The sequence below is a fragment of the Mycobacterium sp. IDUB_37 genome (assembly GCF_055419245.1).
Window position 1 is genome coordinate 109,491 of the sequence record NZ_JBVAXG010000007.1, and the last position, 46,165, is coordinate 155,655.

Here is a 46,165-nt window from a genome sequence, read left to right on the forward strand (position 1 = left end):
CGGCGCAGCCGGGCGCAGCGGGTCGCCGCCATTGGCTAAGCGGGCGGACCCGACGTCCGTCCCCGGATCAGTTCGGTGCCAAGGAGTTCCACCACCGGCAGACCAGAACGCGGCGGCTTGAGCACCAACTCGCCGGCGCGACGGCCCTTCTCCAGGCTGGGCTGTGCCACGGTGGTCAGCCCTCGGCTGATTGCGTCCTCGACGCCGTCGAATCCGGTGACCGTCATCTGTCCGGGCACGTAAATACCGTGTGCGCGAAGGTAATCCATGGCCGACAGGGCCAGAATGTCTGCGGTGCACATCAGCGCGGTGATCCGCGGATTGGCCTCGAGAGCCACCCTGGCGGCGTCGCCACCCGATGTCGGCAGGTGCTCGTAACTCTCCACCACGGTTAACGATTCGGGGTTGACACCCGCTGCCGCCATCGCCTCCCAGACCCCGATGATGCGTTCGCGCTGCACGTCGAAGGTCGGCGACTTCAGCCGCCCGGGATCCACCAGACCATGGCGCCGGTCGCGACCGAGGCGCATTGTCAGCAGGCCGATTTCGCGGTGCCCCAGTCCCAGCACGTAATCAGCGAGTTCGCGCATTGCCGACCGGTCGTCGATGCCCACCCGGGACGCCACCGACAGACCCACCGGCTGGTCGACGACCACCACCGGCACCCGGCGCTGCAAAACCACCTGCAGGTAGGGATCGTCGTCGCGGACCGAATACACCACGAACCCGTCGACGCCGGCGCCCAGCACGGACGCGGTGCCGTCCTCGATGCTCCGACTGGGGCCTACCGCCACCAGCAGCAGGCCCTGCCCCATTTCCTCGCATGACTGCGCCACGCCGGCCACGAAATCCCGTGCTGCCGGGTCGCTGAAGGAATATGTCAGTGCTTCGGTCATCACCAGACCGACGGCGCCTGCCTTGCGGGTCCGCAGCGATCGCGCCACCGGGTCGGGTCCCGCGTAGCCCAGCCGCTTGGCCGTGGCGAGCACCCGCTCACGGAGTTCTGGGGACAACTGATCCGGCCGGTTGAAGGCATTCGAGATCGTGGTGCGCGACACCTTGAGCTCGGCCGCCAACGACGCCAGAGTCGCCCGCCTGCGCGGTGTGGGACTCACGTTCGGTGAGGCTACAGCGATCCCCACGTGGATGCCGCAGCGAGCCACCACTCAACTTTCTAATGGAAACGATTTTCATTACTATTGAGCGTTGGCCGCTCGGCCAGTTGCAGGAGTGCGAAAGGACCGAATGGTGCTACGAGTCAGGCCCACCTGGTTGCGGATCGCCGCTGCCTGCCTGCTCTGCTGCGCCGCGCTGACGGGCTGCAGCAGCAACGGCCCCGAGCACCCTGGCGCGGTCGCCGTGGTTGCCTCCACAGACGTTTGGGGAAGCGTCGCGCGCGCGGTCGCCGGCAACCACATCGCCGTCAAGTCGATCCTGACCGGCGCAGACGCCGATCCGCACTCCTATCAGGCCACTCCCGCCGATGCGGCCGCGCTGGCCGACGCCGACCTGGTGGTCTATAACGGTGGCGGCTACGACCCATGGGTACAACGCGTGCTGTCCGGCCATCCCGGCATCCAGGCGGTCGACGCGTACGCCTTTCTGGGGCCGGTCAGCGAAACGCCCGACGAGCATGTCTTCTACAACCTGGGCGTCGCCAAGGCCGTAGCCGTCGCGATCGCCGAACGGCTCGCGGTCATCGATCCGGCCAACTCGGCCGACTTCCGCGCCAACGCAGCCGAATTCGGCCGCGGCGCCGACACGATCGCCAATTCCGAACGCGCCATCGCCACCACTTATCCGGCGGCGGGCGTCATCGCTACCGAGCCCGTCGTGCACTACCTGCTGACGGCGTCGGGTCTGATCAATCGCACCCCGACTGCCTTTTCCGAGGCCAATGAAAACGACGACGACCCCGCCCCGGCCGACATGACGTCGGTCTTGGACCTGATCGACCATCGCGAGGTCTCGGCGGTGCTGATAAACCCGCAGACCGCCACCGCCGCGACCGTCGACCTGCAGCAAGCCGCTCGCCGCGCCGGAGTGCCGGTGACCGAAGTGTCCGAAACCCTGCCCAACGGCTCCGACTACCTGACCTGGCAGCGGACCACCGTCAATGCGCTGACGGCCGCGTTGCGGTCGGGCCGCTGAGTACCGCCTCGTGAACCAACCCACGGTGGCGCTGACCGGCGCGCGGCTGACATTCGGCGATCGGGTGCTCTGGGATCACCTCAACCTGTCGGTATCCCCCGGTGAGTTCATCGCGGTGCTGGGGCCCAACGGCACCGGCAAGACGTCACTGCTCAAGGTGTTACTCGGGCAGCTGCCGCTCAGCGCCGGGTCATCCCGGGTCAGCAGGCCGATAGGCTATGTGCCGCAACATCATCCGATCGACCGGGAGGTGATGCTGCGCGGGCGCGACCTGGTCGCGCTGGGCGTCGACGGACACCGCTGGGGCGCGCTGCCGTTGCGTGCGTCGCAGCGCACTCATCGACGCGAGGCAGTGCGGGTGGCGCTGCAACAGGTCAACGCCGAACACTTGGCCGACGTCCGGGTCGGTCTGATGTCCGGCGGCGAGCTACAGCGGGTGCGCATCGCCCAAGCGCTGGCCAGCGACCCGACGCTGTTGCTGTGCGATGAGCCGCTGCTGACACTGGACCCGGCCAACGCGAAACTGGTCGCCACCTTGATCAACCGTCGCCGGCGCGACGCCGGGACCACGGTCATCGTCGTGACGCACGAGGTCAATCCGATCCTGCCTTACGTCGACCGGGTGCTCTACCTGGTGGACGGGCGGTTTCGGATCGGCGACCCGGAACAGGTGATGACCACCGCGACGCTGTCGGAGCTCTATCGGGCCGACATCGAGGTGGTCAAAGTGAAAGACCGGTACTTCGTTGTTGGCGAGGCGATCGCAAGCGCGGCGGAGCCGGGCGCAGCGGGTCGCCTCCAACAGGACCGCCCAGATGGTGCGACCGGATGAACGAGCGACTCACCGAGATGCTGCAGCACCTGTTCTCGTTCGACCTCACCGCCCATCTGCTCCGGCATGACTTCGTCCAACAAGCACTGATCGCGGCGGCGTTGCTCGGGCTGGTGGCCGGGCTGATCGGGCCGTTCATCGTGATGCGACAGATGTCGTTCGCAGTGCACGGATCCAGCGAATTGTCTTTGACCGGTGCGGCATTCGCGTTGCTGGTCGGATTTCACGTGGGCCTGGGCGCACTGATCGGCAGCGCGTTGGCGGCAGCCTTGTTCGGCATCCTCGGTCAGCGGGCGCGGGAGCGAGACTCGGTGATCGGGGTGGTGCTGGCGTTCGGGCTGGGCCTGGCGGTGCTGTTCATCCACCTCTACCCCGGCCGAAGCGGAACCAGCTTCGCGCTGTTGACCGGGCAGATCGTCGGGGTGGGTTACTCGGGGCTGGCCATGCTCGCGGTTGTCTGCGTGCTCGTTGTGTCCGTGCTGGTGACTTGCTATCGGCCGTTGCTGTTCGCGACGGTCGATCCGGTGGTCGCGGCCGCTCGCGGCGTGCCGGTGCGGGCGTTGGGCATCGTGTTCGCCGCGCTGGTCGGAGTGGTCGCGGCCCAAGCCGTCCAGATCGTCGGGGCACTACTGGTGATGTCGCTGCTGATCACCCCGGCCGCCGCGGCCGCCCGGGTGGTCACCGCACCGGCCGCGGCAATCGCGACGTCCGTGGTCTTCGCCGAGGTGGCCGCGGTCGGGGGGATCGTGCTCTCGCTGGCACCCGGAGTTCCGGTTTCGGTATTTGTCGCCACTATCTCCTTCCTCATCTACCTGATTTGTTGGTTGCTCGGACGGCGCCGCTAGCCAGCATTTAAGCTGGTAGAACGCTCGCGAACGAAAGCCGCGAGATTGGGGAGGGAAAGTGCGCTTGCGTTTCGCTGCGCTGGCCGTGCTGGCCGGTGGGAGCATAATGGTCGCCGGCTGCACCGATGTCGTCGACGGCAAGGCCGTGGCCGGCGAGAAGGCCGGTCTGGCGAATCAGACGCCGATACCCGTCACTGCGCTGGACGGTCTACTGCTCGACTCGAGCCAGATCAACACCGCGCTGGACGCGACATCTATGAAGATCTGGTTCAACGCCAAGGCGATGTGGGACTGGAGCAAGAACGTGACCGACACGGGCTGCCTGGCCGTGGATGGTGCCGCGCAAGACAAGGTCTACGCCGGCACCGGATGGACGTCGATGCGCGGTCAACGTCTCGACGACAGCGTCGACGATTCCAAGAAGCGCAAGCACTACGCAATTCAGGCGGTCGTGGCGTTCCCGAACGCCAAGGACTCGAATAATTTCTTCAACTCTTCGGTCCGGAGCTGGAAATCCTGCTCCAACCGGCGATTCAACGACGTCAACTCGGGCCAGCCCGACACCATCTGGACTGTCGGCGACGTGACCGATAACGACGGCACGCTGACCAGCTCGCAGGTTCAGGAGGCTGGGGACGGGTGGACCTGTCAGCGCGCCCTCACCGTCCGCAACAACGTGGCCATCGACGTCGTGACGTGCGCGTACAACCAAACCGGCGCCTCGGCAACCGATATCGCAGGCATGATCGCGGTCAAGGTCAGCAAGCTGTAGGCCCGCGTTCGGGCGCAATCGCCCGGCCTAAGCTTGGCCGGGTGGCCCGTATCGATCTCAACGCCGACCTGGGCGAAGGATTCGGCGTCTGGCAACTCGGTGACGACGACGCCATGCTCGGGATCGTCACCAGCGCCAATGTGGCGTGCGGCTTCCACGCCGGCGACCCGGCCGGGCTGCTGCGGGTCTGCCGGTCGGCCGCCGAGCGCGGCGTGCGAATCGGAGCGCAGGTGAGCTACCGAGATCTCGCCGGATTCGGCCGGCGCTTCATCGACGTCGCCGCCGAAGACCTGCTTGCCGACGTGGTGTATCAGATCGGCGCGCTGCAGGCGCTGGCCAAGTCCGTCGGTTCGACAGTCTGTTACGTCAAACCCCATGGCGCGCTTTACAACACGATCGTCACTCATCGAGAGCAGGCCGCCGCCGTCGCCGAAGCGGTACAACGAGTGGACCCCACGCTGCCGGTGCTGGGCATGGCGGGTTCGATGTTTTTCGACGAAGCCACCCGGGTTGGTCTGCACACCGTCGCCGAGGTGTTCGCGGACCGCGCCTACCGGCCCGACGGCAGCTTGGTCTCCCGTCGCGAACCCGATGCAGTGCTGCACGACCCGGCCGACATTGCTCGGCGGGTATTGAACATGGTCACCCACGGTGAAGTCACTGCGGTCGACGGGACTTCGGTCGCGGTGACCGCGGAATCGGTTTGTGTGCATGGTGATTCACCGGGAGCGGTGGAAATCGCCGTCGCCGTGCGTGCTGAACTCGCCGCCGCCGGTGTCGAGATTGGAGCGTTCTGCTGATGCGCCTGAAGCTCGGTCGTCCCGATATCGGACGTTATTCGGAACGGTTCGATGTTCCCGAAGCACAAGATGATTCGCCGCTGACCGCGATGTGGATGGGCGTCTCGACCCTGCTCCTCGACGACGGATCCTCGGCGCTGATGACCGATGGCTATTTCTCCCGCCCCAGCCTGACCCAGGTGGTCGCCGGCAAGGTCGCACCGTCGCAGGCCCGCGTTGACGGGTGTCTTGCGCGCGCCAAGGTGTCCCGGCTTGCTGCCGTCATCCCGGTGCACACCCATATCGACCACGCCCTGGACTCCGCACTGGTCGCCGATCGGACCGGAGCCCAGCTGGTCGGTGGCGAGTCGGCGGCCAACGTGGGGCGGGGTTACGGGCTGCCCGAAGATCGTCTCGTCGTCGCGGTCTCTGGCGAGCCAATTACGCTGGGCGCCTTTGAAGTAACTCTGGTGGAGTCACATCATTGCCCACCGGACCGGTTCCCCGGAAAGATCAGCACACCGGTGGTTCCGCCGGTGAAGGCGTCGGCCTACCGCTGCGGAGAAGCGTGGTCGACGTTTGTTCATCACCGGCCATCGGGGCGACGGGTGTTGATTCAAGGCAGTGCCGGTTTCGTCGGGGGCGCACTGGCCGGCTACCGCGCCGAGGTCGTCTACCTCGGCGTCGGCCAACTCGGATTGCAGCCGAGGTCATACCTGGTCGACTACTGGACCGAGACTGTACGGACAGTGGGGGCGCGCCGCGTAGTTCTCGTGCACTGGGACGACTTCTTCAGCCCGCTGTCAGAACCGTTGCGGGCCACGCCATATGCGGGTGACGACCTAGACGTGTCCATCCGTATCCTCGACGAGTTGGCGGCACAGGACGGCGTCGAGATGCACATGCCTACCGTGTGGCGGCGCGAGGATCCCTGGGCTTAGCCGGCGCGACCGTTTCCGGCATCGCCAGCAGATAGAGGACGAATCCGGTGCCGGCGACCACGCCCAGTGCCATGAACGCCGCACTGTAGCCGACTGCGACCACCAGCCAGCCGGCGATGAAGTTCGACAACGAGGCGCCGATCCCCCACACGGTGGTTGCCGCCCCGAGGCTCACGTTGAATCGGCCCGTCCCGTGCGTCACATCCTGGACGACGAGGGGAAATAGCGCACCAAATATGCCGGCGCCGACACCGTCGAGCAACTGCACACCGACCAGCCAGTAGGAGTTGTCCCATATCGGGTAGAGGAAAGCGCGAATGGTCAAGACAGCGAACGCAATCAAGAAGATCGGCTTTCGGCCCCATTGATCTGCCTTCGCGCCGACGACATAGGCGACCGGCACCATGACGACCTGCGCGGCGACGATACAGGCCGACACGAGCGCCGTACCGACCTCTTTGTTGTGCAGCGCAAGCTTCTGGCCGACCAGTGGCAGTAAAGCTGCGTTGGCGAAGTGGAATATGAACATCGCCAAGGCGAAGATCATCAATCGCCGGTTACGCAGCAGCACAGCGAATCCCGACGGCTGCGGGTGCCCGGATTCGGTTTCCCCATCCATCCCACGCGCCAAGTCATTGTCGATAGCGTCGCGCGGGACCCTCAGCGTTGCAACGACACTGACTATCCCCATGGCAGCCAACAGCCAGAACACGACGACGGGTCCGAAGAAGTAGGCGAGTCCACCTGCTGCGGCGGCCGTCGCGGCAGTGCCGGCATGCCTGAACGACTCGTTGCGTCCGATCCGCTTGGAAAACAGCCGCGGCCCGACGATGCCGAGCGTCATTGCGGCTATCGCGGGGCTGAAGATGGAGCCGGCAATGCCGTTCACCGCCTGCAGCAACGAGATCGAATAGAAGCCAGGCAGCAGCGGCATCGCCAACGCGGTTACTGCGACCGCCACGGCAGCAACGATCACCAACGCCCTTTTTGCGGTCGTCTTGTCGACCAGCGCGCCTACCGGTGTCTGCGCGACAACCCCGGCGATGCCGCCGACGGCCATCACGAACCCGATCGAAGCCTGGTCCCAATGGTGTGTCAGCAATAGGTAGATAGACAGGTACGGACCCAGACCGTCCCTAACATCCGCTAACGAGAAGGCCAGCAAGTCAAGCGCATGCGCTGTTCGTCGCGGAGGTGCAGCAACGGTGCTTGTCTCCATGGTGGATAGCTATTCACCCGAAGTGACATTTGAAATCTGTGAATCGGCTGTCAAGTGCCGGCGTGGGGGTGGAACTCGGCTGCGACGGGGAAGTCTTCGCAAGCCTGTCGGTAGCATGCGGTGAGATTGCTTCCTGGGGGCCGGTGAAGCGGTCACGTACCACGTCACCTGATCGATGATTTCGGTTGTCCCCACGTCCCAGAAGGAGCCAAGCCGCCGATGACCCTGCCGTCGCCTTGGCCCTGATCCTCGGTCTGCTGCTGCTTGTTGTCGTCCTCGGGTTTGCGGTGGTCCGGCCCCGAGGATGGCCGGAGGCGGTGGCGGCCGTACCGGCAGCCGCCATTCTGATCGGGATCGGCGCCATATCCCCACACCAGGCCGCGGCGCAAACCTCCGGGCTGGCTCGCGTCGTCGCATTCCTGGGCGCGGTTCTGGTGTTGGCCAACCTCTGCGATGCCGAAGGTCTCTTCGAAGCCGCCGGCGCAGCTATGGCGCGCGCGACCGCAGGGTCAAGCGGCCTGCTGCGACAGGTGTTCGTCATCGCGGCCGTCATCACCGCGGTACTCAGCCTCGACGCCACCGTGGTGTTGCTGACCCCGGTGGTGCTGGCAACCGTCCGGCAGCTGCGAACTCCGTTGCCCCCGTATGCGTATGCCACCGCTCACCTGGCCAATGCGGCCTCGCTGCTGCTTCCGGTGTCCAATCTGACGAACCTGCTCGTCTATCGCGGCGCCAACATCTCCTTCACTAAGTTCACGCTGCTGATGACCCTGCCCTGGTTGGCCGCGATCGCCACCGTCTATCTGGTCTTCCGCTTGTTCTTCGCCCGGGATCTGCGCGTCCAACCGGACCCTGCCGAAGTTGGACCGCCGCCGCGGCCGCCGGTGTTCGTTCTGGTGGTGGTGGCGCTGACGCTCGCCGGGTTCGTCGTCGCAGAATCTCTTGACGTGGCCCCGGCATGGGCAGCGCTGGCCGGCGCCACAGTGTTGGGGGTGCGCAGCCTCCGGCATGGCCACACGTCGGTGGCAGAGATAGTTCGCTCGGCCAATCTGCCTTTCCTGGTGTTCGTACTGGCGCTGGGCATCGTCGTTCAGGCGGTAACACTCAACGGGATGTCGGCCCGGATGTCGGCGGTGCTGCCGGCCGGTTCCAGCCTGCCGGCGCTACTCGGTATCGCTGCCGTGGCCGCCGTACTGGCTAACGTCGTCAACAACCTGCCCGCGACTTTGGTACTGGTGCCGCTGGTTGCGGCCAGCGGTCCGGCGGCGGTGCTGGCCGTGCTTATCGGCGTCAACATCGGACCCAACCTGACCTACGCCGGTTCGCTGTCGAACCTGCTGTGGCGGCGCGTGCTGCACCACCACAAAGTGGAGACCGGCGTCGGCGAATACACCCTGCTCGGGTTGTGCACCGTGCCTACTGCTCTGGTGATGGCAGTGCTGGCGTTGTGGGCCAGTGTGCGAGTACTGGGCACCTAATCAGCCCAGCACGCCGATCAGCCTGGTCGGATAGTTCGTGATGATGCCGTCGACTCCGGCGGCGATCTGCTGGCGCATCGCTTCAACATCGTCGACGGTCCACGGAATCACCTTTAGCCCCAACGCATGTGCCCGGTCGACGAATGCCGCGTCGACGAGTCGGTAGTACGGCGAAAGAATCCCGGCGCCCACCATCATCGCGCCGATCATCGGGTCACCGACGGCACGCACGTCAATGCCTGCCACCCACGGCGAACCCGGCACCCAGGTCTGCTCGTCCCACAACGCCACCAACGGAATTGACGGCTCGGCCTGATGCACCAATGGCAGGGTGCGCCAGTCGAAGCTCTGGATCTCGACGCGGTCCACCTTGTCCGCGGCCCGCACTGCGGCCAGCACCACGTCGACGAATTCCTGCGGTTGCGCGGACGCCCCCGGATGATCCGCCTCCACCTTGGTCTCAATGTTGTACCGGACGTCACCGGCGAGCGCGAATACTTCCGGTAGCGTCGCAATCCTGTTGCCTCGCAGCACTTCCGCGGCCGGGAATTCTGGGTACGGCTTACCGCAGTCCAGGGTGTGGATCTGGGCCAGGGTGAGGTCGTGCACCAGCTTGCCCACGTACGGATAGGCCGGGTCGCCCGGGTACGCAGGCCCGGTGTCAGCGCATTGTTCAGCTTTGATCAACGGGTCGTGCCATACCAGCGGATGGCCGTCCTCGGTGATGTTGATGTCCAATTCAAGTGTGGTGACGCCGATTTCGATCGCTTTGGCGAAGGCGCGCAACGATTCCCCGGTGGTCTCACCGCGGCCCCCGGCGTGCGCCTGCACATCGAAGCCGGGCGGCACCGCCGACACCGTCGGCGACATGACGATGGATGCGACAAACAGCGCAGCGGCGAAGTGGCGCCCGCCCACTAACTTCTGCGCTGACGCGCGATTTCGGCGAGCACCACGCCCGCCGCCACCGATGCGTTCAATGATTCGGTCTTGCCGGCCATCGGGATCGACACCACCTGGTCGCAGTTCTGCCGCACCAACCGGGACAGCCCCTTGCCCTCTGAGCCGACCACCACCACCAACGGGTCAGTGCCGTCGATATCGTCCACCGTGGTGTCTCCCCCGGCGTCCAATCCGACCACCCGTAAGCCTCGATCGGCCCAATCCTTCAGTGTCCTATTGAGATTGGTGGCCCGGGCCACCCGTAGCCGGGCCGCCGCTCCGGCGCTGGTCCGCCACGCGACAGCGGTCACCGAAGCAGAACGCCGCTGCGGGATCAGCACACCGTGACCGCCGAATGCGGCCACCGACCGCACGATGGCACCCAGATTGCGCGGGTCGGAGATGTTGTCCAACGCAACCAACAGCGCGGGCGGGGACGCCAACGCGGAGGCGACCATATCGTCGGGATGGGCATAGGCGTACGGCGGAACCTGTAATGCGATGCCTTGATGCAGGTGGTTGGCCGTCATCCGGTCCAGATCGCTGCGCGGCACCTCGAGAATGGAGATGCCGGAGTCGGCCGCCCGGGCCACGGATTCGGTCACCCGCTCGTCTGCCTCGACGCCGAGTGCCACGTACAGCGCAGTCGCCGGAACGCCGGCACGAAGGCATTCCACCACCGGGTTGCGTCCGAGCACGGTTTCGGCTTCGTCGGTTGGCTTCCGCGCGGGCCGCTGCTGCGGCTTGCTGGCCCGCTTGGCCGCCGGATGGTGGGGACGCATGTGCGCGGGCGGTGTGGCACCGCGGCCTTCCAGCCCGCGGCGACGCTGCCCGCCCGAGCCGACGGTGGGCCCCTTCTTGGAGCCGGCTTTGCGGATCGCACCTTTACGTTGAGAGTTACCGGCCATCTACTTGCCGTCACCACCCAATGTCCACTGCGGGCCGTCGGCGGTATCTGTGACCTCGATACCGGCCTGCTTGAGTCTGTCTCGAATTTCGTCGGCCATTGCCCAATTACGTTGCACGCGAGCCTTTTCCCGATTCTGCAGTTCGGCCTGCACCAATACGTCGACGGCAGCCAACGCGGCCGACGTCTCGTCGCGGGTCTCCCAGCGCTCGTCCAACGGGTCGCAACCCAGGATGCCCATCATCGCCCGGATGGCGCCGGCACTCTGCAAGGCACCCTCATGGTCACCGGCGTCGAGGGCGCGGTTACCGTCGGCGCGAGTCTGGTGGATCTCAGCCAGCGCGATCGGAACTGCCAAGTCGTCATCGAGCGCCGCAGCAAAGCGCGGTGTCCACTGCCCCGGACCGATGGCACCCACCCGGCTGCGCACGCGGTGCAGGAATTCCTCAACGCCCACATAGGCTTTCACCGCGTCCTGCAGGGCAATCTCGGAGAACTCCAGCATCGACCGGTAGTGCGCGCTGCCCAGGTAATACCGCAGTTCGGCCGGACGCACCCGCTGCAGCATCGCCGGGATCGCCAGGACATTGCCCAGCGACTTGCTCATCTTCTCGCCGCCCATCGTGACCCAGCCGTTGTGCAGCCAGTAGCGCGCGAACCCGTCGCCGGCCGCGCGGCTCTGCGCGATCTCGTTCTCATGGTGCGGGAAGACCAGATCCATTCCGCCGCAATGGATATCAAATTCCGGGCCGAGGTAGGTGCGGGCCATCGCCGAGCATTCCAGATGCCAGCCCGGGCGCCCGCGGCCCCACGGCGTCGGCCACGACGGCTCACCGGGCTTTTCGCCCTTCCAAAGGGTGAAGTCGCGCTGGTCGCGCTTGCCGGTAGCAACGCCCTCGCCTTGGTGTACGTCATCGACCTTATGCCCGGACAGCTGTCCGTACTCCGGGTAGCTGAGCACGTCGAAATAGACATCGCCGTTGGCCGCGTAGGCGTGCCCGGTTTCGATCAGCCGGTCAATTAATTCGACCATCTGAGTGATGAACCCGGTTGCCCGCGGTTCGGCAGACGGCGGCAGCACATCAAGCGCGTCGTAGGCCGCGGTGAATGCGCGCTCGTGGGTGAAGGCCCATTCCCACCACGGCCGGCCTGCTGCGCCCGCCTTGGCCAGGATCTTGTCTTCGATGTCGGTGACGTTGCGGATGAACGCCACGTCGTAGCCGCGAGCGGTCAGCCAGCGGCGCAGGATGTCGAAGGCCACTCCACTGCGCACATGCCCGATGTGTGGCTGACCCTGCACGGTGGCGCCGCAGAGGTAAATGGAGGCATGCCCGGGCCGCAACGGTACGAAATCACGCACGGCGCCCGTCGCCGTGTCATGGAGCCGCAAACGGCCAGTCTCGGTCACGACGTGCCAGCTTACTGCCTAAGCCTGAAGCCGCTTGGCACGAGCGCCCCCGCGGGCTATCTCAGTGGAATTACCAGTGCCGTCGCGATAGCGGCCAGGCCCTCGCCTCGTCCGGTCAGACCTAGCCCGTCGGTGGTGGTGGCCGCAACCGATACCGGCGCGTTCAGCAGGCGGGAGAGGACCGCCTGGGCCTCATAACGGCGCCAACCGATCTTCGGCCGGTTGCCGATCACCTGAACGGCCGCGTTGCCCACGCGAAACCCGTTTTCGGTGAGCAGTTCGACCACATGGCGGAGCATCTTCGCGCCGCTGACGTTTTCCCAGCGCGGATCGTCGACTCCGAACACTTCGCCGATATCGCCCAGACCGGCCGCGGAAAGCACGGCATCGCACAACGCGTGCGCCGCGACGTCGCCATCGGAGTGCCCGGCGCAACCGTCAGCGCTCGGAAAAAGCAGCCCGACCAGCCAGCACGGCCGCCCCGGCTCGATCGGGTGCACGTCTATGCCCTGGCCGACGCGCGGCATCTCGATCACTGGCGAACTATAGCTTTGGCCAGCAGGAGATCCAGTTGAGTGGTGATCTTGAAGGCCAGCGGGTCGCCGTCGACCACCTGCACCTGACCGCCGATCTGCTCGACCAGGGATGCGTCGTCGGTGAATGCCCCGACCCCATGCCGCCCACGGTAAGCACGTACCAGCACGTCGGTCGCGAAGCCCTGCGGCGTCTGCACCGCCCGCAGGCCCGCCCGTTCCGGCGTGCCCAGCACTACCCCATTAGCATCGACGGCTTTGATGGTGTCCGAGAGCGGCAGTGCCGGTACCACCGCGCCGTGCCCGGCCCGCAACGCCTCCACCACGCGCACGATCAAGGATGGCGGCGTCAGAGCGCGGGCAGCGTCGTGCACCAGCACGAAATCCGGCGACCCTTGGGCGCCCGGAGAATCGGCGACCGACGACAACGCCAGACCCACAGATTCCGTGCGGTCCGATCCACCGGCCACGATGGTGGCGATGTGGCCGAGGATCAGCTTTGCCTCATCGGTGCGATCTGGCGGTACCGCGACAACGACAGTGTCAACAACGCCGGACGCCCGCAGCCCCTCGACCGCCCGCTCCACGAGCGAGCGTCCTTCGAGTTGGTAGAACGCTTTGGGAATGCCGGCAGCCAGACGTTGACCCAACCCAGCGGCTGGGACTATCGCTACGACGTTTCTGTTACCCGTGCCCACTTACGAGCCTCGGGTTATTCAGGAAGCGGCGGCCAGAACCTCGTCCAGAATGATGTCCGCTTTGGCCTCATCGGTGCTCTCGGCCAGAGCCAATTCACCGACCAGAATCTGGCGAGCCTTCGCCAGCATCCGCTTCTCGCCCGCCGACAGACCGCGTTCCTGGTCACGACGCCACAGGTCACGCACTACTTCGGCGACCTTGTTCACGTCACCGGAGGCGAGCTTCTCAAGGTTGGCCTTGTAACGACGCGACCAGTTGGTGGGCTCTTCAGTGTGCGGCGCGCGCAGAACCTGGAACACCTTGTCGAGGCCTTCTTGGCCAACGACATCGCGGACACCGACGTACTCGGCGTTGTCAGCGGGCACTCGAACCGTCAGGTCGCCCTGCGCAACTTTCAAGACGAGATACTCTTTTTGCTCCCCTTTTATGGTGCGGGTTTCAATCGCCTCGACTAACGCAGCACCGTGATGTGGATAGACAACGGTGTCGCCGACCTTGAAGATCATCTGATTCGAGCCCCTTTCGATACTTCAGTCTAACACGCGGGCCCTACGCGTGGGGATCAACGTTGCAGGTCAGGAGCACGCCACGCCCAGTTTGGGGGTTGACAGGCAGGCCCAGACATGCGGGGGGTCTTCACATTTAGTGCGTCCGACCCCTTGGGCACGGGCCCGAAAGCGCCTACCAGACTAGCGGGCCGGGCATCCCGATTTTCATCCGGGATTGGCCGGGAAGCATCGGTAGCCAACGCCATGTGTACCGCCGCTACCGCCGGCGGTACCTTGCTACTACTGTGCATAGTTGAATTGCGCTGTGCGCATCGAGTGACCCCCCGGGCCCCAGCAGGAGGCAGTGAGTGAACCGCTTGAACATCCGCCTGCCCTTCCGTCTTGCCAAGCTGACCGTCTGGCTGGCGGTCATCGGATTGGCCGCGGCCGCGCTCAGCGGATGCGGAACCGGTCAGATTTCGCAGACCGCGGCCCAGGAGCCGGCCGTCAACGGCAGCAGGATCACGATCAAGACCATGGCGCTGCGCGACATCCGCATCCAGGCCGCCCAGACCGGCGACTTTCTGCAGCCCGGTCACACGGTCGACCTGGTGCTGGTAGCGGCCAACAACTCTCCTGACGTCAACGACCGGCTGACCGGCATCACCAGCGACATCGGCACCGTGACGCTCTCCGGCGACGGGAAGGTTCCGGCGAGTGGGTCGCTGTTCCTCGGCACGCCCGACGGCCAGGCTGCGGCGCCCGGTCCGGGGCAGGGCAATGCGGCCGCCAAGGCGACGATCAACCTGACCAAGCCGATCTCCAACGGGCTCACCTACAACTTCACCTTCAAGTTCGAGAAGGCCGGCGAGGGCACCGTGGACGTCCCGATTTCCGCGGGCCTGGCGCAACCGCACGAGCAGGGGCCCAACCACTCCTAGCAGTGTTCGTCGGCTACCGGCGTTCCGTCCGGGGATTGTCACCTCATCCGGATACGGTCTGGTGGTGGCCAATGCTCGTTCGCAGTATCGATGCACGGAATGCCGCCACGTCAGCGCCAAGTGGGTGGGTCGCTGCCTGGACTGCGGCAATTGGGGCACCGTCGAAGAGGTAGCCGTCCTCGCCGCGGTGGGCGCCGGAAAGCGGGCCGCCCCGTCGGGGTCGTCGCGGGCAGTGCCAATCAGTTCCGTCGAGCCCAATAAGAGCCGGCATCGGTCGACCGGAGTTGGCGAACTCGACCGCGTACTAGGCGGCGGCGTGGTGCCCGGTTCGGTGATTCTGCTGGCCGGTGATCCGGGCGTGGGCAAGTCCACCCTGCTGCTCGAGGTGGCGCACTGCTGGGCACAGCAGGGGCGGCGCGCCCTATACATATCCGGCGAGGAATCCGCCGGGCAGGTCCGGTTGCGCGCCGACCGAATCGGCTGCAACGGGGACGATGTCTACCTGGCCGCCGAATCCGACCTGCACACGGTGCTCGACCACATCGAGACGACGCAACCGGCGCTGGTCATCATCGACTCGGTGCAGACCATGTCCACCAGCGAGGCTGACGGCGTCGCGGGCGGGGTCACCCAGGTGCGCGCCGTGACGGCCGCGTTGACGGCCTCCGCCAAGGCCAACGGTGTCGCGATGATTCTGGTCGGGCACGTCACCAAGGACGGTGCGATAGCCGGACCTCGCTCTCTCGAGCACCTCGTCGATGTCGTGCTGCACTTTGAGGGCGACCGCAATGGCGCGCTCCGGATGGTCCGCGGAATCAAGAACCGGTTCGGCGCAGCGGACGAAGTCGGATGTTTCTTGATGGACGACGGCGGAATCCAGGGAGTGGCCGATCCTTCGCATCTGTTCCTCGATCAACGCCCTACGCCGGTCCCCGGCACCGCGATCACGGTGACCCTGGACGGCAAGCGGCCGATGATCGGCGAAGTCCAGGCCTTGCTGGCCACCCCGAACGGGGGCTCACCGCGACGGGCGGTCAGCGGTATCGACCACGCCCGGGCGGCGATGATCACCGCCGTGCTGGAAAAGCACTCTGAACTGAAGCTGGGCATCAACGAGATCTACCTGTCCACCGTGGGCGGTATGCGGTTGACCGATCCATCGTCGGATCTGGCCGTCGCGATCGCGCTGGCCTCGGCGTACAAGGACCTGCCGCTGCCCAACACCGCGGTGATGATCGGCGAGGTCGGGTTGGCCGGCGACCTGCGCAGGGTGCACGGCATGGAGCGGCGATTGGCCGAAGCCGCCCGGCAGGGGTTCACGATCGCGCTGATCCCACCGGGTTGTACCGCGATTCCAAGCGGTATGCGGGCCCTCAGCGCGCACACCATCGGCCAGGCGCTGGAGCACATGGTCGACATCGCCGACCACCGCAGCGCCGCCCCGCTGCAATTTCATCCCCTGGACGATTCCTAATGCATTCCCGTCGCGCGGTCAGCCGTAGCAGAATGCACGCTGTGAGTCGTCAGACGCTGCGCGAGGCTGTCGCCCGCCTGGCCCCAGGAACTGGCCTGCGCGACGGTCTGGAGCGCATCCTGCGCGGCCGCACCGGCGCGCTGATAGTGCTCGGTCACGACGAGAACGTCGAGGCCATCTGTGACGGTGGTTTCTCGCTCGACGTCCGTTACGCGCCGACCCGGTTGCGTGAGTTGTCGAAGATGGACGGCGCGGTGGTGTTGTCCACCGACGGCAGCCGCATCTTGCGGGCGAACGTGCAGTTGGTACCCGATCCATCGATACCGACAGACGAGTCGGGCACCCGCCATCGCTCCGCGGAGCGGTCCGCCATCCAGACCGGCTATCCGGTTATTTCGGTCAGCCACTCGATGAACATCGTGACCGTTTACGTCGGGGGCGAGCGCCACGTGCTGACCGACTCCGCCACCATCTTGTCGCGAGCCAATCAAGCCATCGCCACGCTGGAGCGGTACAAAACCAGGCTTGACGAGGTCACCCGGCAGCTCTCCAGGGCAGAGATCGAAGACTTCGTCACGCTTCGGGACGTGTTGACGGTGGTGCAGCGGCTCGAACTGGTCCGTCGCATCGGTTCGGCAATCGACTATGACGCCGTCGAACTCGGCACCGACGGGCGCCAGCTACGGCTCCAACTCGAGGAATTGCTGGGCGGCAACGACAGTGCTCGGGATTTGATCGTGCGCGACTACCACGCCAACCCGGAGCCACCATCCGACGAACAGATCGCGACCACGCTCGCTGAGCTGGAATCCCTCTCAGACACCGAACTGCTCGATTTCACTTCGCTGGCTAAGGTATTCGGATATCCGACCACGGCCGAAGCCCAGGATTCGGCGCTGAGCCCGCACGGTTACCGCGCGATGGACGGCATCCCCCGGCTGCAGTTCGCTCACGTCGACCTGCTGGTGCGCGCATTCGGGACGCTGCAGGGCCTATTGGCGGCCAGCGCCAACGATCTGCAGTCTGTCGAGGGGATCGGCGCGATGTGGGCCCGCCACGTGCGCGAGGGGCTTTCCCAACTAGCTGAATCGACCCTCACCGACCACTGACCGGCGGCCCGAGGGTCGTAACCGGTCGCGACCGGCGACTCTAGCCGCCCTGAGCGGGCGGAGCCTCCGGCGGCGGCGCCAACGCCGGACCCGGCGCCGGTACCGGGCCGGGCGGCTGCGGCGGCTGGTTCAGCACGAACGGAACCGACTGCGAACGCAGATTCCCCAGCTGGACCACCAGGTTGTAGGTGCCGGGACCGATTGCCGGTCGCGGCAGCGGGCAGTGCGGCGCCGAACCCATTCCGGTCCAGGTCACTGCTGTGGTCACCTGCTCGCCCGGGGTGAATGTCTTGACCAGAGTCTCGTTGGATGGCGCGCAGTCCAGGTTGGACCACAGCCGCTTGTTGTCCAGCGAGTACACGTAGGCGGCCAGCACCGCTGCACCGACATCACGCTTGCAGGAGACCAGTCCGATGTTGGTCACCACCATGCTGAATTTCGGCTGGTCTCCGATGTAGTACTGGGGCGAATTGGTCAGACCCTTGACGGCCAAGGTGGAGTCCGGGCAGTCGTCGCCGTCCTTGAGCACCGGCGGAGGCTGCACCGCTGCGGTCGGCGTGGGCGACTCCGGGTTGCCCGCAATCGGAGCTCCGGGCAGTGGCGCTTCGGTTTGCCCGGCAGGTTGGGGCGTCTGGGGAGCTTGAGGTGCGTTCGAGCCCGGGTGCCCCTGGGCGGAGGTGGCCTTGTCGGCGGGCTTGGCTCCGGCGTTACTGCTGACGAAAGCGATGATGATGGCGACGACGATCCCGATCGCGACGACCGCGACACCGAGGGCTAGTCCCCTGCGCCGCCAATAAATCTCGGTTGGTAGCGGGCCACGCGGTTCCAGATCCAGCACATTCCCACCGTAGGGCCAGGTCACGCATACTCGCTTGACCCGCCCCGGCGTGTCGCCGAGTTTGCTGGGCAATCCGCGTGTAGTGGGCGAGCGCGCGTCGCCCACTACCGCCTACTGCCCTATTCGCCTGCCGGCCTATTCGCCTATGTCGCCGATGTGGTCGACCAGATTCGCCTTACCCTGGGCGAGCTGATAGGTGACGCCGGCCAGCGCCAAGGTTCCAGCATCCACCCGCTCCGCGATGGCCGACGAACGCGACACCAGCTGTGCCACCGTTTCGCTGACGTGCCGGTCCTCGAACTCGTCGACCCGGGTCAGGCCCTCGCGACGGCCCGCCAGGATGGAGGGAACGACGCGTTCGACCACGTCCCGCACGAAACCGCCCGGAATGGCGCCGTCGTCGATTGCGCTGATGGTCGCTTTGACGGCGCCGCAACTGTTGTGGCCCAGGACCACGATCAGCGGGACGTCCAGGACGGTCACCGCGTATTCGATGGAACCCAGCACCGCCGAGTCGATGGCCTGCCCGGCCGTACGCACGACGAACACGTCACCGAGTCCCTGGTCGAAAATGAGCTCGGCGGCCACGCGACTGTCCGCACACCCGAAGATGATCGCGGTCGGCTTCTGGCCGCCCGCCAAACTGGCGCGGTGCGCCACGCTCTGGCTGGGGTGCGCTGGCTGTCCGGCTACGAATCGCTCGTTACCCTCTTTGAGTGCTTTCCATGCGGATATCGGGTTGCTGTTGGGCATGGCACTCATTCTGCTTTGATACGGCCGCACATGACTAGTCGGTCACCCGTCTCTTCATATGAACTTCTAGATTGGTACGACCGATCGAAACGTGACCTGCCCTGGCGCGAACCGGGTGTCAGCGCCTGGCAGATCCTGGTCAGCGAGTTCATGCTGCAGCAAACACCGGTGGCCCGGGTGCTGCCGATCTGGACCGAGTGGGTGCGACGGTGGCCCACCCCGTCGGCAACTGCGGCCGCCAGCGCCGCCGACGTGTTGCGCGCCTGGGGCAAGCTGGGATACCCGAGGCGGGCCAAACGCCTACATGAGTGCGCCACGGTGATCGCGCGCGACCACGGCGACATCGTGCCCGACGACGTCGAAGTACTGCTCGGCCTGCCCGGAGTCGGTAGCTACACCGCGCGAGCCATCGCCTGTTTCGCCTACCGGCAGCGGGTGCCGGTGGTGGACACCAACGTTCGCCGGGTGGTCGCCCGCGCCGTCCACGGCCGCGCCGATGCGGGTTCGCCGTCGGCCACCCGCGACCATGCCGATGTGTCTGCGCTGTTGCCCAATGACGAACGTGCGCCGGTATTTTCGGTGGCATTGATGGAGTTGGGGGCGACCGTCTGCACGGCCCGGACCCCACGTTGCGGGCTGTGCCCGCTTGGCACCTGCGCCTGGCGTCACGCCGGATTTCCCCCCGCGACCGGACCGGCCCGCCGCACTCAGACCTACGCCGGAACCGACCGCCAGGTTCGCGGAAGGTTGCTAGATGTGTTGCGCGACAACGACTCTCCAGTCACCCGAGCTCAGCTCGATGTGGCGTGGCTGACCGACACCGCCCAGCGGGACCGGGCCCTCTTCTCACTGCTCGACGACGGCTTGGTGACCCAGACCGCCGACGGTCGCTTCGCGTTGGCGGGCGAAAACTAGCCCGATGGTCGCGGCCCGCTGCGCCCGGCTACGCCGCGCTTGCGATCGCGACTGGCGCTTCAAGTCTGAGTCGCCGCCACTAGCGACTCGACGGCTCTCCGGTATTCCTCGGGCGCATCGTCGTGAATCAAGTGCCCGGCCCCGGGAACATTCAAATAGGTTGTCGGAACGTTCTTTTCCGCCATCGCCCGCATCTGTCCCGGCGGCGTAACCGAATTCCCGGCCTCGATGAGCAGCGTCGGCGCACGAACCCCTTGCCACTGCGACCAGTAGTCGCGGGTGCCCCACTCCGCGGCGATCTCAATCCATCGCGAAGTGTGGCCGTGCAACCGCCAACCGGTGGCGGTGCGGTCGAACGCTTCGAGGAAGTATTGTCCTGCCACCGGACCGAACTCGGCGAATACTCGCTCGGCGGAGGGGAATTCGACTGGAAGCGCGTGCAGCCATGGCTCCCACGGTCCGGTGGTCCGTCCGACGAAATCCGGGGCCATGTCCTCGACCACCAATGCGGTGACCAACTCCGGACGGTCCGCGGCCAGACACCAGGAATGCAGGCCGCCCATCGAATGCCCGACCAGGGTGACCGGCGCTTCCAACGAACCGACCGCGTCACCGAGATCGGCGACGAACCGCTCGGTGCTGATCGGGTGCGGATCGTCGACATCCCGACCGCGGTGCCATGGCGCGTCGTAGGTGTACACCGCGCCGAGTCCGGTAAGCCAGGGCAGCTGGCGCGGCCAGGTGCTCCCACGGCCCATCAGGCCGTGCACGAGTACCAACGGCCTGCCCTGTCCGCCGCGATACGTCAACAGGTCTGCGGGCATCTATTCATCTTGCCGCGCCCAACCCGGCCTGTACCGGGCTTTATAACGGCGAGGTAACCTTGCGGCATGCCAGTGGTGAAAATCAACGCAATTGAGGTGCCCGCGGACGCTGGCCCGGAGCTGGAGAAGCGGTTCGCGCATCGCGCTCATGCGGTGGAGAATTCGCCCGGCTTTCTCGGCTTTCAGCTATTGCGGCCGGTGAAGGGCGAAGACCGCTATTTCGTGGTGACACACTGGGAGTCCGATGAAGCGTTCCAGGCTTGGGCGAGTGGGCCCGCCATCGCAGCCCACGCTGGACAGCGCGCCAATCCCGTCGCTACGGGCGCTTCGCTCCTCGAATTCGAAGTCGTGCTCGACGTTGCCGGGAACACCAAGGCTGAGTAGCCCGGGCGCGCCGCCTCGTCGAGCCTTGACCCGGACGTTGGCGCTGAGCGTCACCGCCGCAATGGTGGTGACGCTGACACCTGGGTGCACCTCTTCACCCACCCCATCGGCGAATGCGGCGAACGCCGGGCACCGCCTCGACACTTCGACACCTCCCGGGCTGCGGGCCCAGCAGACCCTGGACATGATCAACTCCGACTGGCCGATCGGTCCGGTCGGAGTACGCACCCTGGCCGCGGCAGACAAGGTCGAGACGGTCGAAACCACGATGGAGAGTTTGTGGTGGGACCGCCCGTTCACCTTGGACGGCTCGTACATCGGAGCCAATGTGGCGACCCTGCAGCTCACCTCGTCGTACGGATCGCGGCAGGACGTCCGCATCCACACCAACAACTTGGGCGAGGTCGACAGGTTCGATGTGGATACCCAGCCTCCACCGCCCATCGACACCTGGTCCGACGTCGACGCCGTATTGAGCAAGACCGGAGCTCGGTACTCCTATCAGGTTTCCAAGGTCGACGACGGCCAGTGCAACCGGGTAGCGGGCACCAACACCAGCGAACCCTTGCCGCTGGCATCGATTTTCAAGTTGTACGTACTGCACGCGGTCGCGACAGCGGTCAAGCGCGGCACGGCGTCCTGGGATGACCAGTTGACGGTGACCGCCAAGAGTAAAGCCGTCGGCTCGTCCGGCCTGGAATTGGCTCCCGGCGACCACGTTTCGGTCCGTACCGCCGCCGAGAAGATGATCGCCACCAGCGACAACATGGCCACTGACCTGCTGATCGGCCGATTGGGAACGCACGCCATCGAGGAGGCCCTGGCCACCGCCGGCCACCACGATCCGGCGAGCATGACGCCTTTCCCGACTATGTACGAGCTGTTCTCCATCGGCTGGGGCCTGCCTGATCGGCGCGAACAGTGGAAGGGAGCCAACCCGCAACTACGCGGCCAACTGTTGGCTCAGGCCAATTCCACCGAATATCACCCTGACCCATTCCGCGCTCACACCCCGGCTTCGAAATTCGGTGCGGAGTGGTACGGCAACGCCGACGACATCTGTCGGGTGCATGCGACGCTGCAAGCCGACGCCGTCGGCGCGGCAGCGCCGGTCCGGCAGATTCTGTCCGCCGTCGCGGGCATTCAGCTGGATCACGCCCAATGGCCCTACATCGGCGCAAAGGCCGGCGGTCTGCCGGGAGACCTGACCTTCAGCTGGTATGCCGTCGACAAGGCCGGACAACCGTGGGTGGTCAGCTTTCAATTGAACTGGCCGCACGATCACGGACCCACGGTGACCAGCTGGATGCTGAAGGTCGCCAGGCAGGTTTTCGCCCTGGTGACCCCGCGCTAGGTGCAGCTCAGGCCGCAGGTCGGCTCTGGTCCAGCCTGTCGTCGCCCAGCCACTGCCGCCGCAGCCGCGGCAGCGTTCCGTCGCTCTCGAGTGCGCTCTGAGCGGCGTTTAACTGTGCGAGGAGGGCTTGGCTGCCCTTCGGGACGGCGATCGCGATTCGTTCCACCGAGATGCCGGTGCGCTGTACCACTGCCAAGCTTGGAATCGGCTTCACCAGCTCGGTGAGTACCGGCGCCAGTTTCATGAAGACATCGCAGGCGCCGGTGGTCAGGTCGGTCAACGCCGAGCGAATGTCGCCGTAGTCGTACACCCGCACGGCGCCGGCCTTCCCGTCCGCCACGAGACGGTCCGCGATCGGCTGGCTGGTGTTCCCCTGCTGCACGCCGATGGTCAGCCCGGCCAGTTCGTCGACGGAATGCACGTGGGGCAATCGGACGGTGTCGACGGCCAGCGACTGGCCTGAAACCAGATACGGCTTGGCGAAGGCCGCCAGATTCTGACGGGCCGGCGTGATTGTCGTGCCCGCGGTGACACAGTCGTAGTCGCCGGCGTCGAGCGCATCGAAGATGCCGTTGAAGTCGGCGCCCGCGAAGGCGATCATTTCGGCCGTCCTACCCAGGGCGCCGGCGATCGAGTTCATCAGGTCGATATCGAGGCCGGCGTCGCCGGGCATCCCGTTGAACGGCGGATCTGGGAACGCCGCGCCGACACGCAGTGCATCGCTGCTGGTCAAAATGACCTCCGCGTTGGTCTCGGTTCGTCCCGACGCCGGCACCCGGCCCACGACCGTCGCCGCAGCGACCACGCCCGCTGCCAGGACCCGTCGTCTGGACATGCCAAAACGAACGACCCGGGAGTGCGTCAACACCCCCGGGTCGTCCGTTGCCGTTACTAGGCCTTCGTACTAGGCCGCATTAGATCGTCGTTGCAGGACCCGCGCCAGCTTGCGCCAGATCGGTATCGGCCGGCGGCTTGCGGCTTCCGGCGAATGTGAAGACCGCGTCATCGCCGGCACTTTCGCCGTCCCAGTTCTCCACGTCGACCTTGACGATCTGGCCCGGACCGATCTCGTCGAAGAGGATCTTCTCCGAGAGCTGGTCCTCGATCTCGCGCTGGATGGTGCGTCGCAGCGGACGTGCACCCAGGACGGGGTCGAACCCACGCTTGGCCAGCAGCGCCTTGGCCTTGTCGGACAGCTCCATCGCCATGTCCTTGGTCCTGAGCTGGTTGCCGACACGGTTGATCATCAGGTCGACCATCTCGATGATCTCGTCGCGAGTCAGCTGGTGGAAGACGATGATGTCGTCGATGCGGTTGAGGAACTCCGGGCGGAAGTGTTTCTTCAGCTCGTCGTTGACCTTCTGCTTCATCCGCTCGTAGTTACTGTCGCCACCGCCCTGGCTGAAGCCCAGACCCACCGGCTTGGAGATGTCAGAGGTCCCCAAATTCGACGTGAAGATCAGCACGGTGTTCTTGAAGTCCACCGTGCGGCCCTGACCGTCGGTAAGCCGACCGTCCTCGAGGACCTGCAACAGGCTGTTGTAGATCTCCTGGTGCGCCTTCTCGATCTCGTCGAACAGCACCACCGAGAACGGCTTGCGCCGCACCTTCTCGGTGAGCTGACCGCCCTCCTCGTAGCCGACGTACCCAGGCGGGGCACCGAACAGCCGCGAAGCGGTGAAGCGGTCGTGGAACTCGCCCATGTCGATCTGGATGAGCGCGTCGTCGTCGCCGAACAGGAAGTTGGCCAGCGCCTTGGACAGCTCGGTCTTACCGACACCGGACGGGCCGGCGAAGATGAACGAACCGGACGGACGCTTAGGGTCCTTCAACCCGGCGCGAGTACGTCGGATCGCCTTGGAGACAGCCTTGACGGCGTCCACCTGGCCGATGATCCGCTTGTGCAGCTCGTCCTCCATGCGCAGCAACCGCGTGGTCTCGGCCTCGGTCAGCTTGAACACCGGGATGCCGGTCCAGTTGCCCAGCACCTCCGCGATCTCGTTGTCGTCCACCTCGGCGACGACGTCCATGTCGCCCGAGCGCCACTGCTTTTCCCGCTCAGCCCGTTGGGCGACCAGTGTCTTCTCGCGGTCGCGCAGACTGGCGGCCTTCTCGAAGTCCTGGGCGTCGATCGCGGATTCCTTCTCCCGGCGCGCGTCGGCGATTTTCTCGTCGAACTCACGCAGGTCTGGCGGCGCCGTCATCCGGCGGATCCGCATCCGTGCTCCGGCCTCGTCGATCAGGTCGATCGCCTTGTCCGGTAGGAACCGGTCGTTGATGTAGCGGTCGGCCAGGGTGGCGGCGGCGACGATCGCGGAGTCGCTGATCGAGACGCGGTGGTGCGCCTCGTAGCGGTCCCGCAGACCCTTGAGGATCTCGATAGTGTGCGCCACCGTCGGCTCGCCCACCTGCACCGGCTGGAAGCGGCGCTCCAGCGCGGCGTCCTTCTCGATGTACTTGCGGTACTCATCGAGCGTGGTGGCACCGATCGTCTGCAGCTCGCCACGGGCCAGCTTCGGCTTCAGGATGCTCGCCGCGTCGATCGCACCCTCGGCGGCACCCGCACCAACGAGCGTGTGCAGCTCGTCGATGAACAGGATGATGTCGCCGCGGGTGTTGATCTCCTTGAGCACCTTCTTGAGGCGCTCTTCGAAGTCACCGCGGTAGCGCGAGCCGGCCACCAGCGAACCCAGGTCCAGCGTGTAGAGCTGCTTGTCCTTGAGCGTCTCGGGGACCTCGCCATGCACGATGGCCTGCGCCAGGCCCTCGACGACGGCAGTCTTGCCGACGCCGGGCTCGCCGATCAGCACCGGGTTGTTCTTGGTGCGACGCGAGAGGACCTGCATGACCCGCTCGATTTCCTTTTCGCGGCCGATGACAGGGTCCAGCTTGCCTTCCATCGCGGCGGCGGTCAGGTTACGGCCGAACTGGTCCAGCACCAACGACGTGGAAGGCGAGCCAGACTCTCCTCCACGACCACCGGTACCGGCTTCTGCGGCCTCTTTGCCCTGGTAGCCGGACAGCAACTGAATCACTTGCTGGCGCACCCGGGTCAATTCGGCGCCCAGCTTGACCAGCACCTGCGCGGCCACACCTTCACCCTCGCGAATCAGGCCAAGCAGAATGTGCTCAGTCCCGATGTAGTTGTGGCCGAGCTGCAGTGCCTCCCGAAGGCTCAGTTCGAGCACCTTCTTGGCGCGCGGCGTGAAGGGAATGTGCCCAGACGGCGCCTGCTGGCCTTGGCCGATTATCTCCTCGACCTGGCTGCGCACGCCTTCCAGCGAGATACCCAGGGACTCCAGCGACTTGGCTGCGACGCCTTCGCCTTCGTGGATAAGACCCAGCAGAATGTGCTCGGTCCCGATGTAATTGTGGTTGAGCATCCTGGCCTCTTCTTGAGCCAAGACGACCACCCTGCGGGCACGGTCGGTAAATCGTTCGAACATCGCCGGTTACCTGCTCTCCCTCACCATTCGGTACTCCGTCATTTGCCGGCACAGGGCCGACCCCGCGTACCTGCCGTCCACTGTAGTGGTCGGGCTGCCGGGGTTCCTAACCTCGTGGCCCCCAGCGACGGCATAACGCAACACATTAACGAGGAAAAACCCCTGCGTGTTTCCGCGTTGAGCGGCGATCAGTTCGCCTCAAGCGAAAAGCATAAAATCCGGCGCCCAGGCGTCGTGCCCGGGCACCGGATCAATTATGTAGGTAGAACCGCGGCCCTGCACGGCGCCGCGTCTGGACGCAGACGCACGCGGCGAGCCGCCCCAGAATTAAGTAGCGGCGTGGAACGCGTCGATGACATCGGCCGGGATACGGCCGCGAGTCGACACATTGTGGCCGTTGCGCCGCGCCCATTCCCGAATCGCGGCACTCTGCTCGCGGTCGATGGCGCCGCGGCCACGGCCGCCCGTGCCGGAACGTCCGCGCCGGCGACCGCCGACTCGACGCCCAGCCGCGACCCACTGCTTCAAGTCGTTACGCAGTTTCGTCGCATTCTTACTTGAAAGGTCGATCTCATAGCTCACCCCGTCAAGCCCGAATTCAACCGTTTCGTCGGCGGAGCCGGCGCCGTCGAAATCGTCGACCAAGGTGACGGTCACTTTCTTCGCCATTGGATTACCCTCGCGTTTCTTCTTGAGCAGTTACAGATCATGTTAAGACTGAGTCCCCGTTGATCTAATCTGCCACAGGAGTCTCAAATACTCAATCCGAGACGCGACTTGCGCAGTTCAGTTGGAGTGTGGCCGAACAATCGGGAACAAAACAGTCTCGCGAATTGACAGCCCAGTCAAACACATCAACAACCGATCGATACCCATTCCCGTTCCGGTACACGGTGGCATCCCGAACTCCAGGGCGGCGAGAAAATCCTCATCAAGCAACATAGCCTCGTCATCGCCGGCAGCCGCGGCACGGGCCTGATCAGCGAATCTCTCCCGTTGTACCACTGGATCGTTCAATTCCGAGTATCCGGTGGCCAACTCCACACCATGCAGGTAAAGGTCCCACTTCTCCGTTACTCCGGGGATACTGCGGTGCTGACGGGTCAATGGAGTCGTCTCTACTGGGAAATCCCTGACAAATGTGGGCGCAGTCAGCTTCTTGCCCACAGCGTGTTCCCAGAGTTCCTCGACGAGTTTTCCGTGACCAAAAACACGTTTGTCAAGAATCTCTACATCCAGTTGGCCCGCGATAGCTTGTAAGCGTTCGACGGACGTCTCCGGTGTGATCTCTTCTCCCAGGGCATCGGACAGGGAGGAATACATCTGCAACGTCGTCCATTCTCCGTCGATGTCGTAGATGCGGCCGTCGGGCATCAGGAGTTCTCTGGTGCCGATCGCCTCGTCGGCGACCTCCTGAATAAGCTCCCTAGTCACGACCGCTGAATCGTCATAGGTTCCGTAGGTCTGGTAGGTCTCCAGCATGGAAAATTCCGGTGAATGGGTGGAATCGGTGCCTTCGTTTCGGAACACCCGATTTACCTCGAAGACCTTGTCGAAACCGCCGACGATGCAACGCTTGAGGAACAGTTCCGGTGCGATACGCAGGAAAAGATCGATGTCGAGCGCATTCGAATGGGTGACGAACGGACGAGCCGCGGCGCCTCCGGCCAGCGTCTGCAACATCGGCGTCTCGACTTCCAGGAACCCGCGCCGCTCCAAAGCATTGCGCAGGGCCCGCATAACGGAAATTCGCTGCCGCGCAATTGTGCGGGCTTGCGGGCGGACGATCAGGTCGACATAGCGCTGCCGAACCCGCGCTTCCTCGCTCATCTCTTTGTGTGCGACGGGTAACGGCCGAAGCGATTTCGCTGCCATCTGCCATGAATCGGCCAGCACAGACAGTTCGCCTCGACGCGAGCTGATCACGGTGCCCTGCACAAAGACGATGTCGCCCAGGTCGACATCGGCCTTCCATGCATCGAGGGAATCCTGACCGACTCTGTCGAGGCTGATCATTGCCTGCAATTGGGTGCCGTCGCCGTCTTGCAGTGTCGCAAAACACAATTTTCCGGTATTGCGCGCGAACACTACGCGGCCCGCAACACCGGCAACATCATCGGTTGCGGTGTCGATCGGCAGGTCAGGGTAGGCAGCGCGGATCTCGGCCAGCGTGTGCGTGCGTTGAATGGCGACCGGGTAGGGGTCTTGGCCTTCCGACAACAGCCGAGCACGCTTATCCCGGCGAATCCGGAATTGCTCGGGAAGGTCCTCGACAAGGTCGCGATCGGCAGCAGTCACGACGTGCCAGCTTACTTAAATAAACTCCCAGCGCCCTTCACGGCCGGTCTCATGACCGTCGTCGGCCCTAACGAGCAGTCCTCAGCCGGCCCCGCTGGGTTTCCTGGTTGCGTTCGAAGACAAGCCGCAGACCTTGCAGGGTCAGATGCTGGTCGTAATGTTCGACGGTGTGCAGTTCGGCCAGCAGCAGTGGTGCGGTGTGCCCGGTTGCCACCACGGCGACGTCATCGCTTGCCGAGAACCCCTTCACGTCGTCGCGGACCCGGCCGACCAGGCCGTCGACCAGTCCGGCGAAGCCGAATACGGCACCCGCCTGCATGCATTCGACAGTGTTCTTGCCGACCACCGACCGGGGCCGGGCCAGTTCCACCCGGCGCAGGGCCGCCGAACGCGCTGCCGCGGCATCAGACGACACCTGTACCCCGGGCGCGATGGCGCCGCCCAGGAATTCCCCCTTCGCCGACACCACGTCCACACAGATCGACGAACCAAAATCGACGACGATGGCGGCCTTCGCGAACTTGTTGAATGCCGCCAGACAGTTCACGATTCGGTCGGCACCGACCTCTTTCGGATTGTCGACCAGTAACGGAATACCGGTGCGCACACCCGGTTCGATAAGCACATGCGGAACCGAGGGCCAGTACTGATCGAGCATGACGCGTACCTCGTGCAGCACCGACGGGACCGTGGACAGGCCCACCGCTCCGGTGAGCCGCTCAGCATCCTCACCGATCAAGCCGTCGATGGTGAGCGCGAGTTCGTCGGCAGTGACTTCCGACTCGGTGCGTATCCGCCACTGCTGCACGACTTTTGCGTGCTCTTTGACTCCGGACAATAAACCTACGACGGTGTGGGTGTTACGGACGTCGATCGCCAGCAGCACGGCTACCGCACGCCGATCCGCGGATCAAGTAACTCTTCTACCCCGTCAGGCACGAAAGCCGGGTCGTGGCCGAGATCGATCTGCTTGTTCTGGGCATCGACGAACACGATCCGCGGCCGGTACGCACGGGCCTCGGCGTTCTCCATGGTGCCGTAAGCGATCAGAATCACCAGATCGCCCGGATGCACCAGATGCGCTGCGGCGCCGTTGATTCCGATCACGCCGGTGCCGCGCTCACCCGTGATCGCGTAGGTGACGAGTCGGGCGCCGTTGTCGATGTCGACAATGGTCACCTGTTCGCCTTCGAGCAGGTCGGCGGCATCCATCAGGTCGGCGTCGATGGTCACCGAACCGACGTAGTGCAAGTCGGCCTGCGTGACGGTGGCCCGATGGATCTTCGACTTCAACATCGTCCGTAACATCAGTTCCTCCAATGTGATTGGGCGTGCCCGTCCGGCCCGTTGTTGGTGCCGGCGAGATTACCGATTTGGATAGCAACATTGTCCAAGAGTCTGGTGGTGCCGAGTCGGGCCGCAATCAGGAGCCGACCGGATCCGTTGGTGGGCAGCGGACCGAGTTCGGTACCGCGCAGCTGCAGGTAGTCGACTACCAGGCCGGGCGTGGCGTCGAGCACCGCACGCGCTGCGTTCAGCGTGGCGTCGATACCGTAGGTTGCCGCGTGCGCCCCGGCTGTCAGTGCCGCCGAAAGCGCAACGGCCACTTCACGTTGCACGGGGTCGAGGTACCGATTGCGCGACGACATCGCCAAGCCGTCGGCTTCGCGCATGGTCGGCACCCCGACTACCGCGACGTCGATATTCAGGTCGGCGACCATCTGCCGGACCAGCACCAATTGCTGATAGTCCTTCTCGCCGAAGAAGATGCGGTCGGGGTGCACGATCTGCATCAGCTTCAGCACGACCGTCAACATTCCGGCGAAATGCGTTGGACGCGAAGCGCCTTCGAGTTCGCCGGCGAGCGGTCCGGGCTGCACGGTGGTCCGAATGCCGTCCGGATACATCGCCGCCGCGGTTGGCGCGAAGACCGCCTCGACGCCCTCGGAACGCAGTAACTCGACATCAGCGTCAAGAGTGCGAGGGTAAGCGTCAAGATCCTCGCCGGCTCCGAACTGCAACGGATTGACGAAGATCGAAACTACTACCACCGCGCCGGGCACTCGTTTGGCGGCGCGCACCAACGTCAGGTGTCCGTCGTGCAGCGCTCCCATGGTGGGCACCAACATGATTCGCCGGCCGGTGTGGCGCAGCGCGCGACTGACATCGGTGATGCGCCGAGGTTCGGAGTACACATTGAGTTGGCCCGGTTTGAAGACGGGCGCCTTCTTACCGATCAACCCGCCAGCACCTCCACCACATCTTGCGGAGCGTGCGCCCGCAGAGCGGTCCGCAGCGCGTTCACCCGATACGCCTGGGCGAGTTGCGGGTCGGCTTGCTCGAGCGCACGCAAATGCCCGGCGACCGCGGCCGCGTCACCGCGGGCCACGGGCCCGGTGAGGGCGGCCTGGCCGCGCAGCAGGGTGTTCTCCAGCGCAGCCCGGGCGAGCGGTCCGACGATGCGTTCGGCAATCCCGCCCGGCTGGTTGTCGACGAGTTGCTGGCCGAGCAGTTCATCGCCGCGTACCGCGGCACGCAACGCCTCGAGCGCGTCGGCCACCACGGTGACCAGGTGGTTGGCGGCGTGAGCCAGTGCCGCGTGGTAGAGCACCCGCGCATCCTCGCGCACGCAGAACGGTTCGCCGCCCATTTCCAGCACCAACGACTGGCCGATCGCGTAGCCGATCTCGTCGGCCGCGGTGACGCCGAAGCAAGTGTCGGGCAGCCGGGCAATGTCCTCGTCGGAGCCGGTGAACGTCATAGCCGGGTGAATCGCCAGCGGTATGCAGCCTTGTTGGGTCAACGGATCCAACACCGAGATTCCATTGGCACCGGACGTGTGGACCACGATCGTGCCGGGGCGCACCGACGAAGTGGCGGCCAGACCAGATACGAGCCCGCTGAGTTCGCTGTCGGTTACCGCCAGCAACAGCAGTTCGGCGCCGGCGGCAACGTCCGTCGGCGAGAGCACCGGGGTATCAGGGAGCCGGCGCTGCGCGCGCTGTAGTGAGGCGTGAGAAATTGCACTACACGCCACCACTACGTGGTCAGCGCGTTCCAGCGCGACCCCCAGCGCGGTTCCAACCCGACCGGCGGAGATGATCCCCACCTTGAGCCTGGCCGGGCGCAAACCGTCGAACTGCACCATCGCAGACGACCTCACATATTTCTTGTTCGTTCCAGTCCCACATCCCGGGTACCGGACGGTCCAATGAGACTGTAGTCGATTTGCCGAACCGAGCGCAGCGTGTCAGCCGTCACGCCTGCGACGCTTGCCGCCTCCACTTGGCTGCTCTTCCAGCTCGTCACGCCGACGTCGCCGCCCGCCTGCGTTGGGCTCGTCGTCCGGCTCTTCGTTGCGACGCCGCCGTCCGCCGCCGCTGGGCTGCTCCTCCGGCTCGTCATTACGACGCCGCCGCCCACCGCCACTGGACTGCTCCTCCGGCTCGTCATTACGACGCCGCCGCCCACCGCCACTGGACTGCTCCTCCGGCTCGTCACTACGACGCCGCCGCCCACCGCCACTGGACTGCTCCTCCGGCTCGTCACTACGACGCCGCCGCCCACCGCCACTCGGTTGCACTTCCAACCTCGCCATCAGGTCGGCGAACGATTGGCCCCCGCTCGGCGGATCCGACTCGTCCAGCTCAGGCATCGCTTCCCCGGCGGTGCGATGCCGCGGCGCGGGCATTTCCGGTGGGGCGGGCGGTGGCACCGGTGCGCGCTCGGCCGGCGGTCGCTCAGTAAAGGAAGGCGGTGTTTCGGCCGACTGCGGGCCGGCTACCGGCCCGGAATCTGCGGGGCCTGCGAGGTGGCCAACTCCGTAGTCGCGATATTCCGCCGAGTGTCGCGACCGCGACCGACGGCCGCCGTACTGAGCTGGCGCGTCGACCGCGCCAAAACCGGCCGCAGCCTCGCCTTCCGCATCCGAATCCCGGTAGCGCCTCGGCCGCCCGGATTGCTCGGGCGGCACCGGGGCCGCTGCCGGCGCCCAATGGCTGCCCGGTGTTCCGGCCGGCAACCATTGCCCATCGGCAGGGGCGGGCTGCCATTCGGACGCGCGCGGCTCTGGCTGCGGTTCGCGTGGCATCGGTGGTGGTGGCGGCGGTTGCTGTTGAGGTTGCGGCGGCGGTTGCCAGGCTGCCGGCGGCTGCGGCCAGGACGGTTGGGAAGGCGGCGGCGGGGCCTGTGCCGGCGGGCGGTGCCGCGGCTCGAACGATTGCCGTTCGAAGGATGGTGACGGCGGGGGCGCGTACTGCTGCACGGGCGCGGGCTGCTCTCGCACCGGGGCGGGTGGCCGCGGCGGCAACAGCGGCTCCTCGGGCACATCGATGATCGCGGCTTCGTCCTCGCGAACGCGCTCCTGGTCGTCTTGGCGCACCGCGGTGACCCGGTCACTGGCCACCCAGTCGGCCGGCGGGCTCTCCCCGTTTCGGGCGCTGCGTTGCGACCGGTCCGGTAACGCCCGCGGAGTCTCTCGGCTTGGCGTCTCCAGCGCCGGGCGCTGTTCGAGGTCGGTGTCGAAGAGGATCTCCAGGTTCGTTCGCAGCGAGGCAAGCTCCGCCCGCAGCGCCGCGATCTCGTCAGCGGCCTGGCCGCGTATCTCGACGGCCAGTTCGCGCCGCAGCTGCGACTCCACGGTGAGTTCGTATTCGCGGCGCGCCGAGATCTCACGATCCAATTGGAGGTCGTAGACAAGCTTCATATCCCGCGTCCGCGCCTCGTCAGCCTCCGCCTGCCTGCGATAGACAACCGACACGAACGCGCCGGCAACGGCGGCCCACAAGGCCAGGATCACAGCGAGCTTGAGGAGTTCCACGCGATCGGTGAAAACCAATGCGGAGCTGGCCCCGATTGCGAGGACCAGCAACGTCGTCAAGAGCACCCACCCCGGCCTGCGGCCGCCGCGCCGCACACGGGCGCCGCGGGACAGAACGGTCATGGGGTGACTGTACCCGCGCGTGGTCAGTCCGCGTGTCGCGCCGGTCCGGCGATTCTCGACCTGAGCTAACTATCGTTAACTCTCCGCGCCCTCACCGTAATCGGTCGGATCTTGCGGCGACCTGCAGCAATGCTGCAGCCACAACGCAGCAACGACCAACGCCAGTGCGCTGACGGCCGCAACCACCGCTCCGGAGGTGTCCTCGGCGGCAGCATGCATCCACGACCGTCGCGGCAGGAAGTACACCAGCACTCCGAGCCACCAGCCCAGCATCAGGGCGCCCATCCAGGCCGACGCCTTGGCGACCACCAGGCTGCGGGCCACGGCAAGCGGGTGTAGCCAACCGGGCGCGTCACCGATCTCGCCGTCGTTGATCTTGGTGCGGACGTATCGCGCCCACAGCCCTTCGCCGATCGCGACCAGCAGCAGCGAAAACCCGCTCCACAGCGTGATCGGCGGAAACCAGCGGTACCAGGCGTTGATCAGCAGATAGCCGACGACCGCGGCGCCGAAGGCAACGGCCGTCAGGTCACGTTTGCGGGTGGGGCCCATCAGCGTTCCAGGGACAGCGAAGTAGGGCGGACACCGGCGCGCTCGTCGGGCCCCAGCTCGGCCAGCACCTCGCCGACGGACCGCGGCCCCTCGGCGAGGGTGAGCTCGGCGTTCGGGTCGGCATCCAGCCACGGGACCAGAACAAAGGCCCGCAGCCGGGCCCGCGGGTGCGGCAACGTGAGGTCACTCTCCTCGAACACAATCTCCCCTAGCGCGGCTCCTGTTGCCGCGTAGCAGGCCACCAGGTCGACATCGAGAGTGCGCGGGCCCCAACGCACGTCGCGCACTCGTTGTGCCGCCCGCTCGAGTTCTTGAGCCCGGCGCAACCAGCCGTGAGCGTCGCGGGAAGGATCGTCGGCGATCACCACGGCGTTGAGAAACGATTCCTGCTCGACGCCGCCCCACGGATCCGTCTCGTACACCTTCGACAGTGCTACTACCGCGTCCCCGAGTCCGTCGACCACCGATTGCAGTTGGGCCAGACGGTTCCCCAGGTTGGACCCGATGGACAACACGACGCGAGTCATCGGCGCCGCTCCTCCCCATCGCTTCGCTCGGCATCGTCGCCGGCGCGGGTCATACCGGCCCGCTCGCCGGGATCACCGAACCTCGACCGCCGCGACGTGACCTTCGGCTGACCACCGCCACGTCGTCGAACGTCTGCGGGATGGGTGCCTGCGGCTTGTGCACGGCCACCTCGACGGCATGCACGCGCTCGTCCTTGATCACTTCGTCAGCGATTTCGGCACCGACCGTTTCGATCAGGTTCCGTGGCGTGCCACCCACGATGTCTGCCGCCAGCTGGGCCAGAACGCCGTAGTCGTACGTGTCAGCGAGATCGTCGCTGGCTGCGGCGTGGGCAAGATCGATCCACACGGTGATGTCGACGAGGAAATCCTGGCCGTTGATCCGCTCGTGTTCAAACACCCCATGCCGGCCGCGAACTCGCAGACCGCGCAACTCGATTCGGTCAGCCATCGAGTTCGGCTCCTTCCGCGCCCTGCCACGCGTCGACGACTTTGAGGGCGTCGACCGTCGCGCGCACGTCGTGCACCCGCACGCCCCAGGCCCCATGGACCGCAGCCAGCGCGGATATCACCGCGGTCGCCGTCTCACGCCCGGCCGGCGGGCGCGCCGCACCGTCCGACCCGGCCAGCAGCGTGCCGAGAAACCGTTTGCGGGAAGCGCCGATCAACACCGGAACTCCGGCGGACACCAACTCCGACAATCCGTGCAGCAGCACCCAATTGTGTTGTCCTGTCTTGGCGAATCCCAGTCCGGGGTCGATCACCAGCTTGGCGGGGTCAACGCCCGCGGCCACCGCGTCGTCGACACTGGCGAGGAGGTCGGCGCGTACTTCGGTCACCACATCGCGATAGTTCGGGACCTGGTGCGGACTGTCCGCCGATACCGGCCGCCAATGCATCAGCACCCACGGTGCTCCGAACTCGACTACCAGAGGCGCCATGGCCGGGTCGGCCCGTCCACCGGACACGTCGTTGACGATCTGCGCACCGTTCTCCAGCGCGGCCCGCGCGACCCGCGCATGCATGGTGTCGATACTGACGGTAATACCTTGTGCAGCAAGCTCTTTGACGACGGGAACCACACGTGACGTCTCGACTTCGGGTTCCACCCGCGTGGCGCCGGGCCGGGTCGACTCGCCTCCGACGTCGACGATGTGCGCACCTTGGGCGGCCATAGCCAGACCGTGCTGCACAGCGCCATCGACATCGAGGTATCGGCCCCCGTCCGAAAACGAGTCATCCGTGACGTTGAGCACCCCCATTACCTGCACGGGCGCAGAACTCACTTGCGCAGAATGAGGTCGAGCGCTTCGGCTCGAGAGGCGGCATCGGTCTTGAACTGACCCCGCACCGCCGACGTTGTCGTGGTCGCACCGGGCTTGCGGACGCCCCGCATCGCCATGCACAAGTGTTCGGCCTCAACCACCACGATTACTCCGCGTGGGTTGAGTCGCTGCACCAGCGCGTCGGCGATCTGGCTGGTCAGCCGCTCCTGCACCTGCGGTCGCTTGGCGTAAAGGTCAACCAGCCGTGCGATTTTCGACAGACCGGTGACCCGGCCGTCCACACCAGGGATGTAGCCGACATGGGCCACACCATGGAAGGACACCAGATGGTGTTCGCAGGTTGAGTACATCGGAATCTCTTTGACGATCACCAGTTCGTTGTGATCCTCGTCGAACATGGTGTTGAGCACCGAGTCCGGATCGGTGTAGAGACCGGCGAATATCTCGCGGTAGGCGCGCGCCACACGAGCAGGTGTGTCCCGTAAGCCATTTCGATCCGGGTCCTCTCCGACTGCGATGAGGAGCTCGCGAACGGCAGCCTCGGCTCGGGGCTGGTCGAACACCCGCGCGCGCGTTTCTCTGGAATCCAGCTGCGTCATCGAAAGCCTCCGTGGTTCAGCCGTGAGCCGGCGGGTTGGACCGAGTCACACCCTCTTCGCGCTCAGCGGAGGTGTCGTCGGTTTCGGACTCGTCGGTATCCGGGCTGGGAATACTTGGTGAGGGTTGCGGACGGCTGGACTCTTGCGACGGCGGCCAACCGGGGGCGTGCCAGTCGTCCGGCGCGCCGTAGTCAGGCTGGGTGGGGCCGTGCGAACCGTTAGCGCCGTTACCTTTGGACTCTCCCTTGGCCTCCTCGGCGGCCTTGGACGCCCGCGCGATCGCGGCCTTGAAGGCCGGCTCGGGAACGGGCTGGGGCCACGGCTCGCCGCGCTCGATCGCCAGTTCGCCGGGCGTCTTGATCGGCGGCTTGTCCGACGGAATCCGGCCACCGAAGTCGTCGAACATAGTGAGCCGCGGACGCTTCTCGACGTCGCCGAAGATCGCCTGCAGCTCGGGCCGGTGCAGGGTCTCCTTCTCCAGCAACTCGCCGGCCAAGGTGTCCAGAACGTCCCGGTACTCGGTCAGGATCTCCCACGCTTCGGTGTGCGCGGCTTCGATGAGCTTGCGAACCTCATCGTCGATGTCGCGAGCGACCTCGTGTGAGTAGTCGGCTTGATTGCCCATGGTGCGACCCAGGAACGGGTCACCGTGCTCCGTGCCGTACTTCACTGCTCCCAGCCGCGCACTCATCCCGTATTCGGTGACCATCGCGCGTGCGATCTTGGTGGCCTGCTCGATGTCAGAGACCGCACCCGTGGTGGGCTCACGGAAAACCAGTTCCTCAGCGGCGCGTCCACCCATCGCGAACACCAGCTGAGCAATCATCTCCGAGCGGGTCCGCAAACCCTTGTCATCCTCGGGCACCGCGACCGCGTGCCCGCCGGTGCGGCCACGAGCCAGGATCGTCACCTTGTACACGGGGTCGATATCCGGCATCGCCCAGGCGGCCAGGGTGTGCCCGCCCTCATGATAGGCGGTGATCTTCTTCTCCAGCTCGCTGATGAGACGGCCCTTGCGGCGCGGGCCGCCAATGACCCGGTCGACGGCCTCTTCCAGCGCGGGGCCGGCGATGACGGTGCCGTTCTCGCGCGCGGTGAGTAGCGCGGCCTCGTTGACCACGTTGGCCAGGTCGGCGCCGGTCATGCCGACGGTGCGCTTGGCCAGCCCGTCGAGGTCGGCGTCCTCGGCGATCGGCTTGCCCTTGGAATGCACCCGCAAGACCGCCCGGCGACCGGCCAGGTCGGGGTTGGACACCGGGATCTGCCGGTCGAACCGGCCCGGCCGCAGCAGGGCCGGGTCCAGGATGTCGGGTCGGTTGGTGGCTGCGATCAGGATGACGCCGGCGCGGTCGCCGAAACCGTCCATTTCGACCAACAGCTGGTTCAGGGTCTGCTCACGTTCGTCGTGGCCGCCGCCGAGGCCGGCGCCGCGCTGCCGGCCCACCGCGTCGATCTCGTCGACGAAGATGATGCAGGGACTGTTCTGCTTTGCCTGTTCAAAAAGGTCGCGCACCCGCGAGGCGCCAACGCCGACGAACATCTCGACGAAGTCAGAGCCGGAGATGGTGAAGAAGGGAACGCCCGCTTCTCCCGCAACCGCACGGGCCAATAATGTCTTGCCCGTTCCGGGCGGGCCGTAGAGCAATACGCCCTTCGGGATCTTGGCGCCCAGCGCCTGGTAGCGGGTGGGATTTTGCAGGAAGTCTTTGATCTCGTAGAGCTCCTCGACCGCCTCGTCGACACCGGCGACGTCGGCGAACGTGGTCTTGGGCATGTCCTTGGACAGCTGTTTGGCGCGCGACTTGCCGAAGCCGAAGCCCATCCGGGCGCCGCCCTGCATCCGGGAGAACATGACGAACAGGCCCACCAACAGCAACAGCGGCAGCACGTAGACCAGCAGCTCGCCGAGCAGGCTGCCCTCGTTCACCACTGTCGCGATCTTGGCGTTCTTGGCGTTCAGAGCGTTGAACAGGTCGACGCCGTACCCGGTCGGGAATTTGGTGATGACCTTGTCGGAGTTCTCGGTGTCGTTGTTGCCCTTCTTCAGGGTCAATCGCAGTTGCTGTTCGCGGTCGTCGATCTGCGCGCTCTTGACGTTGTCGCTGTTGATCTGAGCCATCGCCACCGAGGTGTCGACAGACTTGTAACCGCGGGTGTCATCGCTGAAGTAGAAAAACGACCAGCCGAGCAGCACCAGAACGGCGACCGCCGTTATCGTGCGGATCACGTTTTTACGGTTCATCAATCATCGGCCGAGTCGGCCAGGTCCCTTCCGATAAACGCCGCTGCAAATGTCCAGGCTACCGCTAGCTGTCCTAACGCCTCCCTCGATAACGACGAATGACGACGACCGGCAGTTCCCGAGGCGTCTCACCCGTAGTAGCGGGCCTCGACCACATTGCCGTCCGGGTCAGCGAAGTAGAACGCCTCCGGGGCGAAGCCCTGCGCGCCGAAGGACTGGACCATTCGGGCGCTGGTATCGACACCCTCGGCTTGCAGCCGCTGGTCCAGTTCCTCGAATTCGGACTTCGACAGCGCGAGGCAGACGTGGTTGACCGGATTGCCGGCGCTACCGTCGGCCTTCGCGAACGCGCCGATACCGGTTGCCATCACCTGCGGCATCAGGTCGATGATCGACTCCTGCGAGACGCGCACGCTGGGGAAAGGTGCCTTGCCGGCCTCGAACTCGTCGAAGCGCACCGGAGCGAGCCCGATCACCCGCGAGTAGAAATCCATCGCCACCCGCGGATCCTTCGTCCAAAGCACCAAGTGATCCAGCCGCATGACACCTATGGTGCGCGGGATCCCGGCGATATCTGCGCGCGGCCCCTTCTCAGGCCCTTCTCAAGGCCCGAGCTGTTGTGTTTTGGTGAGACGATGCGTTCACCAACCGAACGGTTAGTTGACACCAACGGTGTGCGGTTGCGGGTGATCGAGGCCGGAGACCGCGGAGCGCCGGTGGTGGTGCTGTGCCACGGGTTCCCCGAACTCGCCTATTCGTGGCGACACCAGATTCCGGCGTTGGTCGACGCGGGCTACCACGTGTTGGCCCCCGACCAGCGCGGCTATGGCGGCTCGTCGCTCCCAGAAGCGATCGAGGCCTACGACATCCATCAGTTAACCGGCGACATCGTCGGCCTGCTCGACGATGTCGGGGCCCAGCGGGCGGCATGGGTGGGCCACGATTGGGGCGCGATGGTGGTGTGGAACGGTGCGCTGCTGCACCCTGATCGAGTGGCTGCGGTGGCCGCATTGAGCGTTCCGCCGGTGCCCCGCGCAAAGCGACCGGTGACGGTGGCGCTTCGCCGGACGTTCGGCGACAACTTCTTCTATATCCTCTATTTCCAGGAACCCGGTGTTGCCGACGCGGAACTCAACGGTGACCCCGCCCGCACCATGCGCCGGATGCTGGGCAGCTTGCAGCTCACGGGCGATCAGGAATCCGCATTGCGGATGGTGGCGCCCGGACCCGAAGGATTCATCGATCGGCTTCCCGAACCCGACGCACTGCCCGCTTGGATCAGCCCGGACGAGATTGACCATTACATAAGCGAATTCACTCGGACCGGATTCACCGGCGGGCTGAATTGGTACCGCAACATGGACCGCAACTGGGAGACGACGCCAGAGCTGGATCCCGGGTTGGACACGGCCAAGATCACGGTGCCATGCCTGTTCGTCGGCGGGTCGGCGGATCCGGTGTTGGCGTTTACTCGCAAAGACCGGGCGGCTGAGGTGGTCAGCGGCCCGTATCAGGAAGTGATGATCGACGGCGCCGGCCACTGGCTGCAGCAGGAACGGCCCGACCAAGTGAATTCGACCTTGCTGCAATTCCTCAAAGGAGTGGAATGGTGAGCACCCCAATGCGATTCGGCGTTTTCATCACGCCGTTTCACCCGACCGGCCAATCCCCCACGGTGGCATTGGAATACGACATGGAACGCGTCGTCGCGCTGGACCGCCTCGGCTACGACGAGGCCTGGTTCGGCGAACACCATTCGGGCGGTTACGAATTGATCTCCTGCCCGGAAGTTTTCATCGCGGCGGCGGCGGAACGGACCAAACACATCCGACTGGGCACCGGTGTGGTCTCGCTGCCCTACCACCACCCGTTGATGGTCGCCGACCGGTGGGTGCTGCTGGACCACCTGACCCGGGGCCGCGTCATGTTCGGCACCGGGCCCGGGGCGCTGCCGTCGGACGCATTCATGATGGGCATCGACCCGATCGACCAGCGGCGGATGATGCAGGAATCCCTCGAGGCGATCCTGGCGCTGTTCCGCGCGGCGCCCGAGGAACGCATCGATCGGCACACCGACTGGTTCACCTTGCGCGATGCCCAATTGCACATCCGTCCATACACCTGGCCGTATCCCGAGATATCAACGGCGGCAATGATTTCTCCGTCCGGTCCACGGCTGGCCGGCGCGCTGGGCACTTCGCTGCTTTCGCTGTCGATGTCAGTGCCCGGCGGTTACGCGGCCCTGGATAACACCTGGCAGGTGGTGTGCGAACAGGCGGCCAAGGCGGGCCGGGAGGAGCCCAAGCGCACCGATTGGCGCGTCTTGAGCATCATGCACATCGCCGATACCCGCGAACAGGCGATCGAGGACTGCACTTACGGACTGCTCGATTTCGCTAAGTACTTCGGCGCCGCCGGGTTCGTGCCGCTGGTCAACGAGGTCGAGGGCGCGCAGTCCCCGCGGGAATTCGTCGAAGACTATGCGGCAAAAGGAAATTGCTGCATCGGTACTCCCGAGGATGCGATCGCGCACATCGAGGATCTCCTGGAGCGGTCCGGTGGTTTCGGGACGTTGCTGTTACTGGGCCACGACTGGGCATCGCCGCAGGCGACCTTCCACTCCTATGACCTGTTCGCCCGCAAGGTGATTCCGCATTTCAAAGGTCAGCTCGAAGCGCCGCGGGCATCGCACGAATGGGCGAAGGACAAGCGCGACGAATTGATCGGCCGGGCCGGTCAGGCAATCGTGCAGGCCATCACCCAACATGTCAGCGAACACGATGGGGCAAGTGGCTGATGCGCGCGTCGGTGCTGCGCGACGGACGGATGATTTACCGCGACGACCTGCCCGACCCGGTGCCCGGTCCCGGACAGGTGCTGGTCGCGGTGCGCGCCTGCGGAATATGTGGTTCTGACCTGCATTTCGCGGCCCATGGTGGCCAGGTGCTGGAGATGATGAGACAGGTGGGCGGCAATGGTGGCATGGCCGTCGACCTGGGCCGCGACATCTTCATGGGCCACGAATTCAGCGCCGAGGTCCTCGAGGCCGGGCCCGACACCGAGACCCACCCGCCGGGGACGCTGGTTACCTCGCTGCCGGTGTTGCTGTCGGACAAGGGAGTCGAGCAGATCGTCTACAGCAACACCACATTGGGCGGGTACGCCGAACGGATGTTGCTCTCGGCACCGCTGTTGCTGCCCATCCCCAATGGCCTGGACCTCAAGCACGCCGCCCTCACCGAACCGCTGGCCGTGGGATTGCACGCGGTGAACAAATCCAGGATCGCGAAGGACGAGGCGGCCCTGGTGCTGGGCTGCGGCCCGATCGGTGTCGCCATCATCGCGGCACTTCGGATGCACGGTGTCGAAAATGTTGTGGCGGCTGATTTTTCACCAAAGCGGCGCGAGCTGGCGGCCGTGATGGGCGCCCACCAGACGGTTGATCCCGCGCAAAATTCACCCTTCGACATCGTGAAGGCAAAAGTGGTGTTCGAGGCCGTCGGGGTGCCCGGCCTCATCGACGACGTGCTGCGCCGTGCCCGCAGAGGCACGCGATTGGTGGTGGCCGGCGTCTGCATGGAGCCGGATTCCATTCACCCGTTCTTTGCTATCGCCAAAGAGATCAACGTGCAGTTCTCGCTGGCCTACGACATGGAGGAATTCACCACTTCACTGAGAGCCCTCGCCGAGGGCGACGTTGACGTGGGCCCGCTGATCACCGGCGAGGTCGGATTTGAGGGAGTCGGGGCAGCTTTTGACGACCTCGCGGACCCCGGGCGGCACTGCAAGATCCTGGTGACGCCCTAATCGCGATCGCAAGCTCGGCCGTGGCGATCGCAAGCTCGGCCGTGGCGATCGCAAGCGCGGCCGTGGCGATCGCAAGCGCGGCGAAGCCGGGCGCAGCGGATCGCCACCATCAGATCGAGCCGGGCGCAGCGGATCGCCACCATCAGATCGAGCCGGGCGCAGCGGGTCGCCACCATCAGATCGAGCCGGGCGTAGCGGGTCGCCACCATCAGATCGGGCCGGGCGCAGCGGGTCGCGACCATCGGACCAGTCAGACCCGGTGCTGATCGAGCGCCCTTTCTCGGTCGATGTACGACACGCCGCACAGATGGGAAGTCCAGGTAACTCACAGCTGAACTGAAGTTGACGATCGGCGTTTCGTGACACACGCTATTGCGGTGGTGGGTGGCAATGAGGACCTGCAGATCGCACGCGTCGAGCGGCGCCTAGGGACCAAGTACACGCATCTTTCGCAGGACCAGATCTCTGTCGCGGTTGCGAACGCGTGGAAGCGGTTCGAGCAGAGTTCGGTGCGGGATTTCGTTCCGTTGCTTGTCGAGCGGCGGGCCGGTGCCGAACTCGCCGAGGTCAGATAGGCGCCCAGCGACACAGAAGGCGCGGACGGCACACGTTCGGTGTGCCTGACCGCGCCAACTGATGACTACCGAAGCCCGTGGGCCTGCTATCCGCCGGAGGGCGGCTGGACGACCATGATCGGCTTGAATCCGTACCGCGGGGCAGCGAAGTTCGCCACGCCGCGGCCGGCGCCGGCGCCGGGCATCACCGGCATCCCGCCAAACGCGGATGTGGCCGCTTCTGGCGCGGCCGCACCGGCGACACCGTGCAGCGCCACGTTGATTGGGTTCGCCGCCGGCGTGGCGATCCAGCTAGCCGGAACAGAGACCGCCCCGACCTTGGCCGCATTCCCCACCGCTCCGGTGATACCGCCGAGGGCGTTGCCCAAGCCACTGCCGAAGGTAGGCGCAATACCGGCAGCGGCCCCCTCAGCGGCCTTCGCGGCACCCTCAGCGGCCTTTCCGAACGCGGGAAACGCGCTGTGGAAGAGGCCGTCGATGTCCTTCATGGCGGTGGTGCTGAGTCGGAACGGAGAAACCAACCGGATGTAGGAGTCCATACCGGAGCTGCCGTCGATCGTCTGCGAGCCGGTGATGCCCTCCATGACGTCGCCGATCACGCCGTTCAGTACGACTCCGTCACCGTTGCTATTGAAGGTCGTCCCGGTGAGACCGAGCAATGCCTGCGGATTGCTGAACCCAGGGTTTTCGTTGGTCAAGCCGGCCAACCGCAACAGCGTTCTCGGTATGTCATAGAAACCTGTCGAGGCGATCTGGGCGTTGACGGCCTGCACCGTCGCGTGGACCTGGGCGCCGATACCGTTGATGCCGCCGGCGACCGCCTGCGGAGTGAATGCGGGCACCGCCGCCGCCTGCGCGGATGCACCCGAGTAGCCGTACATCGCCGACGCATCCTGCGCCCACATCTCGGCATACTGCGCCTCGGTCGCCGCGATGGCAGCGGTGTTCTGGCCCAGGAAATTCGTCGCCAGCAGCGCCGCCAACAGCGACCGGTTGGCCGCGATCTCCGGCGGGGGCACGGTTGCGGCAAAAGCCGCCTCGAAGGCACTCGCTGCCGCGACGGCTTGCGCCGCGGTCTGTTGCGCTTGCTCGCTGGACGTGGTCAGCCAGGCAATCTGCGGCGTGACCGACGCCGCCATGGCCGCCGACGAAGGTCCCTGCCAAGGCCCGTCGGTCAGGCTGGTCAGCACCGTCAGCCACGCGGACGAGGTGCTCTGCAAGTCGCCGGCCAGAGCTTCCCAGGCCGCGGCGGCGGCCAGCATCGGCCCCGACCCCGGTCCGGCGTACATCAGCGCCGAATTGACTTCCGGCGGTAACTGAGCGAAATCCACCATTGGTTCTCTCCAGCTATCCGATGCCGTTGGCGTTGGACGCCTCGGTGGTCGCGTACGAGGCAGCGTTGAGCCCCAGCGTGGTCGCCATCTGTTGGTGGATCGCCGCGGCCTGCGCACTGATCTGCTGGTACAGCTCGGCGTGCCTCGCGAACTGCGCTGCAGTTAATTGAGACACCAAGTCAGAGGCGGCCGGGATCACCCCGGTGGTCGGGGTGGCGGCGGCCGCGTTTCCGGCCTCCATCGCGGCATTGATCGACGCCAGCTCTTCCGAAGCCCCGGCCAGTGCATCGGGCTCGGCATACACGAGCGACATGAGAATCCTCCCTGGATGAGTTCCGCATTAGCAGCTTTCAGCGCCCGACACCGTCGTCGGCCTTATCGCCCCAGCTGATCTGTCGCAACGTTATGGCAGCCAAGCAGCGTGATCCCAGGTTCCTACGGCCTGTTCATTGTTGAGTAAGTAACTATTCATTTGCTGGGCTATAACCCCAGGACGAATCCGTGTTTATATGAGTTATATATGACTTAAATATGATTTGAAATTGATATGAGTTTTCCCGAATCGGTTGAAATCCTTTTATTGATCTGAGTGACAATTCCCGATCCAGTGGGATCGGCTGACGCCGGCCGCCACCAGGACGCACTGCGTTGCCACCAAAATCACTGCACAACAGGGCTTTACGCGGATTCGCTGAAATCGCCCCGGAACTCGGTCGAGCTGGTCCACCACAACAGGCCATTTCCCGGCTTGGAGCTCGAATACGGTCGGGCCGACGATTCCGAATGCCCACACTTGGCTCTGACCAGCCCATTCACATGCAACACAGGGCCGGTGTCTAGCGTTCGATGAGTGTGCTTGCTAAGCGCAAAATCAACCAGCGCAGGTTGCGCGGAGAAATGGTGAGATTTCGGTGCATTCCACCTGAGAGCAGGCCCAAATGGGCACCTAGCAGGTCTTTGCTGGCACACGGAGTGTGTCACACCTTCCGGGCAGCGGACCCGGCGACATTGAACAGAAGGTTAACACTCGCCATCGCAGCACTGAAAGCGCTTCATCGAAACCGCGAGCTAGGGTGCCAGCCATGTCGATCGCCAGCCGTAGCCATAGATCTTCCCGCCGGTCGCTCGCCCTCCTCACCGCGGCGCTGGTCACAGCAGGCGTCTCGTCGGCCTGCGACTCCCACAATCCGGCGCCGACTTCCGGCGCCAATCCACGCCAGGTGACCGTGTTGGGATCCGGGCAGGTGCAGGGCGTCCCGGACACCCTGACCGCCCACGTCGCCATCGAATTCAGCGCCGGCGACGTCACCACCGCCATGAACCAGACCAACGACCGCCAACAGGCCGTGATCAACGCGCTGGTGGGCGCCGGCTTGGACCGCAAGGACATCCGCACGACCCAGGTGACCCTGCAGCCGCAATACAGTTCACCGGAGCCTGCCGGAACCGCGAGAATCGGCGGCTACCGCGCCGACGACGCGATCGAGATCAAGATTCACCCGACCGATGCCGCGTCCAGGCTCCTGGATCTGGTCGCCAGCACCGGCGGCGACGCCACCCGGATCAATTCGGTCAACTACTCGATCGCCGACGACTCACAGTTGGTCAAGGACGCCCGGACGCGCGCCTTCGAGGACGCCAAGAGCCGCGCCCAGCAGTACGCCCAGCTGTCCGGGCTCAATCTGGGCAAAGTGCTGTCCATCTCGGAGGTAGCCGGCGCTACGCCGACGACAGGCCCACAACCAGCACCGGCGCCCCGCGCTTCGATGGTCCCACTGGAGCCGGGTCAGCAGACGGTGAGCTTCTCGGTCACTGCGGTGTGGGAACTTGGTTAGCGCACAATGGTCGCGACCCGCTGCGCCCGCCTACGCCGCGCTTGCGATCGCTCCGGTCCAATGGTCGCGACCCGCTGCGCCCGCCTACGCCGCGCTTGCGATCGCTCCGGTCCAATGGTCGCGACCCGCTGCGCCC

General features: G+C 65.5%; 47 protein-coding genes and 1 pseudogene. 18 read left to right on the forward strand and 30 right to left on the reverse strand.

Annotated elements, in window-relative coordinates:
* Window positions 1-35: 35 nt before the first annotated feature.
* Window positions 36-1,115: a LacI family DNA-binding transcriptional regulator gene (locus ACZY1I_RS22470; protein ID WP_463757386.1), complete on the reverse strand. Its 1,080-nt coding sequence runs from the start codon at window positions 1,113-1,115 to the stop codon at window positions 36-38.
* Window positions 1,116-1,245: 130 nt separating this feature from the next.
* Between ACZY1I_RS22470 and ACZY1I_RS22475 the strand changes: the two genes are divergently transcribed.
* The 6 genes from ACZY1I_RS22475 to ACZY1I_RS22500 all read left to right on the forward strand — a co-directional run bounded on the left by ACZY1I_RS22475 (window position 1,246) and on the right by ACZY1I_RS22500 (window position 6,320).
* A complete protein-coding gene (locus ACZY1I_RS22475; protein WP_463757389.1) occupies window positions 1,246-2,151 on the forward strand; it encodes a metal ABC transporter solute-binding protein, Zn/Mn family in 906 nt (301 codons plus the stop codon).
* Between the two features lie 10 nt (window positions 2,152-2,161).
* Window positions 2,162-2,983 (forward strand): metal ABC transporter ATP-binding protein, encoded by an 822-nt coding sequence (locus ACZY1I_RS22480; protein ID WP_463757392.1) that lies wholly within the window; start codon window positions 2,162-2,164, stop codon window positions 2,981-2,983.
* A complete protein-coding gene (locus ACZY1I_RS22485; protein WP_463757395.1) occupies window positions 2,980-3,828 on the forward strand; it encodes a metal ABC transporter permease in 849 nt (282 codons plus the stop codon). Before ACZY1I_RS22480 ends, ACZY1I_RS22485 begins: the two co-directional genes overlap by 4 nt.
* Window positions 3,829-3,934: 106 nt before the next feature.
* Entirely contained in the window at window positions 3,935-4,600 is a 666-nt protein-coding gene (locus ACZY1I_RS22490) for a sensor domain-containing protein (protein ID WP_463757916.1), read from the forward strand.
* A gap of 41 nt (window positions 4,601-4,641) precedes the next feature.
* Window positions 4,642-5,400, forward strand: coding sequence for a LamB/YcsF family protein (locus tag ACZY1I_RS22495; protein ID WP_463757398.1), 759 nt, complete (start codon window positions 4,642-4,644; stop codon window positions 5,398-5,400).
* Entirely contained in the window at window positions 5,400-6,320 is a 921-nt protein-coding gene (locus ACZY1I_RS22500; RefSeq protein ID WP_463757401.1) for an MBL fold metallo-hydrolase, read from the forward strand. The genes ACZY1I_RS22495 and ACZY1I_RS22500 overlap by 1 nt, the downstream gene beginning before the upstream one ends.
* Here ACZY1I_RS22500 and ACZY1I_RS22505 read toward each other — a convergent pair.
* Entirely contained in the window at window positions 6,286-7,539 is a 1,254-nt protein-coding gene (locus tag ACZY1I_RS22505) for an MFS transporter (protein ID WP_463757404.1), read from the reverse strand. The genes ACZY1I_RS22500 and ACZY1I_RS22505 overlap by 35 nt on opposite strands.
* 236 nt (window positions 7,540-7,775) lie before the next feature.
* Here ACZY1I_RS22505 and ACZY1I_RS22510 point away from each other — a divergent pair, with 236 nt between their 5' ends.
* Entirely contained in the window at window positions 7,776-9,017 is a 1,242-nt protein-coding gene (locus tag ACZY1I_RS22510) for an SLC13 family permease (protein ID WP_463757920.1), read from the forward strand.
* Here ACZY1I_RS22510 and ACZY1I_RS22515 read toward each other — a convergent pair whose 3' ends face one another.
* From ACZY1I_RS22515 to carD, 6 genes are read right to left on the reverse strand one after another with little or no spacing between them, the layout of a single operon-like run.
* On the reverse strand, window positions 9,018-9,887 hold the full coding sequence (locus tag ACZY1I_RS22515) for a glycerophosphodiester phosphodiesterase (RefSeq protein WP_463757922.1): 870 nt from the start codon (window positions 9,885-9,887) through the stop codon (window positions 9,018-9,020).
* Between the two features lie 47 nt (window positions 9,888-9,934).
* On the reverse strand, window positions 9,935-10,867 hold the full coding sequence (gene rlmB / locus ACZY1I_RS22520) for a 23S rRNA (guanosine(2251)-2'-O)-methyltransferase RlmB (protein WP_463757407.1): 933 nt from the start codon (window positions 10,865-10,867) through the stop codon (window positions 9,935-9,937).
* The gene (gene cysS / locus ACZY1I_RS22525; RefSeq protein ID WP_463757409.1) at window positions 10,868-12,274 is read right to left on the reverse strand and encodes a cysteine--tRNA ligase; all 1,407 of its coding nucleotides are present in this window, start codon (window positions 12,272-12,274) and stop codon (window positions 10,868-10,870) included.
* Between the two features lie 56 nt (window positions 12,275-12,330).
* The gene (gene ispF, locus ACZY1I_RS22530; RefSeq protein WP_463757412.1) at window positions 12,331-12,810 is read right to left on the reverse strand and encodes a 2-C-methyl-D-erythritol 2,4-cyclodiphosphate synthase; all 480 of its coding nucleotides are present in this window, start codon (window positions 12,808-12,810) and stop codon (window positions 12,331-12,333) included.
* Window positions 12,807-13,505, reverse strand: a complete 699-nt coding sequence (ispD, locus tag ACZY1I_RS22535; protein ID WP_463757416.1) for a 2-C-methyl-D-erythritol 4-phosphate cytidylyltransferase — start codon at window positions 13,503-13,505, stop codon at window positions 12,807-12,809. The genes ispF and ispD overlap by 4 nt, the downstream gene beginning before the upstream one ends.
* A gap of 18 nt (window positions 13,506-13,523) precedes the next feature.
* Window positions 13,524-14,012, reverse strand: coding sequence for an RNA polymerase-binding transcription factor CarD (gene carD, locus ACZY1I_RS22540; protein ID WP_463757419.1), 489 nt, complete (start codon window positions 14,010-14,012; stop codon window positions 13,524-13,526).
* 350 nt (window positions 14,013-14,362) lie between these two features.
* Here carD and ACZY1I_RS22545 point away from each other — a divergent pair, with 350 nt between their 5' ends.
* The 3 genes from ACZY1I_RS22545 (at window position 14,363) to disA (ending at window position 17,518) form a co-directional block, all read left to right on the forward strand.
* Window positions 14,363-14,935 carry a copper chaperone PCu(A)C domain-containing protein gene (locus ACZY1I_RS22545; protein WP_463757421.1) on the forward strand — a complete coding sequence of 191 codons (573 nt, stop codon included), beginning with the start codon at window positions 14,363-14,365 and terminating at the stop codon, window positions 14,933-14,935.
* Window positions 14,936-14,999: 64 nt separating this feature from the next.
* Complete coding sequence (gene radA / locus ACZY1I_RS22550) at window positions 15,000-16,409, forward strand: DNA repair protein RadA (protein WP_463757423.1); 1,410 nt, start codon at window positions 15,000-15,002, stop codon at window positions 16,407-16,409.
* Window positions 16,410-16,441: 32 nt separating this feature from the next.
* Window positions 16,442-17,518 (forward strand): DNA integrity scanning diadenylate cyclase DisA, encoded by a 1,077-nt coding sequence (gene disA, locus ACZY1I_RS22555; protein WP_463757425.1) that lies wholly within the window; start codon window positions 16,442-16,444, stop codon window positions 17,516-17,518.
* Window positions 17,519-17,558: 40 nt separating this feature from the next.
* On the opposite strand, the gene ACZY1I_RS22560 is transcribed toward disA, so the two are convergent.
* Both ACZY1I_RS22560 and ACZY1I_RS22565 read right to left on the reverse strand, forming a co-directional pair.
* Window positions 17,559-18,356: a hypothetical protein gene (locus ACZY1I_RS22560; RefSeq protein WP_463757925.1), complete on the reverse strand. Its 798-nt coding sequence runs from the start codon at window positions 18,354-18,356 to the stop codon at window positions 17,559-17,561.
* A gap of 135 nt (window positions 18,357-18,491) precedes the next feature.
* Window positions 18,492-19,109 carry a carbonic anhydrase gene (locus tag ACZY1I_RS22565; RefSeq protein ID WP_463757427.1) on the reverse strand — a complete coding sequence of 206 codons (618 nt, stop codon included), beginning with the start codon at window positions 19,107-19,109 and terminating at the stop codon, window positions 18,492-18,494.
* A gap of 30 nt (window positions 19,110-19,139) precedes the next feature.
* Here ACZY1I_RS22565 and ACZY1I_RS22570 point away from each other — a divergent pair, with 30 nt between their 5' ends.
* Entirely contained in the window at window positions 19,140-20,024 is an 885-nt protein-coding gene (locus ACZY1I_RS22570) for an HhH-GPD family protein (RefSeq protein WP_463757429.1), read from the forward strand.
* Window positions 20,025-20,083: 59 nt separating this feature from the next.
* On the opposite strand, the gene ACZY1I_RS22575 is transcribed toward ACZY1I_RS22570, so the two are convergent.
* Window positions 20,084-20,848, reverse strand: a complete 765-nt coding sequence (locus tag ACZY1I_RS22575; protein ID WP_463757432.1) for an alpha/beta fold hydrolase — start codon at window positions 20,846-20,848, stop codon at window positions 20,084-20,086.
* A 66-nt stretch (window positions 20,849-20,914) separates the two neighbouring features.
* Between ACZY1I_RS22575 and mhuD the strand changes: the two genes are divergently transcribed.
* Window positions 20,915-21,232: a mycobilin-forming heme oxygenase MhuD gene (gene mhuD / locus ACZY1I_RS22580; protein ID WP_463757434.1), complete on the forward strand. Its 318-nt coding sequence runs from the start codon at window positions 20,915-20,917 to the stop codon at window positions 21,230-21,232.
* Window positions 21,233-21,293: 61 nt separating this feature from the next.
* Window positions 21,294-22,586 carry a serine hydrolase gene (locus tag ACZY1I_RS22585; protein WP_463757928.1) on the forward strand — a complete coding sequence of 431 codons (1,293 nt, stop codon included), beginning with the start codon at window positions 21,294-21,296 and terminating at the stop codon, window positions 22,584-22,586.
* Window positions 22,587-22,593: 7 nt separating this feature from the next.
* On the opposite strand, the gene ACZY1I_RS22590 is transcribed toward ACZY1I_RS22585, so the two are convergent.
* The 16 genes and pseudogenes from ACZY1I_RS22590 to ACZY1I_RS22665 form a co-directional block, all read right to left on the reverse strand.
* Window positions 22,594-23,421: an ABC transporter substrate-binding protein gene (locus ACZY1I_RS22590; protein ID WP_463757436.1), complete on the reverse strand. Its 828-nt coding sequence runs from the start codon at window positions 23,419-23,421 to the stop codon at window positions 22,594-22,596.
* Between the two features lie 79 nt (window positions 23,422-23,500).
* Window positions 23,501-26,032, reverse strand: coding sequence for an ATP-dependent protease ATP-binding subunit ClpC (clpC1, locus tag ACZY1I_RS22595; RefSeq protein WP_463757438.1), 2,532 nt, complete (start codon window positions 26,030-26,032; stop codon window positions 23,501-23,503).
* A 327-nt stretch (window positions 26,033-26,359) separates the two neighbouring features.
* Window positions 26,360-26,701, reverse strand: a complete 342-nt coding sequence (lsr2, locus tag ACZY1I_RS22600; protein ID WP_463757440.1) for a histone-like nucleoid-structuring protein Lsr2 — start codon at window positions 26,699-26,701, stop codon at window positions 26,360-26,362.
* A 117-nt stretch (window positions 26,702-26,818) separates the two neighbouring features.
* Entirely contained in the window at window positions 26,819-28,330 is a 1,512-nt protein-coding gene (gene lysS / locus ACZY1I_RS22605) for a lysine--tRNA ligase (protein ID WP_463757442.1), read from the reverse strand.
* Between the two features lie 67 nt (window positions 28,331-28,397).
* Window positions 28,398-29,216 (reverse strand): type III pantothenate kinase, encoded by an 819-nt coding sequence (locus tag ACZY1I_RS22610; RefSeq protein WP_463757446.1) that lies wholly within the window; start codon window positions 29,214-29,216, stop codon window positions 28,398-28,400.
* Between the two features lie 2 nt (window positions 29,217-29,218).
* The gene (panD, locus tag ACZY1I_RS22615; RefSeq protein ID WP_463757448.1) at window positions 29,219-29,638 is read right to left on the reverse strand and encodes an aspartate 1-decarboxylase; all 420 of its coding nucleotides are present in this window, start codon (window positions 29,636-29,638) and stop codon (window positions 29,219-29,221) included.
* Entirely contained in the window at window positions 29,638-30,570 is a 933-nt protein-coding gene (gene panC / locus ACZY1I_RS22620; protein WP_463757450.1) for a pantoate--beta-alanine ligase, read from the reverse strand. The genes panD and panC overlap by 1 nt, the downstream gene beginning before the upstream one ends.
* Window positions 30,567-31,478: a Rossmann-like and DUF2520 domain-containing protein gene (locus ACZY1I_RS22625; RefSeq protein ID WP_463757454.1), complete on the reverse strand. Its 912-nt coding sequence runs from the start codon at window positions 31,476-31,478 to the stop codon at window positions 30,567-30,569. The genes panC and ACZY1I_RS22625 overlap by 4 nt, the downstream gene beginning before the upstream one ends.
* Window positions 31,479-32,153: 675 nt before the next feature.
* Window positions 32,154-33,272, reverse strand: a pseudogene (locus tag ACZY1I_RS22630) (DUF6779 domain-containing protein); the annotation flags it as partial.
* Window positions 33,273-33,347: 75 nt separating this feature from the next.
* Window positions 33,348-33,824, reverse strand: a complete 477-nt coding sequence (locus tag ACZY1I_RS22635) for a DUF3180 domain-containing protein (RefSeq protein WP_463757457.1) — start codon at window positions 33,822-33,824, stop codon at window positions 33,348-33,350.
* On the reverse strand, window positions 33,824-34,351 hold the full coding sequence (gene folK, locus ACZY1I_RS22640) for a 2-amino-4-hydroxy-6-hydroxymethyldihydropteridine diphosphokinase (protein ID WP_463757460.1): 528 nt from the start codon (window positions 34,349-34,351) through the stop codon (window positions 33,824-33,826). The genes ACZY1I_RS22635 and folK overlap by 1 nt, the downstream gene beginning before the upstream one ends.
* A 49-nt stretch (window positions 34,352-34,400) precedes the next feature.
* Window positions 34,401-34,802 (reverse strand): dihydroneopterin aldolase, encoded by a 402-nt coding sequence (gene folB / locus ACZY1I_RS22645; protein ID WP_463757464.1) that lies wholly within the window; start codon window positions 34,800-34,802, stop codon window positions 34,401-34,403.
* Window positions 34,795-35,637 carry a dihydropteroate synthase gene (gene folP / locus ACZY1I_RS22650; protein ID WP_463757467.1) on the reverse strand — a complete coding sequence of 281 codons (843 nt, stop codon included), beginning with the start codon at window positions 35,635-35,637 and terminating at the stop codon, window positions 34,795-34,797. The genes folB and folP overlap by 8 nt, the downstream gene beginning before the upstream one ends.
* On the reverse strand, window positions 35,634-36,236 hold the full coding sequence (folE, locus tag ACZY1I_RS22655) for a GTP cyclohydrolase I FolE (protein ID WP_463757471.1): 603 nt from the start codon (window positions 36,234-36,236) through the stop codon (window positions 35,634-35,636). The genes folP and folE overlap by 4 nt, the downstream gene beginning before the upstream one ends.
* 16 nt (window positions 36,237-36,252) lie before the next feature.
* The gene (gene ftsH, locus ACZY1I_RS22660) at window positions 36,253-38,478 is read right to left on the reverse strand and encodes an ATP-dependent zinc metalloprotease FtsH (protein ID WP_463757474.1); all 2,226 of its coding nucleotides are present in this window, start codon (window positions 38,476-38,478) and stop codon (window positions 36,253-36,255) included.
* Window positions 38,479-38,606: 128 nt separating this feature from the next.
* Window positions 38,607-39,020, reverse strand: coding sequence for a VOC family protein (locus ACZY1I_RS22665; RefSeq protein WP_463757476.1), 414 nt, complete (start codon window positions 39,018-39,020; stop codon window positions 38,607-38,609).
* 93 nt (window positions 39,021-39,113) lie between these two features.
* On the opposite strand from ACZY1I_RS22665, the gene ACZY1I_RS22670 reads away from it, so the two are divergent.
* Genes ACZY1I_RS22670 through ACZY1I_RS22680 form a run of 3 tightly spaced genes read left to right on the forward strand, consistent with a single transcriptional unit; the run spans window position 39,114 to window position 42,285 of the window.
* Window positions 39,114-40,091 (forward strand): alpha/beta fold hydrolase, encoded by a 978-nt coding sequence (locus ACZY1I_RS22670; RefSeq protein ID WP_463757478.1) that lies wholly within the window; start codon window positions 39,114-39,116, stop codon window positions 40,089-40,091.
* A complete protein-coding gene (locus ACZY1I_RS22675; protein WP_463757480.1) occupies window positions 40,088-41,275 on the forward strand; it encodes an LLM class flavin-dependent oxidoreductase in 1,188 nt (395 codons plus the stop codon). The genes ACZY1I_RS22670 and ACZY1I_RS22675 overlap by 4 nt, the downstream gene beginning before the upstream one ends.
* Complete coding sequence (locus tag ACZY1I_RS22680; RefSeq protein WP_463757482.1) at window positions 41,275-42,285, forward strand: zinc-binding dehydrogenase; 1,011 nt, start codon at window positions 41,275-41,277, stop codon at window positions 42,283-42,285. Before ACZY1I_RS22675 ends, ACZY1I_RS22680 begins: the two co-directional genes overlap by 1 nt.
* Here the strand turns inward: ACZY1I_RS22680 and ACZY1I_RS22685 are convergent.
* Window positions 42,282-42,527 (reverse strand): hypothetical protein, encoded by a 246-nt coding sequence (locus ACZY1I_RS22685; protein ID WP_463757484.1) that lies wholly within the window; start codon window positions 42,525-42,527, stop codon window positions 42,282-42,284. The genes ACZY1I_RS22680 and ACZY1I_RS22685 overlap by 4 nt on opposite strands.
* A gap of 117 nt (window positions 42,528-42,644) precedes the next feature.
* Between ACZY1I_RS22685 and ACZY1I_RS22690 the strand changes: the two genes are divergently transcribed.
* Window positions 42,645-42,860, forward strand: coding sequence for a three-helix bundle dimerization domain-containing protein (locus ACZY1I_RS22690; protein WP_463757486.1), 216 nt, complete (start codon window positions 42,645-42,647; stop codon window positions 42,858-42,860).
* An 86-nt stretch (window positions 42,861-42,946) separates the two neighbouring features.
* Here the strand turns inward: ACZY1I_RS22690 and ACZY1I_RS22695 are convergent, their stop codons facing one another.
* Window positions 42,947-44,194 (reverse strand): PPE family protein, SVP subgroup, encoded by a 1,248-nt coding sequence (locus ACZY1I_RS22695; protein ID WP_463757488.1) that lies wholly within the window; start codon window positions 44,192-44,194, stop codon window positions 42,947-42,949.
* A 13-nt stretch (window positions 44,195-44,207) separates the two neighbouring features.
* Window positions 44,208-44,507, reverse strand: coding sequence for a PE family protein (locus tag ACZY1I_RS22700; RefSeq protein ID WP_463757490.1), 300 nt, complete (start codon window positions 44,505-44,507; stop codon window positions 44,208-44,210).
* Window positions 44,508-45,276: 769 nt separating this feature from the next.
* Between ACZY1I_RS22700 and ACZY1I_RS22705 the strand changes: the two genes are divergently transcribed.
* A complete protein-coding gene (locus tag ACZY1I_RS22705) occupies window positions 45,277-46,029 on the forward strand; it encodes an SIMPL domain-containing protein (RefSeq protein WP_463757492.1) in 753 nt (250 codons plus the stop codon).
* Window positions 46,030-46,165 lie beyond the last annotated feature (136 nt).

Bases quoted from the DNA above. Each gene is read 5' to 3' on its own strand.
- ACZY1I_RS22635 (WP_463757457.1), bottom strand. From the start codon at position 33,824: ATGGGCCCCACCCGCAAACGTGACCTGACGGCCGTTGCCTTCGGCGCC.
- ACZY1I_RS22565 (WP_463757427.1), bottom strand. From the start codon at position 19,109: ATGCCCAACAGCAACCCGATATCCGCATGGAAAGCACTCAAAGAGGGT.
- ACZY1I_RS22490 (WP_463757916.1), top strand. From the start codon at position 3,935: ATGGTCGCCGGCTGCACCGATGTCGTCGACGGCAAGGCCGTGGCCGGC.
- ACZY1I_RS22505 (WP_463757404.1), bottom strand. From the start codon at position 7,539: ATGGAGACAAGCACCGTTGCTGCACCTCCGCGACGAACAGCGCATGCG.
- ACZY1I_RS22485 (WP_463757395.1), top strand. From the start codon at position 2,980: ATGAACGAGCGACTCACCGAGATGCTGCAGCACCTGTTCTCGTTCGAC.
- ftsH (WP_463757474.1), bottom strand. From the start codon at position 38,478: ATGAACCGTAAAAACGTGATCCGCACGATAACGGCGGTCGCCGTTCTG.
- panD (WP_463757448.1), bottom strand. From the start codon at position 29,638: ATGTTACGGACGATGTTGAAGTCGAAGATCCATCGGGCCACCGTCACG.
- ACZY1I_RS22665 (WP_463757476.1), bottom strand. From the start codon at position 39,020: ATGCGGCTGGATCACTTGGTGCTTTGGACGAAGGATCCGCGGGTGGCG.
- folB (WP_463757464.1), bottom strand. From the start codon at position 34,802: ATGGCTGACCGAATCGAGTTGCGCGGTCTGCGAGTTCGCGGCCGGCAT.
- clpC1 (WP_463757438.1), bottom strand. From the start codon at position 26,032: ATGTTCGAACGATTTACCGACCGTGCCCGCAGGGTGGTCGTCTTGGCT.
- ACZY1I_RS22680 (WP_463757482.1), top strand. From the start codon at position 41,275: ATGCGCGCGTCGGTGCTGCGCGACGGACGGATGATTTACCGCGACGAC.
- ACZY1I_RS22585 (WP_463757928.1), top strand. From the start codon at position 21,294: ATGGTGGTGACGCTGACACCTGGGTGCACCTCTTCACCCACCCCATCG.
- ACZY1I_RS22575 (WP_463757432.1), bottom strand. From the start codon at position 20,848: ATGCCCGCAGACCTGTTGACGTATCGCGGCGGACAGGGCAGGCCGTTG.
- folK (WP_463757460.1), bottom strand. From the start codon at position 34,351: ATGACTCGCGTCGTGTTGTCCATCGGGTCCAACCTGGGGAACCGTCTG.
- ACZY1I_RS22515 (WP_463757922.1), bottom strand. From the start codon at position 9,887: ATGTCGCCGACGGTGTCGGCGGTGCCGCCCGGCTTCGATGTGCAGGCG.
- ACZY1I_RS22685 (WP_463757484.1), bottom strand. From the start codon at position 42,527: ATGGTCGCGACCCGCTGCGCCCGGCCCGATCTGATGGTGGCGACCCGC.
- ACZY1I_RS22700 (WP_463757490.1), bottom strand. From the start codon at position 44,507: ATGTCGCTCGTGTATGCCGAGCCCGATGCACTGGCCGGGGCTTCGGAA.
- rlmB (WP_463757407.1), bottom strand. From the start codon at position 10,867: ATGGCCGGTAACTCTCAACGTAAAGGTGCGATCCGCAAAGCCGGCTCC.
- lsr2 (WP_463757440.1), bottom strand. From the start codon at position 26,701: ATGGCGAAGAAAGTGACCGTCACCTTGGTCGACGATTTCGACGGCGCC.
- disA (WP_463757425.1), top strand. From the start codon at position 16,442: ATGCACGCTGTGAGTCGTCAGACGCTGCGCGAGGCTGTCGCCCGCCTG.
- mhuD (WP_463757434.1), top strand. From the start codon at position 20,915: ATGCCAGTGGTGAAAATCAACGCAATTGAGGTGCCCGCGGACGCTGGC.
- folE (WP_463757471.1), bottom strand. From the start codon at position 36,236: ATGACGCAGCTGGATTCCAGAGAAACGCGCGCGCGGGTGTTCGACCAG.
- ACZY1I_RS22500 (WP_463757401.1), top strand. From the start codon at position 5,400: ATGCGCCTGAAGCTCGGTCGTCCCGATATCGGACGTTATTCGGAACGG.
- ACZY1I_RS22625 (WP_463757454.1), bottom strand. From the start codon at position 31,478: ATGGTGCAGTTCGACGGTTTGCGCCCGGCCAGGCTCAAGGTGGGGATC.
- ACZY1I_RS22705 (WP_463757492.1), top strand. From the start codon at position 45,277: ATGTCGATCGCCAGCCGTAGCCATAGATCTTCCCGCCGGTCGCTCGCC.
- ACZY1I_RS22590 (WP_463757436.1), bottom strand. From the start codon at position 23,421: ATGTCCAGACGACGGGTCCTGGCAGCGGGCGTGGTCGCTGCGGCGACG.
- ACZY1I_RS22695 (WP_463757488.1), bottom strand. From the start codon at position 44,194: ATGGTGGATTTCGCTCAGTTACCGCCGGAAGTCAATTCGGCGCTGATG.
- ACZY1I_RS22475 (WP_463757389.1), top strand. From the start codon at position 1,246: ATGGTGCTACGAGTCAGGCCCACCTGGTTGCGGATCGCCGCTGCCTGC.
- carD (WP_463757419.1), bottom strand. From the start codon at position 14,012: ATGATCTTCAAGGTCGGCGACACCGTTGTCTATCCACATCACGGTGCT.
- ACZY1I_RS22670 (WP_463757478.1), top strand. From the start codon at position 39,114: ATGCGTTCACCAACCGAACGGTTAGTTGACACCAACGGTGTGCGGTTG.
- ACZY1I_RS22570 (WP_463757429.1), top strand. From the start codon at position 19,140: ATGACTAGTCGGTCACCCGTCTCTTCATATGAACTTCTAGATTGGTAC.